At 42.8% G+C, this 57,671-nt stretch carries 48 protein-coding genes, 2 pseudogenes and 1 riboswitch (1 of these 51 running past the window's edge); of the genes and pseudogenes, 23 read left to right on the top strand and 27 right to left on the bottom strand.

Translation table 11 applies throughout. From position 1 onward, the window contains the following. The 3 genes in view from QME45_05305 to QME45_05295 are tightly spaced (at most 59 nt apart) and all read left to right on the top strand, a layout consistent with a single transcriptional unit that may run on beyond the window. On the top strand, positions 1-779 hold the 3' portion of the coding sequence (locus QME45_05305; GenBank protein ID MDI6618079.1) for a VIT1/CCC1 transporter family protein. It extends 304 nt beyond the left edge of the window; only the last 779 of its 1,083 coding nucleotides appear in the window; its start codon lies off the left edge, out of view; its stop codon occupies positions 777-779. Between the two features lie 59 nt (positions 780-838). Next, positions 839-994: a hypothetical protein gene (locus tag QME45_05300; GenBank protein ID MDI6618078.1), complete on the top strand. Its 156-nt coding sequence runs from the start codon at positions 839-841 to the stop codon at positions 992-994. After that, positions 975-2,621 (top strand): nucleoside kinase, encoded by a 1,647-nt coding sequence (locus QME45_05295; protein ID MDI6618077.1) that lies wholly within the window; start codon positions 975-977, stop codon positions 2,619-2,621. Before QME45_05300 ends, QME45_05295 begins: the two co-directional genes overlap by 20 nt. On the opposite strand, the gene QME45_05290 is transcribed toward QME45_05295, so the two are convergent. After that, entirely contained in the window at positions 2,590-3,474 is an 885-nt protein-coding gene (locus QME45_05290) for a DMT family transporter (GenBank protein MDI6618076.1), read from the bottom strand. The genes QME45_05295 and QME45_05290 overlap by 32 nt on opposite strands. A 175-nt stretch (positions 3,475-3,649) precedes the next feature. Between QME45_05290 and QME45_05285 the strand changes: the two genes are divergently transcribed. Next, complete coding sequence (locus QME45_05285) at positions 3,650-3,913, top strand: YkuS family protein (GenBank protein MDI6618075.1); 264 nt, start codon at positions 3,650-3,652, stop codon at positions 3,911-3,913. 39 nt (positions 3,914-3,952) lie between these two features. On the opposite strand, the pseudogene QME45_05280 reads toward QME45_05285, so the two are convergent. The 5 genes and pseudogenes from QME45_05280 to QME45_05260 form a co-directional block, all read right to left on the bottom strand. Continuing rightward, positions 3,953-4,123 (bottom strand): annotated as a pseudogene (locus tag QME45_05280) (sporulation transcriptional regulator SpoIIID). After that, on the bottom strand, positions 4,110-5,720 hold the full coding sequence (locus tag QME45_05275; GenBank protein MDI6618074.1) for a recombinase family protein: 1,611 nt from the start codon (positions 5,718-5,720) through the stop codon (positions 4,110-4,112). The pseudogene QME45_05280 and the gene QME45_05275 overlap by 14 nt, the downstream one beginning before the upstream one ends. Before the next feature lie 65 nt (positions 5,721-5,785). Next, complete coding sequence (locus QME45_05270; GenBank protein MDI6618073.1) at positions 5,786-5,965, bottom strand: hypothetical protein; 180 nt, start codon at positions 5,963-5,965, stop codon at positions 5,786-5,788. 344 nt (positions 5,966-6,309) lie between these two features. Next, positions 6,310-7,347, bottom strand: coding sequence for a hypothetical protein (locus QME45_05265; GenBank protein ID MDI6618072.1), 1,038 nt, complete (start codon positions 7,345-7,347; stop codon positions 6,310-6,312). A gap of 71 nt (positions 7,348-7,418) precedes the next feature. After that, positions 7,419-7,691, bottom strand: a complete 273-nt coding sequence (locus QME45_05260; protein ID MDI6618071.1) for a hypothetical protein — start codon at positions 7,689-7,691, stop codon at positions 7,419-7,421. Between the two features lie 1,083 nt (positions 7,692-8,774). On the opposite strand from QME45_05260, the gene QME45_05255 reads away from it, so the two are divergent. The 8 genes from QME45_05255 to mcrC are packed head-to-tail and all read left to right on the top strand — an operon-like array spanning position 8,775 to position 22,540. Further along, positions 8,775-8,987 carry a helix-turn-helix transcriptional regulator gene (locus tag QME45_05255; protein ID MDI6618070.1) on the top strand — a complete coding sequence of 71 codons (213 nt, stop codon included), beginning with the start codon at positions 8,775-8,777 and terminating at the stop codon, positions 8,985-8,987. 53 nt (positions 8,988-9,040) lie between these two features. Then, positions 9,041-12,274 carry a helicase-related protein gene (locus tag QME45_05250; GenBank protein ID MDI6618069.1) on the top strand — a complete coding sequence of 1,078 codons (3,234 nt, stop codon included), beginning with the start codon at positions 9,041-9,043 and terminating at the stop codon, positions 12,272-12,274. Continuing rightward, a complete protein-coding gene (locus QME45_05245) occupies positions 12,268-12,894 on the top strand; it encodes a DUF4391 domain-containing protein (GenBank protein ID MDI6618068.1) in 627 nt (208 codons plus the stop codon). Before QME45_05250 ends, QME45_05245 begins: the two co-directional genes overlap by 7 nt. Before the next feature lie 2 nt (positions 12,895-12,896). Continuing rightward, entirely contained in the window at positions 12,897-14,855 is a 1,959-nt protein-coding gene (locus tag QME45_05240) for a site-specific DNA-methyltransferase (GenBank protein MDI6618067.1), read from the top strand. A gap of 1 nt (position 14,856) precedes the next feature. Next, entirely contained in the window at positions 14,857-15,870 is a 1,014-nt protein-coding gene (locus QME45_05235) for a virulence RhuM family protein (GenBank protein ID MDI6618066.1), read from the top strand. After that, positions 15,867-18,977, top strand: coding sequence for a DEAD/DEAH box helicase family protein (locus QME45_05230; GenBank protein MDI6618065.1), 3,111 nt, complete (start codon positions 15,867-15,869; stop codon positions 18,975-18,977). Before QME45_05235 ends, QME45_05230 begins: the two co-directional genes overlap by 4 nt. 43 nt (positions 18,978-19,020) lie before the next feature. Next, complete coding sequence (locus QME45_05225) at positions 19,021-21,513, top strand: AAA family ATPase (protein ID MDI6618064.1); 2,493 nt, start codon at positions 19,021-19,023, stop codon at positions 21,511-21,513. Further along, a complete protein-coding gene (mcrC, locus tag QME45_05220; GenBank protein ID MDI6618063.1) occupies positions 21,506-22,540 on the top strand; it encodes a 5-methylcytosine-specific restriction endonuclease system specificity protein McrC in 1,035 nt (344 codons plus the stop codon). The genes QME45_05225 and mcrC overlap by 8 nt, the downstream gene beginning before the upstream one ends. A 111-nt stretch (positions 22,541-22,651) precedes the next feature. Here the strand turns inward: mcrC and QME45_05215 are convergent, their stop codons facing one another. The 14 genes and pseudogenes from QME45_05215 to QME45_05150 all read right to left on the bottom strand — a co-directional run bounded on the left by QME45_05215 (position 22,652) and on the right by QME45_05150 (position 35,802). Next, complete coding sequence (locus QME45_05215; protein MDI6618062.1) at positions 22,652-23,068, bottom strand: hypothetical protein; 417 nt, start codon at positions 23,066-23,068, stop codon at positions 22,652-22,654. Positions 23,069-23,534: 466 nt separating this feature from the next. Next, on the bottom strand, positions 23,535-24,428 hold the full coding sequence (locus QME45_05210) for an abortive infection family protein (GenBank protein MDI6618061.1): 894 nt from the start codon (positions 24,426-24,428) through the stop codon (positions 23,535-23,537). Positions 24,429-24,571: 143 nt separating this feature from the next. Further along, on the bottom strand, positions 24,572-25,921 hold the full coding sequence (locus tag QME45_05205; protein MDI6618060.1) for an ATP-binding protein: 1,350 nt from the start codon (positions 25,919-25,921) through the stop codon (positions 24,572-24,574). 338 nt (positions 25,922-26,259) lie between these two features. Then, a pseudogene (locus QME45_05200) lies at positions 26,260-26,373 on the bottom strand (sporulation transcriptional regulator SpoIIID). 79 nt (positions 26,374-26,452) lie between these two features. Beyond that, positions 26,453-28,024 carry a PTS mannose transporter subunit IID gene (gene manZ, locus QME45_05195; GenBank protein MDI6618059.1) on the bottom strand — a complete coding sequence of 524 codons (1,572 nt, stop codon included), beginning with the start codon at positions 28,022-28,024 and terminating at the stop codon, positions 26,453-26,455. 12 nt (positions 28,025-28,036) lie between these two features. Then, entirely contained in the window at positions 28,037-28,510 is a 474-nt protein-coding gene (locus QME45_05190) for a PTS sugar transporter subunit IIB (GenBank protein ID MDI6618058.1), read from the bottom strand. After that, positions 28,501-28,929, bottom strand: coding sequence for a PTS sugar transporter subunit IIA (locus QME45_05185; protein MDI6618057.1), 429 nt, complete (start codon positions 28,927-28,929; stop codon positions 28,501-28,503). Before QME45_05185 ends, QME45_05190 begins: the two co-directional genes overlap by 10 nt. A 77-nt stretch (positions 28,930-29,006) precedes the next feature. Beyond that, a complete protein-coding gene (locus tag QME45_05180) occupies positions 29,007-31,718 on the bottom strand; it encodes a sigma 54-interacting transcriptional regulator (GenBank protein ID MDI6618056.1) in 2,712 nt (903 codons plus the stop codon). A 314-nt stretch (positions 31,719-32,032) separates the two neighbouring features. Then, positions 32,033-32,851, bottom strand: a complete 819-nt coding sequence (locus QME45_05175; GenBank protein MDI6618055.1) for a M23 family metallopeptidase — start codon at positions 32,849-32,851, stop codon at positions 32,033-32,035. A gap of 49 nt (positions 32,852-32,900) precedes the next feature. Continuing rightward, positions 32,901-33,926, bottom strand: coding sequence for a stage II sporulation protein D (gene spoIID / locus QME45_05170; GenBank protein ID MDI6618054.1), 1,026 nt, complete (start codon positions 33,924-33,926; stop codon positions 32,901-32,903). Positions 33,927-33,989: 63 nt separating this feature from the next. Then, positions 33,990-34,586 carry an ECF transporter S component gene (locus QME45_05165; GenBank protein ID MDI6618053.1) on the bottom strand — a complete coding sequence of 199 codons (597 nt, stop codon included), beginning with the start codon at positions 34,584-34,586 and terminating at the stop codon, positions 33,990-33,992. A 62-nt stretch (positions 34,587-34,648) separates the two neighbouring features. After that, positions 34,649-34,762: riboswitch (FMN riboswitch) on the bottom strand. Positions 34,763-34,879: 117 nt separating this feature from the next. Then, positions 34,880-35,275, bottom strand: a complete 396-nt coding sequence (locus QME45_05160) for a hypothetical protein (GenBank protein MDI6618052.1) — start codon at positions 35,273-35,275, stop codon at positions 34,880-34,882. Continuing rightward, positions 35,232-35,429 (bottom strand): ATP-binding cassette domain-containing protein, encoded by a 198-nt coding sequence (locus QME45_05155; protein ID MDI6618051.1) that lies wholly within the window; start codon positions 35,427-35,429, stop codon positions 35,232-35,234. The genes QME45_05160 and QME45_05155 overlap by 44 nt, the downstream gene beginning before the upstream one ends. Then, positions 35,422-35,802: a hypothetical protein gene (locus QME45_05150; protein MDI6618050.1), complete on the bottom strand. Its 381-nt coding sequence runs from the start codon at positions 35,800-35,802 to the stop codon at positions 35,422-35,424. The genes QME45_05155 and QME45_05150 overlap by 8 nt, the downstream gene beginning before the upstream one ends. A 279-nt stretch (positions 35,803-36,081) precedes the next feature. On the opposite strand from QME45_05150, the gene QME45_05145 reads away from it, so the two are divergent. Together QME45_05145 and QME45_05140 are read left to right on the top strand one after the other, a co-directional pair. Then, positions 36,082-37,185 (top strand): tetratricopeptide repeat protein, encoded by a 1,104-nt coding sequence (locus QME45_05145; GenBank protein ID MDI6618049.1) that lies wholly within the window; start codon positions 36,082-36,084, stop codon positions 37,183-37,185. Positions 37,186-37,191: 6 nt separating this feature from the next. Continuing rightward, positions 37,192-38,340 (top strand): class I SAM-dependent RNA methyltransferase, encoded by a 1,149-nt coding sequence (locus tag QME45_05140; protein MDI6618048.1) that lies wholly within the window; start codon positions 37,192-37,194, stop codon positions 38,338-38,340. 21 nt (positions 38,341-38,361) lie between these two features. On the opposite strand, the gene QME45_05135 is transcribed toward QME45_05140, so the two are convergent. After that, positions 38,362-39,015 (bottom strand): nitroreductase family protein, encoded by a 654-nt coding sequence (locus tag QME45_05135; protein MDI6618047.1) that lies wholly within the window; start codon positions 39,013-39,015, stop codon positions 38,362-38,364. An 87-nt stretch (positions 39,016-39,102) separates the two neighbouring features. Here QME45_05135 and QME45_05130 point away from each other — a divergent pair, with 87 nt between their 5' ends. Next, a complete protein-coding gene (locus QME45_05130; protein MDI6618046.1) occupies positions 39,103-39,225 on the top strand; it encodes a hypothetical protein in 123 nt (40 codons plus the stop codon). A 67-nt stretch (positions 39,226-39,292) separates the two neighbouring features. Here the strand turns inward: QME45_05130 and QME45_05125 are convergent, their stop codons facing one another. From QME45_05125 to QME45_05110, 4 genes are all read right to left on the bottom strand, one after another. After that, positions 39,293-40,135: a DegV family protein gene (locus QME45_05125; protein ID MDI6618045.1), complete on the bottom strand. Its 843-nt coding sequence runs from the start codon at positions 40,133-40,135 to the stop codon at positions 39,293-39,295. Between the two features lie 2 nt (positions 40,136-40,137). After that, positions 40,138-41,694 (bottom strand): DAK2 domain-containing protein, encoded by a 1,557-nt coding sequence (locus QME45_05120; protein ID MDI6618044.1) that lies wholly within the window; start codon positions 41,692-41,694, stop codon positions 40,138-40,140. A gap of 15 nt (positions 41,695-41,709) precedes the next feature. Next, positions 41,710-42,054, bottom strand: coding sequence for an Asp23/Gls24 family envelope stress response protein (locus QME45_05115; protein MDI6618043.1), 345 nt, complete (start codon positions 42,052-42,054; stop codon positions 41,710-41,712). A gap of 100 nt (positions 42,055-42,154) precedes the next feature. Beyond that, positions 42,155-43,306 (bottom strand): amidohydrolase, encoded by a 1,152-nt coding sequence (locus tag QME45_05110; protein ID MDI6618042.1) that lies wholly within the window; start codon positions 43,304-43,306, stop codon positions 42,155-42,157. A gap of 600 nt (positions 43,307-43,906) precedes the next feature. Between QME45_05110 and QME45_05105 the strand changes: the two genes are divergently transcribed. Next, a complete protein-coding gene (locus tag QME45_05105) occupies positions 43,907-45,268 on the top strand; it encodes a cobyrinate a,c-diamide synthase (protein ID MDI6618041.1) in 1,362 nt (453 codons plus the stop codon). A gap of 206 nt (positions 45,269-45,474) precedes the next feature. Here QME45_05105 and hcp read toward each other — a convergent pair whose 3' ends face one another. After that, positions 45,475-47,118: a hydroxylamine reductase gene (hcp, locus tag QME45_05100; protein ID MDI6618040.1), complete on the bottom strand. Its 1,644-nt coding sequence runs from the start codon at positions 47,116-47,118 to the stop codon at positions 45,475-45,477. Between the two features lie 166 nt (positions 47,119-47,284). On the opposite strand from hcp, the gene QME45_05095 reads away from it, so the two are divergent. The 6 genes from QME45_05095 to ppaX all read left to right on the top strand — a co-directional run bounded on the left by QME45_05095 (position 47,285) and on the right by ppaX (position 56,368). Continuing rightward, a complete protein-coding gene (locus tag QME45_05095; GenBank protein MDI6618039.1) occupies positions 47,285-49,843 on the top strand; it encodes a sigma 54-interacting transcriptional regulator in 2,559 nt (852 codons plus the stop codon). Between the two features lie 184 nt (positions 49,844-50,027). Next, positions 50,028-50,486 (top strand): NADH-quinone oxidoreductase subunit NuoE, encoded by a 459-nt coding sequence (nuoE, locus tag QME45_05090; GenBank protein MDI6618038.1) that lies wholly within the window; start codon positions 50,028-50,030, stop codon positions 50,484-50,486. A 13-nt stretch (positions 50,487-50,499) separates the two neighbouring features. Then, complete coding sequence (gene nuoF / locus QME45_05085; GenBank protein ID MDI6618037.1) at positions 50,500-53,475, top strand: NADH-quinone oxidoreductase subunit NuoF; 2,976 nt, start codon at positions 50,500-50,502, stop codon at positions 53,473-53,475. Positions 53,476-53,484: 9 nt separating this feature from the next. Next, positions 53,485-55,215: an NADH-dependent [FeFe] hydrogenase, group A6 gene (locus QME45_05080; GenBank protein ID MDI6618036.1), complete on the top strand. Its 1,731-nt coding sequence runs from the start codon at positions 53,485-53,487 to the stop codon at positions 55,213-55,215. A 116-nt stretch (positions 55,216-55,331) separates the two neighbouring features. Further along, positions 55,332-55,694, top strand: coding sequence for a zinc ribbon domain-containing protein (locus tag QME45_05075; GenBank protein ID MDI6618035.1), 363 nt, complete (start codon positions 55,332-55,334; stop codon positions 55,692-55,694). 29 nt (positions 55,695-55,723) lie between these two features. After that, on the top strand, positions 55,724-56,368 hold the full coding sequence (gene ppaX / locus QME45_05070; GenBank protein MDI6618034.1) for a pyrophosphatase PpaX: 645 nt from the start codon (positions 55,724-55,726) through the stop codon (positions 56,366-56,368). Positions 56,369-56,377: 9 nt separating this feature from the next. On the opposite strand, the gene QME45_05065 is transcribed toward ppaX, so the two are convergent. Continuing rightward, the gene (locus tag QME45_05065) at positions 56,378-56,818 is read right to left on the bottom strand and encodes an Hsp20/alpha crystallin family protein (protein ID MDI6618033.1); all 441 of its coding nucleotides are present in this window, start codon (positions 56,816-56,818) and stop codon (positions 56,378-56,380) included. 131 nt (positions 56,819-56,949) lie between these two features. Here QME45_05065 and QME45_05060 point away from each other — a divergent pair, with 131 nt between their 5' ends. Beyond that, the gene (locus QME45_05060; protein MDI6618032.1) at positions 56,950-57,471 is read left to right on the top strand and encodes a class I SAM-dependent methyltransferase; all 522 of its coding nucleotides are present in this window, start codon (positions 56,950-56,952) and stop codon (positions 57,469-57,471) included. The last annotated feature ends 200 nt before the right edge of the window (positions 57,472-57,671 follow it).

Raw genomic sequence — 57,671 nt, 5'->3', positions numbered from 1 at the left:
ATCAATTTTTGAAGTCTGTAAACATGTCTGATGCTGAAAGGGAGGGTCTCAAAAAGATAATTGAGGATGAAATAGATCATGAGAGCTTTTTTGAAAGCCAACAAAAGGCTATGCCTGTAGGAAATATCAGGGATTTCATTATGGGTATGAATGATGGCATAGTTGAACTCTTAGGTGCTGTAACCGGTTTATCTGCTGTTTATCCAACAAACCCACTTTTTGTGGGTATAAACGGGCTTGTTGTCGGCCTGGCCGGTGCCCTTTCCATGGCCATAGGTACCTTTATCTCCGTTCGTTCACAGAGGCAGGTAAATGAGGGTATAAGGAAAAGGATGGAACTGCTCTTCAGTGTTTCTAAGGACAGGGCTAAGCGGGAACTCATAAATAAGCTGGTCGAATCCGGCATGTCTGAGGATGTGGGAAAAGAGGTTACCGACAAGATAGGTGAAAACGAGGATTCAATGATAGGGCTATTGGTCGAAGAGTCCGATGAGAATGAGCTAAGGTCTGCAGTATTTACCGGCCTGGCCTACATCATCGGCGTTGCATTCCCTGTGCTGCCTTATTTCTTGATGGGCTCATCCTTTGCCGCCTTAGCTTTATCTGCGCTTTTAGCCGGCCTGGCCTTGGCAATTGTGGCTACCGTAGTTTCCATAACCGCCGGCAACCCCAACATAAAAGGCAAGATTGCAGAGATGGTAATATCCGGCCTTGGTGCTGCAGTAGTTTCATACCTATTTGGTCTTCTTGTACAGAACGTATTTGGAGTCAGTGCGTAAAATTGATTTTATCCTCACAGGACATGAAGACGGAGGCATTAAATAAATGGCCTGAAGTGATGAGTGACGTAGACAAATTTACCGGCTATTATGAAAAGGTAAGGTATGGCAAGAAAAAATTAAGCTTTGATGAGTTAAATAATGCATCAAAACTGTTGGATTACATCAAGAGAATTATTTTTATGGAGGCAAAAAATGCATATAAAGATAGGTGAAAATGATTATGAATATACTGATAGCGTCAAAATCATAGACATTGTGAAGGAATATTTTGGCAGTAATTACCACCGGATATTAGCCGCTGCTGTTAACAACAGACTTGTAAATCTAAATCAGAAGATTAATTCAGACTGCAGTATTGATTTTATCGACCACACCAGTGAAACCGGTGAGAGGATATATGCCAGGAGTCTTTCCTTTGTACTTTCTAAGGCCGTCAAAGACCTCTATCCTAAAGCCATCCTCACCGTGGAGCACTCCCTTGGCAACGGGCTTTACTGTGAGATAAACAATATCAAGCTGACAGAGGCAATTGTAAAAATGCTTGAGGCCAGGATGACTGAAATCATAGACAAGGATATCCCATTTATTTCCAAAAAAGTCTCTATAGATGAGGCAAAGCAGCTGTTTTTAGAAGATAGGTCTCTGGAAAAAGCAAACATAATTGGATATACTGGCAAGAAATCTGTTGAAGTTTACTCCCTTGATGGACATATTGACTGTTTCTATGGCCCATTGGTGCCATCCACCGGCTACCTGAAGCTCTTTAAACTTAAGTATTATCTGCCCGGCCTTTTAATCCTCTATCCCCACAGGGATAACCCTGAAAAAATTCCCCCATTTAAGGACCTGCCAAAGCTGGCAGCGGTATTCAAAGAAACCGAAAATTGGGGTAAAATACTGGATATAGGTTATGCGGCATCCCTCAACAGGTATATTGAGGCAGACCAGGCCAAAGATCTTATCCTTATATCTGAGGCACTCCACGAGAAAAAGATAGCTGAAATAGCGGACATGATATCGGAAAATAGCGAAGGCACAAGGCTGATATGTATAGCAGGGCCCTCATCCTCCGGAAAGACATCATTTTCTAAAAGACTCAGCATACAGCTCCGTGTTAATGGTCTGCGGCCGCTCCCCATATCTCTTGATAACTTCTACCTTCCGAGGGAATTATGCCCCAGGGATGCAAATGGAGAGTATGACTTTGAGTCCATTGAGGCCCTTGACCTTGACCTTTTTAATGAGACCATGACATCACTCATACAGGGGAATGAGGTGAGGCTACCGGTCTTTACATTTAAGTCCGGCACAAGAAAATTTACTGACCCCATAAAAATCGACGAAAACCAACCAATAATCATAGAGGGAATCCACGGATTAAACGAAAAGCTGACGTCCTCCATACCCAAAAGCATGAAATTTAAGATATATATAAGTGCACTGACTCAGATAAACATTGATGAGACTAACAGGATACCCACTACATACAGCAGGCTAATACGCAGGATAGTAAGGGATTATCAGTTCAGGGGTACCTCTGCTTTAGAAACGCTCCGTATGTGGGGAGATGTGAGAAAGGGAGAAGAAAAGAATATATTCCCATATCAGGAGGAGGCTGACGTAATGTTTAACTCCGCCCTTCTCTATGAGTTCTCCATATTAAAGGGATATGCAGAGCCGCTCTTGAGGGCAGTACCTGACACAGAACCTGAGTACTCCATAGCCTACATACTCTTAGAGTTACTATCCTTTTTCCTTCCCTCTTACAATGAGTCCTATATACCACATAACTCCATTCTGAGGGAGTTCATAGGCGGGAGCTGCTTCGACGTGTATTAGGGAGGTCAACCAGGGTCATGGCCAGGCCAGCAAACATAATGAATATACCAATTATTGAATTAAGACCGGGCATCTCGTTTAAGATCAGCACCCCCAGTATAACCCCGAATGTCACCTCCTGGGTGGAGATAAGGTTGGCATATGTGGGGTGTACATATCTTACCCCTGCGTTATACAGGGTGTGCCCCAGGGCTGTGGGCATAAGCCCCAGAAGTATTATTGATGTTATCTGGATAGGTTTTACCGGAGCCACAAACCCTGCCAGAGAGAAAGGCAACAAAAATATGGCTGCAAGCAGGTATACCCAGAATACATACTTCAAGAGTGGATAATTATTTCTCTCTCTCCTGCCGGCAACTGAATAAAGAGCATAGCATATAGCAGAGATCACAGCCATGAAATCGCCCAGCAGCATCCTGCTGTTTATGGTGGGCTCAAATCCAGCCAGCACTACCACACCTATCAGCGTAACCACTATGCCAGCATACTTGTATGCCGGCAGTTTTTCTTTAAGTATGTGAGCAGTCAAAATGGTTACAAATATTGGGGACAGATAAACCAAGCTCAATGAATGGGCTATGGTAGTATAAAACAGTGACTGATTGTAAAAATAAAAATGAAAAGCTGTTATAAGACCATAGATAAGGAACTTTGGATATTCTTCTTTCTTTAGCAACATATGAATACCGGTAAACTTTGCCGCAATGTATATGAAAAACGAGCCGGCAAAAAGCCTTAAGGACGCAATCTCCACAGCCGGTACTCCAACAGCCAGACGGGTAAAAATGGCACTAGTACCGAAAAAGAAAGTGCCTATGATCGTAAGCAGCAGACCTCTTTTAGAATCCTCCATAATCTCTCACCCACCATTTTTTACTATGCGACCATTATATCATAGAATTATGACAAATCCTATAAAATAAGCCCTCTATACATGTCAATAACATCCCGGCTTTTGGCTAAATATTGCTCATAGCATAACTTAAAATGGAGATAATATCTACTATGAAAATCATGGAGGTGAAAACATGGCAAAGCGAGTGGCTGTAGAGAGCTCACTGACCGATGTAAAAAATTATCTCTCTCAAAAAGGATATGAGGTCATAGACATATCTGACAACTCACCGGAATCTATATCCAATGTTCAGTATGACGCTATAGTCGCCACGGGGCTTGACAGCAACACCATGGGCATGGAAGACATAAGGACTCAGGCTCCTGTGATACAGGCAAGAGGTTTGACGGCAGAGGATGTATATAAAAGACTGGAGGATTTAAAGCGCCGGGTATAGGCCCGGCTTATGTTTTAATGAATAAAAAAATAGTCTACCTCATGGTAGACTGACCTCCTCTTCCCTTTCTGCCTTATATTTCATGTGGGTTGCCCTTCCTCCCCGTATGTGTCTTTCTGCTTTATTTTTTTCCAATACCTTTTTTACATCTTCATATATCAATGGATTTATCGACTCCAGTCTCTCAGTTACGTCCTTATGTATTGTATTTAGTATTGGTGTCGGTTTTAGCTTCAGGCGGCATTAAGAATGTACCGGAAAGAAGGATGGGGAAGCTCAACCCTTCCAAGTCCTCATTGATGTTGAAGTACACATAGATTTCTTCTTCGGACATAACCCGGATTTCCTTGATGATTTTCTTCAAGTCGGTATTGTCTATGCTTTCTGTAAATTTAAAATGATCAAAGGCCTCCATAAACTTTTTCAGGCTGTTCCTGATCTGCCTGTTAAGCTCCCTGGTTTTGTCCGTGCTGTTTAGCTTGAAGGAAAGCCTTTCTATTTCAGCGTTGATGGGCAGCATGTCTTGCTTTGCTTCCTCCATGGTAATCAGCCCGTCCACCGCCAGCCTCTTAATACGCTCGCGCTTAGCCTGCAGTTCCTCAAGCTGTTCCCTGGCCTCGTCAAGGTCATAGCCTTCGCTTTCCCTGATATATTCTTTAACCAGGGCATTGCATTTGCGCTCCACAGCTTCAAAGAAGGCGGCCTTATCCTTTATAAGATAATTGAAGAGCCTGTCCAAACCGTCTTTGAGCCAATCTTCATTTACCCTGACGTACTCAGACTCACAGCGGTTTTTCCCATAGGCGCTTCTTTTGGAGCAGGTCCACCAGACATATAAGGGCCCGTTTTGCGAGTGCCTCCTTTGGTAGCGCCGGTAGGAAAAACCGCATGACCCACACTTAATCAAATTGGAAAACAGGTGCTTGTCGCTTCTCCGGGTAAACGTACCCTCATAAGCCTCGGCGTTCAGCTTCATTTGCTCCTGCGCCTTGTAGAACTGCTCGTCTGAAATAATGCGGAATTCCGGCCTTTCTACAATGTACCATTCGCTTTCAGGGTTATTGGCCCTTTTATTTGTAAATATGTCAATGCTGCTCTGCTTCCCGTTGATTACGCGGCCGATATAAATTTCGTTTTTCAGGATTTTGCCGACAGTATTCTGCGACCAATTATAGTTGGGCTTTCCGTCCTTCAGCTTTTTGGTTTTTACCCTGTTCTGATACAAGTATGACGCAATTCTTGCCATGCCCCATTTTTCTTCTGTGTAGAGATCAAATATTTTCCTGACCCATTCGCTTTCTTCAGGATTAGGTACAAGGGTATATCTGTCGATCCTGTCATAGCCAAAAACAAAATTGGGCACCCGTCCTTTTTCTTTGCCTAACTGCTTGCCAAACTTAACCTTCTCGGAGATGCGCTGGGACTCATTCTCCGCAAGCATGGCCATCAGGTTCAAGGTAAAATTATCAATGTCCTTGCCCTCGCCCATATTGACAAGGTGCAGGCAAACCCCGTAGGAATTCAGCTCCCTGGTAACGGTAATAAAGTCAAGAGTGTTTCGGAAAAGCCTGCTGATGTCCTTGACATACAGCTTCTGGAATTCGCCCCGTTTGGCCGCTTTGCGCAAACGCTGCAGATCTTTCCTGTTTTGCATTTTTGTAGCCGACTTGCCCTTGTCGCAGTAGATGGCTACCAGCTCATCCCCTCTACTGGGTATGTACCTCTCAAAAAACTCCCGCTGGTTTTCCAGGGAGCTTTGCTGTTCTTCTTTATCTGTACTGACTCTGATATAGGCAGCAGCCTTCATCTCCATCATCCTTTCTGTTACGTTTGTCCGCACTCAGGTGGTGAATTATAACGGAGTGCGTCTCATCAAGTCAATGAGTCATCCAAATTCTCATCGGCCTGTTCGGTAACAACGGTCTGACTGATGGCTTCGACTGCTGAATTTATAATGCTCCTTGCAACCCCAAAGGACAGGGCCTCTAATATCATTTCCAGGATGGCAGGATCAAGGCTTTTGCCAGCAGTATTCAATTGCGCTTGTCCCATCTCCCCACCCCCAACCTTGTCTCTCTGTTTAATGTATATTAATGGCAAAGTGGTTTTATTCCCTGATAAACTTAACAGGCTTCGAGCTTTTTCGTTCCCTTTCATTGCTTTTTCTCCATCTTCTCTGCCCGCAAAGAGGTTTATTCAAGCTTGTAAGTCTATGCTATCAGGGATTGTCTGTTTTCATTTCGAGTGGGTTTATAGGGACGTCTTGAATCCGATTCCGCCATGTCAGGCATGAAAAAACAGACGATGAATTGTTTTTCACCGCCTGTCTGCTGAATGATTTTCTTTGAGAATTTAAAAAAAATTTCTCTATCTTTATAAAAGCTGCTCTCGAATGCCTATGGCTTGCTCTTGGCCGGTTTTTTAACTGTCATGGTCACTGGCCGGAGGTAGCCCAAATCCCGTTTTTCAATATCCTTAATCACCGATTCGACGCTGTTGGGCATGTCAATCTTAATATTGAGATACTTAAGACCCTTTCTGCATATATAGCTGTTATCGGCCGTCAACACATTGTAAGTCATTATTAGCGGTTTCCATGAATCCGGAACGTAATATCTCGATGTGTCCACATACAGGTTTTCATGATTTATGCAAATTATTTTGACAATCCCGTTTAAACTGTATGCTTCCTCTATAATCTTGCCAATGCCTTTTACAGGTTCCTTCAATTCAGAAGAAATTGCCTTTTTCAATTTGGCAAAATCTATGCCCAGCGGATTTTCGAGTATCATTTTATATTTTACGCCGTAAGGGAGCCTGCCTCTTTTTTCAATTTGCACTTCCTGCTCATTTTCTTTGCTCTTCCTAATCCTCTCATTCGTATGTTCCCTAAAATCATTGCGCAGGTTTACTGTAGCTATGGTTTTTAAATCTCCGTCAATAAAATTCTTATCGACTGTTACACCCAAACTAAGAGGCTCGATACCATTTAAGATGTTTATATTTATCCCGCTCAGCTCCGCAAAGTGAACAAGCGTATATATAACAGTATACTTTTCTTCACTGTCCAGCTTTTTTAGCTCTTTATCATCCTTTGCTTTTCCTGTCTTTTGCAGCCGCAGCCGCTGTTCATGGGAAAAGCCTATCTGCTCATGTTTATCGGCCCAGGCAGACCAAATCTCCAGCATCCTTTCACTGGTTAAGCATTCGGCTAAAATGGTATTGCTCCAGTTTTGCCAGGCATCAATCTTCTGCTCCTTAGTCATATGTTGAAAGGGCAGGTTCAATTTCTCATCCAGTACCAGTGAAAACAACCGTTCAACATAAGGGTATTCCTTGGTTAATTGAGCAAAAAGACCTGTCTCGCCAAGCACGGCGCGAAGAATCATATAATTTTCAATGATGGTATTCCGATCATCCGCAGCTATACTCATACTTAATGCTCCTACCAAAATATTCTATATTATATGAGTATAGCACTATGCAGTGTTAATTCTCAACAAGTTCAAACAAAGTCTGGCAAATCCGGCGGCAGGCCCTCGTTATACAGTCTAAAGGCCTCGGCCACTGATGATCCGGCAGAACGAATATAAATCTTGGTCGTATCGGACACCATCCTTCCGGTCATGACAAAGCAGATATACTTCTTCAGAAAGTCAACCCGCCGTTTTTCAAGCCCCCTTCTGCCTGTATAGCCTATGGGCCTTTCGTATAAGTTATCGTTGGCATCCATGAGATCCATATAAACCTGCCGCGTCATTGCCAAAAGCATCCCCATAATTAAAACCCCCGTATTCAAGCATATTTTTAAATATTTGAGCAAAAAAGCCTACTTGACCATTCAACAGTCTTCCCCTTTGACACTCCCTAAATTATTACAAAATTTTTCTTAAATTCTTTTCTCATTTGCTCATCAATATTTTTATTTTCGCCGGGAACCACCGTTTGGCAAACTTTTTTGCCCTTTCGCTCATCTTAAATCAGTAAAATTACTGGTATTTTCTTTACCAGGTATTTATTAAGGAAGAAACTCTTAAAAATGAGGCTAACCATACAGAATTTTTGATGCCTGCCGCATAAAATCAGAAAAGGCATTTTAACCTGGCAATACCGTCTGAACCCTCAGGCCTTAAAATATGATGAAAAGTCAACTGAGCACATAAGGATATATTCAATTCCGGCAGCACAGCAATTTTTTAACTAGCAAGAAGACAGCCCTCCAAAATATAACACAACTCCCAAACTCCTATCATCAGCCAGTCCTATTCCTACATAACCAGCCCTCTGGGAGCCTCTGGTTTCCCCGTGGTTAAGTGAAATTCCCAATGCCAAAAAAGACTATATCTTATCAACTAGCCCCTTGGGTGCCCTCTAAAAACACCAAATAAACCAAATACACTCACAGCACCATAAGGCGATACCTCTATAAACAAGCCTCGGCCAGGCTTTAGAAATTAACTTCATTATCAAAAACTATTGACAATCCTGAAGAAGCCCAAATATCCATAATAAAAGCCGGTAAGCCTTTTTACGCCTACCAGCTACCAAGATTAACTTTGAAATCACATTTTCTCGGGAGATGTATAATTGAAACTCACATTTCCTTCAAAACATATAATTCAACATAAAATTAACTTCAGCAGTCTATTCCGACGTATTTGCCGAATTCACTTTTACCTTATATCAAAATTTCTGAGCGCAGGCAAAATTTAATGATTCCATATATTGTCTCAAATAATCTGCTTTAGATGTTTGCATTTCGGAGAATTTCTCTGCTTTTTCAGATTTTTTATTGAGAACAGCTTACTTCTGTGTTAAGATTATTAATGGAATCTAATAGAAACGCGCGAGGCATTGCGGCATGGCCGTCAGTTGCAAAAAGCTTTGGAAGCTGTTGATTGATAAAGATATGAAGAAAAAGGATTTGCGTGCAGCAGCCGGAATCAGCCAAACGTCCATAGCTAAATTGGGTAAAAATGAAAATGTAACAACGGATGTGCTTGTGAAGATTTGCAAAGCTTTAAAATGTGATATTTCAGATATTATGGAAATTACAAATGACGAAGATTATTAACTGTACGGTTATATAGACAATACTTTTGAATGATCTCAGGCGGGGGTGTTTTTGTGGAAGTATTCAATAATATAACGAAAATTGTCAAGGACGACTTAACACAGGTTATCATGCCGGGAAGCCGGATTTCTATTGCGGCTGCCTGTTTTTCAATATATGCATATAAGGAATTGAAAGCTCAGCTGCAAAAAATTGATTCCATGCGGTTTATCTTTACATCCCCCACATTCGTCGCCGAAAAATCGCCAAAAGAGAAGCGGGAATTTTACATTCCACGATTATATAGGGAACGCAGCCTTTATGGGACAGAATTTGAAATAAAGCTAAGGAACGAACTTACTCAAAAAGCTATTGCCCGGGAATGTGCAGATTGGATTCGCCAAAAGGTAACCTTCAAATCAAATTCCACCAATTCCGGGATGAGCGGATTTCTTAACATCCAGACAAATGACCAGCAGCTGACTTACCTGCCGATCAATGGGTTTACAACCGTTGATATTGGCTGCGAGCGCGGCAACAACATCTATAATATGGTGAATAAATTTGAGGCTCCCTTCAGCAGTGAATATATCCGCCTGTTCGACAGCATCTGGAACGATGAAAGCTGCCTTCAGGATGTAACCGAAGAAGTAATCGAATCCATATCGGCTGTTTACCAGGAAAACCCCGCCGAGCTTATCTATTTTATGACCTTATATAATATTTTCAGCGAATTCCTTGAGGATATTTCCGAAGATGTGCTGCCCAATGAAGCAACTGGTTTCAAAAACAGCGTTATCTGGAACAAACTGTACAGCTTTCAGAAAGACGCCGCCCTGGCAATCATTAATAAACTGGAGCAATACAACGGCTGCATCCTGGCGGACAGTGTGGGCTTAGGCAAAACATTCACGGCCCTTGCCGTAATCAAGTACTATGAGAACAGGAACAAAAATGTCCTTGTTCTTTGCCCTAAAAAGCTAAAGGACAACTGGTTGACCTACCGTGGCAATTTAATCAACAACCCGCTGGCTAAAGACCGCCTGCGTTACGATGTTCTTTTCCATACCGATTTGTCCCGAGACAGAGGGGATTCTGTTATTGGCTTGCCCCTCGACCGCATCAACTGGGGTAACTATGACCTAGTCGTTATCGATGAATCCCATAATTTCCGCAACGGCGGCGCCGTAACAGGCGAGTACGGGGAAAAAGAAAACCGCTATCTCAGACTACTCAATAAAGTCATCCGCCCCGGCGTAAAGACAAAGGTTTTAATGCTCTCCGCCACCCCGGTGAATAACCGTTTTTATGACCTGCGCAACCAACTGGCCTTAGCATACGAGGGAAAGTCAGAGTTAATCAATGAAAAGCTGAACACCAAAACAGATATCGATACTATTTTCCGGCAGGCTCAAAAGGTATATAACGCCTGGAGCAAGCTCCCGCCTGAATCCCGTACGACGGCTTCTCTGCTCAAGCAGCTGGATTTTGACTTCTTTGAAGTTTTGGACAGCGTGACCATTGCTCGTTCACGCAAACACATTCAGCGCTACTATGACATATCCGAAATCGGCAGTTTCCCGGAGCGCAACAAACCGCTTTCCTTGCGCCCCAAACTGACCACGCTGAACAATGCCATCAACTATGAGCAGATTTATGAACAGCTCATGCAGCTTAATTTGTCCATCTATACGCCGACCAACTATATCCTCCCCAGCAGGCTTGGCAAATATATCGATTTGGATTCAGAACACAGTAGGCAGCTTTCGCAGAAAGGGCGTGAGGAAGGCATCCGCCGCTTAATGAGCATCAACCTGCTTAAGAGAATGGAAAGCTCGGTGCATTCTTTTAAGCTCACTGTAAAACGCATTTACGAACAAATACATAACACCCTAGAGCTCATCGAAAGCTTTAGGTCCGGTGTGGAAGTTATCGTGCCGGATATTCATGATTTTGGTGAACTTGATCTTGATGATCAAAATATCGATATGATCAACGTGGGCAGGAAATTTAAAATCGATTTGCGCGATATGGATTATCTCTCCTGGCAGCGGGATTTGTCTGCCGATCTGGAAGTTTTGGAACTTTTGATTTTGATGATTGAAGATATTACTCCGGAGTATGACTATAAACTGAATGAGCTTTTGCGGGTTATCGAGAAGAAAGTCACAAACCCCATTAATCCGGATAATAAAAAAATCATTATCTTTACGGCCTTTGCCGATACGGCGGAGTACCTGTATGAAAATGTCAGCCCTTTTGTAAAGAACAAATTCGGACTGGACTGCGCCCTGATTACAGGATCAATTGAGGGAAGAACCACCATACCCAAATTCCCTGCCGATATGAATACAATTTTGACCTGTTTTTCTCCAATTTCCAAGGAGAAGGACCTGGTAATGCCGAACAATCACAACAATATTGATATCCTGATTGCCACCGACTGCATCTCCGAAGGACAGAACCTGCAGGACTGCGACTGGTGCATCAACTACGACATCCACTGGAACCCGGTGCGCATTATCCAGCGTTTCGGCCGTATTGACCGCATTGGCAGCAAAAACAAGGTGATTCAGCTTGTCAACTTTTGGCCGGATTTGGCGCTGGACGACTACATAAACCTGAAAGAACGGGTGGAAGCGCGGATGCGGATTTCCGTCATGACCGCCACAGGCGACGATGACTACATCAACCAGGACGAAAACGGCGACCTGGCCTATCGCCGGGCACAGCTGGAAAAACTGCAGAATGAAGTGGTTGACCTTGAGGACATGACCACAGGCATTTCCATTATGGACCTGGGGCTGAATGATTTCAGGATGGACTTGCTGGCTTATGTCAAGGAACATCCGGATTTAGATCGGACTCCCTATGGCATTCACGCAGTGATACGGGGAGAAAAGCCCGGAGTAATTTTTATCCTGAAGAACGTAAATAAAGCCATAAACATCGAAAACCAAAACCGCCTTCACCCTTTTTACATGGTATACATTGGGGATGACGGGGAGGTCATCTGCAACCATTTGGAGCCAAAAGCCACCCTGGATATCATGCGCCATCTCTCCCGGGGCAAAACAAAACCCGATATGGAGGCCTGCCATATTTTCAACCGGGAAACCAACGACGGCAGGAAGATGGATCGCGTATCCCAGCTGCTCCGGCAGGCAGTGGCATCAATCATCACCGTTAAAGAAGAAAGGGATATAGACAGCTTTTTTGGGAATGGTGAAACCACCTTCCTGACCGGAAACATCTCCGGTCTTGACGACTTTGAACTGATCTGCTTCATGGTGGTGATAGGATGCTGAATTTTCCCGGTAAAGCATTGGTCGGGCGGAACATGCCCAAGGAGGCATTTTATAAGCACCTGAGCTTAAGCAGCGAACTTAGAGAAAAATTCGTATCCGACATAAAACGCATAGTCTTAGAGTACAAGCTGTCGCCGGATACTTTAAACCTCGAAAAGAAAGGAGAGACTACTGAAATTCTTGTACTCTCCATTGAATTGAAAAAGCAGGAGCTGGACTACCGGCTGGTGGAAAACATAGCCCGGCAAAACGCCCATAAGCTGCTCTTCCTGCTAAAATTTCAGGAGCAGGGACAGCTCGCGCTTTATTACGGCAAGCTTTATAAAACAGACTGGACACCGCTTACAGACCTTAAGCTGGAAGCCAGGGGACTAAATCTGGACAGCATATGGGAAGGGTTCATTGAGCAGATTGCCCTGCAGGAAAATATTATTCCCTCCTGCGATAGCCTTACTGTTGATGAAAAATTAAAGAAGCAGGATACCATCCTGAAACTGCAAAAAGAGATTGACAAACTGGAACGCTTATCCCGCAGCGAAAAGCAGCCTAAAAAACGTTTTGAACTGTTTACCCGCCTCCAGGGTTTGAAGAAAAAATTAGCCGAGGAAAAAGGTGAATGAGCATGGACAGACTGAAAATGCACTCTGTAAACAAAGTGGATGAAAATATCAAAAAGATTGCCGAACTCTTTCCCAATACCTTGACTGAGGTCATCAAAGGCTATCGTGAAGATGGCACGCCCATCATCGAGCACGCCATTGATTTCGATGTGCTGCGGCAGGAGCTGTCAAATATAATAGTGGAGGGCCCGGAGGAGCGCTACCAGTTCACCTGGCCGGATAAGAAGAAGTCCATTTTGCTGGCCAACGCCCCCATCGCCAAAACCCTGCGCCCCTGCCGGGAGGAGAGCGTGGATTTTGACACGACGGAAAACCTGTACATAGAGGGCGACAACCTCGACGTGCTGAAGCTTTTGCAAGAAACCTACCTGGGGAAAGTGAAGATGATTTACATCGACCCGCCGTACAATACCGGTAAGGATTTTATTTATGAGGACGACTTTGCACAAAGTACTGAAGAATATCTGGCTAACAGTGGACAATATGACGAGGACGGTAACCGCCTTGTCCCAAACTTAGAAAGCAACGGGCGTTTTCATACGGACTGGCTGAATATGATGTATCCGAGGCTGAAGCTGGCAAAGGATTTGTTGAGTGATGACGGGGTTATTTTTATAAGTATTGATGATAATGAGTTGGAAAACTTAAGGAAAATATGTTTAGAGGTATTTGGTATTTCAAATTTTATTGCGCAAATCATTCATAAAAACAATTCAATGAAAAACCAATCAAAACTTATTGGGGTAACTACTGAGTACATGCTAATTTACGCTAAAAATAGAGAAATGTTAAGAAATACCGTTTGGCGAGTTCCTAAAAAGGCTGCAGCGGATATAAACAATAAGTTTAAGCAATTAAAAGCAAAGGGACTTTCTTTACAAGAAATTGAACAAGAAATTAAGGAAATGTATACACGACCTAAATATGCACATTTAAGCAGGTGGAATAAAGTCGATGAAAACGGTGTGTTTAAAGATGCTGATTTATCTAGAGAAGGAGGACACAAAGATTTTACTATAATTAACCCTAATACTGGTAAACCGTGTGTAATACCGAAAAGGGGATGGGGTAAATCACAACAGGAACTTCTTAGATTGCAGGCAGAGGGATTGATTTGGTATGGAGATGACACAACTCCTCCTGGGTTGAAAGATTATCTTAACAGCGATGATGTTTCGGTACCAGATAATTTTTGGTATTTTGATAACTCAGTTGATACAAGATGGATAAAGAGCACATTTGGCAGATTAGTATTCGAGAATCCGAAACCTTTAGAATTTATTAAACAAGCTATTTTACTCCATACAAAAGAATCTGATATCATCCTCGACTTCTTCTCCGGCTCTGCCACCACCGCCCATGCGGTCATGCAGCTTAACGCTGAAGACGGCGGCAACCGCAAATTCATCATGGTGCAGTTCCCCGAGAAAACACCCGAAAACTCCGAAGCTCACAAGGCTGGCTACCATAACATTTGCGAAATTGGCAAGGAACGCATCCGCCGGGCAGGCAAAAAGATCCTGGAGAAGCATCCCGAGGCAGCAGGCAAACTGGATATCGGCTTCCGCGTCCTGAAGGTGGCTTCCAGCAACATGCAGGATGTTTACTACAGGCCGGACGAATACACGCAGGATTTGCTTTCAGCTCTTACGGACAACATAAAGCCCGACCGTACTCCGGAGGACCTGCTCTTCCAGGTTATGCTGGATTTGGGCGTGCTTTTGTCCAGCAAAATCGAAGAAACTGTTATCGGCGGCAAAAAGGTGTTTAATGTGGCAGAAGGCTACCTGATGGCCTGCTTTGATAATGACGTCACCGACGAGGTGGTCAAGGAAATTGCCAAAAGACAGCCCTATTATGCTGTTTTCCGCGACAGCGGCATGGCCAGCGACAGCGTCGCCACCAATTTTGAGCAGATTTTTGAAACCTACAGCCCGTCAACGGTAAGGAAGGTGTTATAAGATGAGAGAACAAGAACTTGGTAAAATTCTAATTTATCAGAATGAGAAAGGCGATACGAAAATTGACGTCTATTTTGAAAATGGCGATATCTGGCTTTCACAAAAAAATCTTGCAAGGCTCTATCAAACGTCACCGCAAAACATTACCATGCACATTAAAAATATTTATTCAGATGGTGAATTGATGGAAGAATCAACTTGTAAGGAATTCTTACAAGTTCAAAATGAAGGCGGCAGACAAATAGAAAGGCTTGTAAAGCATTATAATTTACAAATGATCCTTGCTATTGGTTATCGTGTCCGTTCGCATGTCGGCATCCATTTCCGCAACTGGGCGTCGGGCATCTTGACGGAATACAGCAAGAAAGGCTTTGCGATGAACGACGAGCGGCTGAAAAACCCGCAGCCTTTTGGAACCGACTATTTTGACGAGCTGCTTGAGCGCATAAGGGACATCCGCGCGTCTGAAAAGCGTTTCTATGAAAAGGTCAAAGAGATTTACGCAACCTCAGTGGATTATGATCCCAAAAGCGAGGCAGCCATACGCTTTTTTGCCAACGTGCAAAATAAGATGCACTACAGCGTTCACGGCCATACGGCTGCGGAATTAATTGCCTCACGCGCGGACGCAAGCAAGCCGAATATGGGTTTGACCTCATTCAAAGGGGCTGTAGTTCGCAAAAGTGACGTCTCTATTGCCAAAAACTATCTTACCAAGGATGAAATTTCAGAACTCAATCGTATTGTAACCATGTATCTTGACTATGCGGAAGATCAGGCGAAACGTCATATCCCAATGCACATGGCGGATTGGGAAGAAAAACTGGACTCATTTTTGCGATTTACCGGCCGGGAAGTATTGGACAACTATGGAACAGTATCTGCAGAGATTGCAAAACAACTGGCGGAGAATGAATATGAAAAATTTGATGCTCACCGCAAAATGCTTGCATCAACCGATGTCAAACAGCTTGAAAATCATGTAAAATCAATTGCGCAGGAGAAAAAATCATGAAATTCCAATTTAAAATACAGCAATACCAAACCGACGCCGTTAACAGCGTCGTAAATATATTTGCAGGGCAGCCCTTTTCAGACCGTGTCAGCTATGTACGCGACTTGGACATTAGAAAAAAGCCGCAGCACGCCCAAATATCCATGTTCAACGAGCCTGAATCTCCGGAAGATGGAGCCGCCATCGGCTTCGAAAACGCCCGGCTTGTTCTGACCCCCGGGCAGCTTCTGCAAAACATCCGCAACATGCAGGCCCGCAACAACATTAAGCAGTCAGACAGTCTGGTCAACCACCTGGGGGCCTGCAGTCTGGATGTGGAAATGGAAACCGGCACAGGCAAAACCTATGTCTACATAAAGACCATTTTTGAACTGAATAAGCGTTACGGCTGGAGCAAGTTTATTGTGGTGGTTCCTTCCATTGCCATCCGTGAAGGGGTATATAAGACTTTTCAAATTACCCAGGACCACTTTATGGAACATTACGGCAAGAAAGCCCGCTTTTTCATTTACAACAGCCAAAATTTGGCCGAACTGGACAACTTCAGCGCCAGCAGCGGGATAAATGTCATGATTATCAATATCCAGGCTTTTAATACTTCCTTGAAAGAGGATGCCAGGAGCAAGGAAGCACGCCGCATTTATGAAAAACTGGATGAATTTGGCAGTCGCAGGCCTATTGACGTCATAAAGGCCAACCGCCCCATCCTCATCCTGGATGAGCCACAGAAAATGGGCGGAGACAAGACCCAGAAAGCACTGGCTAATTTTAATCCCCTGTTCTGCCTGAACTACTCGGCCACCCATGTCCAGCACCATAACCTGGTCTATGTCCTGGATGCGGTGGATGCTTACAATAAACGGCTGGTAAAGAAAATCGAGGTCAAAGGATTTGAAGTCAAGAATCTCAGAGGGACCGACAGGTATTTGTTCCTTGAGAATATCATCATCTCGCCCAAGAAGCCGCCGATGGCCAAAATCGAGCTGGAGATTGAACACAAAAAATCTGTCAATATCAAGCGCGAAGCGCGCATCCTCGGTGTGGGCGACGACCTTTATGTTGAATCCAACGAAATGGAACAGTATAAGGGGTACGTTATCAGCGATATTGACCCCATACGCGGTACTGTAACCTTTACCAACGGTGTGGTATTGTCCCGGGGAGAGGTTATCGGTGATGTTTCAGAAAAGGACATGCGCCGGATCCAAATCCGGGAGACCATTATTTCGCATTTTGAAAAGGAAAAACACCTGTTTGAACTGGGCATCAAGACCCTTTCCCTGTTCTTCATAGACGAAGTGGCCAAGTACCGTAAGTATAACGAAGCAGGGGAAGAAGTCAACTCCGAATACGGGGAAATGTTCGAGCAGGAGTATATAAACGTGCTGAACGATTACATTACTCTGGAAGATACGCCTTACATCCGTTACCTGAAAAGCATTGATCCAGCCAAAACCCACGCGGGGTATTTCAGCATTGACAAGCACGGCCGCAAGGTAGACAGTCCTACCAAACGGGGAAGTGATGAAAGCGACGACATATCCGCCTATGACTTGATTCTTAAAGATAAAGAACGCCTCCTAAGCTTTGAGGAACCGGTGCGTTTTATCTTTTCCCACTCAGCCCTGCGGGAAGGCTGGGACAACCCCAATGTCTTTCAGATCTGCACTTTGAAGCATGGAGGTACCAGCCCCACCCAAAAGCGCCAGGAAGTGGGCCGCGGCCTGCGCCTGTGTGTAAACCAAAGGGGAGAACGGATGGACGTGGAAAAGTGCGGCGATTCCGTTCATTCCATCAACATGCTCACGGTTATCGCCAGCGAAGGCTATAAAAACTTTGTCGCCGATTTGCAGACCGGTATTAAAGAGGCCTTGTACGAACGGCCTACAAAAGCAACGGTGGAATATTTTACAGGCAAGACCGTTATGGTCGGAGAGAAACCGATTGTGCTTAATATGCAAGAGGCCAGGGACATCTACCGTTATCTCATTAAAAACGATTATATTGATAACAACGATGGTATAACGGAAGCATATCGGACCGATCTCGAAAACAACCGCCTGGCTCCGCTGCCTGAATCTCTTGCGCCTTTTGGCGAGGGCGTGCATGCGTTGATCCAGAGCGTGTTTGATGAAAGCGTACTGAGTAGGATGATAGAAAACGGCAACAAGACCAAAATTCCGGAAAACGCCCTTAACGAGAATTTCTACAAAAAGGAATTTCAAACCCTCTGGAATTATATTAACCATCAGTATGCCTACACAGTCGAGTTTGACAGCCGGGAACTGATAGAAAAAGCCATCAAACATATCAATGAAAACATGTACGTTTCCCAGCTTCAATACACGGTTACAAGCGGCAGGCAGACAGACGAGCTGGACGGGAACGCCATTGCCCTCGGCAACAGCTTCGTCCGGGAAAATGCCAGGACGGAAACCCTGAAGCACGCTGCAACAAGCCAGATAAAATACGACTTGATAGGCAAAATTGCCGAAGGCACCACCCTTACCCGCCGCACAGTGGCAGCCATACTGGCAGGTATTGAAAAGCCGGTATTTGCCTGCTTTAAGCAGAATCCTGAAGAGTTCATTGCCAAAGCAATCCGCTTAATAAAAGAACAAAAGGCCACTATGATTGTCGAGCATATTTCTTATGACCAGATTGAAAAGCAGTATGACAGCAGCATTTTCACCGCTGAAAAGGGAGCTAGTGATTTTACAAAAGCATTCCGGGCCAAGAAAAACATTCAGGATTATGTATTTACAGACGGAACCGCTGAAAAGAGCGTCGAACGCCGCTTTGCGGAAGATATGGACAAAGCTGACGAAGTCTGTGTCTATGCCAAGCTTCCGAAAGGCTTTGCCATTCCAACTCCGGTGGGCAACTACTCGCCGGACTGGGCTATTGCCTTTTATGAAGGTACGGTAAAACACATTTATTTCATAGCCGAGACAAAAGGAACAATGGAAAGCCTGAACCTGAGGCCTATCGAGCAGGCCAAAATAAAATGCGCCAGGAAGCTTTTCAACCAGCTGTCCACAAGCAAGGTCAAGTACCACGATGTGGACAGCTACCAAAGCCTGCTGAACATTATGGGCAAGCTGTGAATACGGCTTGCCTTAAATCTGATATAACCGAGGTGCGAAGATAATGGAGACAAATATTCAACCGAAAAATTCATTTGCCTGGACTTCATTTTATATGGAGTTTGCCGATAAGTTATTGCCATACAAAAACAACCGTCCGAAGCTTCTTAAGCTGATCAAAGGCGTCTTTGACAATTTAGGCTTGCGCTATCCTTTTACGGAAAACGGCCAACCTATTGACGATATTTGCCCGTTTACCGTATTTGGCTGCTTCAATAAAGGAATAACAAATGAAAACCGCATTAAGCTGATGGATGGCATTGGCAGCTTACTTGGCGTTAAAGCTGCAGTACCGACAGAATTTGACGGCATTCCGGTATTAAACAACATGAAGGCCTGGTTTTTTGGATATAAAGTCGAACGCAAGGAAGATGACATTTCCAACCTTTGGGACGTTTTTGAAGCCGGAATAAACTATGCGGATAATCCATCAGAAGTCTCCAAGGCAGCATTTATATCCTGTTATGACAAGGTAAGAAAGCAGCTCGGCATCAAGTGGAATTTGACTATTGGACTGTACTGGATACGTCCGTTTTCCTATCTAAACCTTGATGAACGGAACAGAAGCTATTTGTTGCAAGACGGCAATCCTTATTTTACATATATTGTAAAGATATCTAATTTAAAGCAGCTTCCAAGCGCTAAAACATATTTGGAACTGATTGCTGCCTGCAAAGATATCTTTGAAAAAAGCGACAGCCCACATCACAGTTTTCCTGAGCTATCACATCGAGCATGGATGGCATCAACTTCCGAGGATCAGAATAATAAAATATCTACTGCCAGCTTTCTCAAATGGTTTGCCCCCCTTATTAATGCTTTAAGAGAACTTGGCGGTTCTGCAACCCCGGAACAAGCTCGTAACCAGATTATATTCGACTTAAATCTGCCAGATGAAATTATTAATGAAACGCACGGCAAAACGGCAGTTAAAAAATTTGATAACGAGGTCGCCTTTGCAAGGAACTACCTGGTTTATGAGGGATACATAGATAACTCTGCCAGAGGTATTTGGTCTCTTACCGAAAAAGGCCTTACTGCGCCTATGACCGATGAAATCGCCAGTGAAATATTCTTAAAGTGGGTGGACATTCTAAAAGAACGCCGCGAGAATGTTGAAGATGCTTTAATAAATGAGCGTAATACGAACGAGAAGAGATACTGGATTTATGCTCCCGGCAACAATTCTTCCAAATGGGAGGAATTTTACTCCCAGGGAATCATGGGCATCGGTTGGGACGAAATGGGCGACCTGAAACAATATCCCAGCAAGGATGCCATGAAAACCAAAATGAAGGAACTATACGGTGCGGAATATTCATATATGAACTCGGCTCTTGCCACATGGCAGTTTGCCAATGAAATTCAAGCCGGCGACATTGTTTATGCCAAAAAAGGCATGCGTAAAGTTATTGGCCGCGGTATAGTTGAATCTGACTATATTTTTGATGCCGGGCGCGATGAGTATAAACATATTCGTAAAATCAAATGGACCCATAACGGGGAGTGGGAACATCCCGGACAAGCCGTCATGAAAACCCTTACCGACATTACTCCCTACACCGATTACGTACATAAATTGGAAGCTCTCTTTATTGATGACGACTCCGCAGATGTTATCGAAGAAAAAGAAATCGTGTATGAGCCTTACACCGAAGATGACTTCCTCAGTGAAGTTTTCATGGATGCCGAACGTTACAATACATTGGTGAACCTACTGAAAACTAAGAAAAACATCATTTTGCAAGGCGCGCCCGGTGTCGGCAAGACTTTTGCCGCCAAAAGACTGGCTTTTTCCATGATGGGGCAAAAAGACACAAGCCGGGTTATGATGGTTCAATTCCATCAGAGTTACAGCTATGAAGATTTTATTATGGGCTTCCGCCCGTCAAAAGACGGATTTGAACTTACACCCGGGCCTTTTTACCAGTTTTGCAAAGCTGCCCAGGATGACGATGAACGGGATTATTTCTTTATCATTGACGAGATCAATCGCGGAAATGTAAGCAAAATTTTTGGCGAGCTGCTGATGCTGATAGAAAAAGAAAAGCGCGGCGAAAAACTGCGCCTGCTCTATTCCAACGAGTTATTTTCCGTTCCCAAAAATGTTTATATTATCGGCATGATGAATACCGCAGACCGCAGCCTTGCCATAATCGATTATGCTCTTAGAAGAAGGTTTGCTTTCTTTGAACTTGAGCCTGCTTTTGACTCCGAAGGGTTTAAATCAATCATGCTTGAAGCAAACAATCCCAAGTTTAATGCCCTTGTTGAGCGAATTAAGGCTTTGAATGAATTCATCAGCAAGGATGAATCCCTTGGCAGCGGTTTCAGAATCGGCCACAGTTACTTGTGTACAAATGAGGAAATAACCGATGAATGGCTGGAAGCTGTTATTAAATACGAGCTGCTGCCCCTTTTGAGCGAATATTGGTTTGATGAGCCATCCAAAATCGAGCAGTGGACAAAAAAACTGTGTGGTGCCTTAGATGATTAGAATTCAGAACATTTACTACATGCTTGCTTACGCATTTCAGGTTTTAAATGAAGACGGCTATAAAAAGGTGGCAACCGAGGAATTCGAATATGCCTCCGATTTATTTGCGGCGATTCTCGCCAAAGGCATTGCCAGCCAAATCAAAAGGGGCTTGAGCAGGGAGTATGTCGGCAAAACAGAAGCCATTAGTTTACCTGCCGGGAAAATCAATGTCTCCGCCTCTGTAAGGCAAAACTCCATGCTCAAAAAGCAATTGGTCTGTGATTATGATGAGTTTACAGAAAACGCTTATATGAATAAAATCCTCAAAACTACCGCAATGCTTTTGATTCGCTCTCCCGAAGTGTCTGTGCAGCATAAGAAGGCATTAAAGAAAGCAATGCTTTATTTTAGCGGCGTTGATGTGATTGACCCCCGCAGGATTCAGTGGTCGGGTATCAGATACCACCGGAATAACGCAACTTACAAGATGCTGCTGAATATCTGCTATCTGGTTATCGAAGGCATGCTCATGACCGAGCAGGACGGTTCCCGGAAACTGGCATGCTATGTGGACGACCAACGCATGCACAGGCTTTACGAAAAATTTGTGCTGGAGTATTACCGCAGACATTACCCGCAATTCAACGCCTCGGCTGCCCATATTGACTGGGATGTCGATGGAGGGGAAATCGAGTATTTGCCGGTTATGAAATCAGACATCACTCTCCGGTACAAGGGTAAAACCCTCATTATAGACACCAAATATTATGCGCACACGATGCAGACAAACAGCTTTTACAACAGCCGGACGCTCCATTCTCACAACATGTACCAGATTTTTACCTATGTAAAGAACATGGATGCCGCCAATTCCGGCAATGTAAGCGGCCTTTTGCTTTATGCAAAAACCGATGAAGAAATCGTGCCGGACAGCGATTATATTATTGGTGGCAACCGCATAAGTGTCAAAACCCTGGACTTAAACACTGACTTTTCCAATATAGCCCAGCAATTGAACTCTATAGCGGAAAGGCTGTTATTATAGAACTCATGTAACAATTTTTACTTCAATATTACCAAACCTTGGTAATTCCCTTTGGAACCCCTTTTTATCTTTTACCAATACCTTAACCCTACTTATCCTTCAAAATCTCTTCTAAACCCATTTTGGCTTGTCTGGTAACCCTTTCCCAACCAACATATAAAACTCAAATTTCAACCAAAACCTATCAACCTCATTATAAAAACCCAGCAAAAAAGGGGTCAATATTACTTGACAATCTACAGTAATCATCATACACTTTCTATGCTGAAAATTATTGCAAATGAGTTCCCTGATAATATTGCGTCTTTTCTTGTTGCACTGCTTATAATTTTTGACATGGTATTTTCCTACAATGATTTGCTTATCTGGTACCTGCCGCCCCAATTCATCATAGGTAAAACCAGCCCTTTTATCACCCAAGTAACGCTTTTTTCCTTTTGCCTGTCGCCTTTTGCATTTACATTTGTATCGATATACAAGTACTTTGATCATTTCATATGCTCCAATTATCAGTTTTTCAGTTGCCATCAACATTCATCTCCGTCCCCATGTATTCCTAAAAAGCACGCATCTTTTGGCGCTTTTTAGTTAATATGGAGACTAACATGCAAGGATTGAATTTATTTCGAGTGCTTTTACGGGCATGTATAAGCGTATAAACATGACGCCTGCATCGCAAATAAAAAGAGCACTACAGGTTTTTACCCATGTAGTGCCTAAAAAACAATCTATTTTTTATTGGCTTTGTCAAATAATTGAGTTGATTTATTCGTGTAATAAAAAAGTCGCTATATATTCTGAAAAATCAAAAGGCATATTTCTTCTCTTTAACCAAGCATTTTTTGTCGTGTAACGTTCCACTTTCATTATGTTGGCGAATTGGACCAACGGATCCTTTCCCTTTAAGACGTTTACCGCCTGGTTAAACGATGTGGGTAAGCATTCCCGTAAGCACGCTCCTTGCTTGAAAGCTGATAGTATATGGATAATTGTCTTACTTTACACTTAAACTATTTTTATAAACTGAAAGAATAAAATCTGCCATCATAACAGATGCATTGACAAAAAGCCTTGCATGATAATCAGAAATTCCAATCCGTTTACTACCAACGCCATGAGAGTCACTTTCTTTGTTACGCATCTCAGCAATTGATGAGATAATCTTCTCCAACCCGGAAAGAAGCATATTTATTCGTCTATCCATATCTTTGTCGGCATGCATGTTATAGAGGTGCTTTACTTGACCATATAGCTTACCTATGTCGCCACTTTCAACTGGCTCTACACCTTTTTGCTCAATTACATAATAAAATGTTTCTTCAAGGATAGTTCGTGCTTTTGTTATTGCACTATCATAATTGTGCTCATCAATATCCTTTATTGCTCTTTCAGAGAGGCCTTTAATATAGTCACGGTCAATTATTTTTATTGTTGGTGTTTCGATTTTAACTATAGTACCAATTTTTTTAATAATATACTGTCGACCTATAACAATCAATTCGTTACCACCAAAATATAAAATGCCGTTGATTTGTTCCATTATTTTTTGAACAATATAAGAATACGTATCTTCAATATCTTCTGGGGAAAGTCCTTTTAACAAATCAACAAATTTATCTTTTGAAAATAGATAAGAGAGCAACTGAGACATTTTATTTTTTTCAATGCAAAATTTAATTAAATTGTCCATATACTGCCATCTGCTTAAGGCACCACCAGACCATGAATAAGTTTCTGGTAATCCAAATAAAGATGATATTGCACATATATCCAGGCAGCTCAAATATGGCATCCTTATTTTAATTTTGTTATATTCTCCAAATTCCTTATCGCCATCTAGTATTGCGATAATTTCCTTATTTCTTAATAGTTCGAAATTATTCGTCATTTGAATGTCACCTCCGAATTCTGATTATTAGCCAAATAAGAATCTATAATAATCAGCTTACTGCTATAAACTTTAGTACTTTAACAAAGCATAAGCTTAATCGAAATGTATCATATTCATTACTTTTCTACTTTTTTAAATAGTTAATTCTCCTTCTGCTTGAATGCCATCCCGATGAGTTTATCTGCATAATCGGCCATGAACATCGGGATATTCAATAGATCATCGTCCAGCCGCAGATTGTTCAGTGAAAAACGGACACGAAGTTTGACCTTATCGCCATATTTTTCTTTAAACTTCTTCAGGCTTCTGCTCTCTACGTTACTCTCCGATTTAACCTCTACGGGCAAAATATCGTTTTCTCTCTGGATTAAAAAGTCAACTTCATACCGGGGATTGTCCATTGTCCAATATCGCGGCATTGCTTCAAACTGGTTTCTCAGAGCCTGCAGCACATAGTTCTCGCTGAGTGCCCCTTTAAACTCCACGAACAACCGGTTGCCTTCGCTGAAAGCGGAAGGCGCCAAAAGCGACAGGCGGCGCAAAAGCCCCACGTCCACCAGATAAAGCTTGAAGGCAGACAAATCATCATAGGCAGAAATGGGCAGCCCCGGCGCGCTGCTGCGGTATATCTTATAAGTCAGGTTGGCATCGCAAAGCCACTGCAGCGCGTCCTCATATTCTCTGGCCCGTGCCCCTTCCTTAACGACTTTATAAATAAATTTCTTGTTCTCCCTGGCCAGTTGCGAAGGTATTGACTTCCAGATGAGCGATATCTTAGGAAAGTCTTTGGGATCAGGATGCTTGGCAAAATCCCGTTCGTATGCCCCCAGAATATTGGATAGCACCTGCTGTACCAGTTCAACATCCCGTTCTTCTGTCCAGGATCTGACAGATTCCGGCATTCCACCAGTCACAAAATACATCTTAAGCTTTTCATAAAGGGGATTGAAGAATGCATCCGGAATAGCCTCAATCCTGTCCAAGCTGTCCATATAAGAAGCAAGATTGCCGTCACCGTTAGCCATTAAAAATTCAGTAAAGGTCATAGGACTTATCTCCAAAAAATCTACTTTGCCAACAGGAAATGAAGCAGGCTTGGACAGCGCAATGCCCAAAAGAGAACCTGCACAGGCTACATGATAGTGCGGAGTGTTTTCGCAGAAATATTTGAGTGTATTCAGAGCATTAGGACATTCCTGTATCTCATCGAAGACTATGAGTGTGGCCTCCGGCTTATCCGGCTTGATGGTTTGACCGCTTGCCATCATCAGGTTTTGCAAAATGCGTTCAACATCCTTTGTGTTTTCAAAAAACTGCTTATATTCCGGATGCTCGTCAAAGTTGAAATACGCAATATTTTCATAATAACGTCTGGCAAATTCTTTAAGCAACCATGTCTTGCCCACCTGCCGGACACCCTTTAAAATGAGTGGTTTCCGGTGCCTGGAATTTTTCCACCGCAACAAATCCTGCATGATCAGCCTTTCCACAATACCCACCTCCAAAATATCACATTTTTATACATATTTTGCGTCAATTTATCACACTTCTATAAATTATTATAACCACATACTTAGTTTTAAGTCAATAGTATCACATAATTTTTGGGCATTTTGTTTGTCCAATCACATTATTATGTATTTAATCGGGAGCTTCATTATAAAACGGCATCATTAGAGGGTATATTGTTTAACATATTAAAACCTGCCTCGCATAAAACAAAGGCAGGTTCTATTATCAGCAGACTCTATTAGCAATACGTATCATTTCATCTGTCAGGCGGCGTATTCAAACACCCAGTGCAACCGACACCAATTCTTAACGCGGTATGTACCGTGCTCTTGCTCACCCCGAATACCTTTGCAGCCTCACGAACAGTAGCATTAGTCTGCAATATGTATTTCGCTATCTCAAGAACCCGTTCTTCTATGTAATCCTTCATTGATTGGCCCCCTTCTATCCAGCATCGCTATATTTATATGCCTTTAAGCAGCCGGGTAGAACAGGGAGACTTAATGCATTTAAGCCAGTATTCCCAGATAGCTTCCTATTATCCCTATGGCAAACAGTATGACAAGTATCCAGATTGAAGAAATTCTCTTGCCGAGGAGATAAAGACACAAAAAAGTAAGACCGAGAGGCAATAGCCCCGGAAGTAGGCCATCCAGCACTTCCTGAAGCTTTATCGCCTGATTGCCGTAGCTTAATGTGATAGGAGTAGATACTCTTGTCCAACGAGCCACAAGAGCGCCCATTACAGTCATGCCCAGTACCGTAGCACCCTGATTAAGACTTTTTAACGTTCCTCCGCTGACATCCCTTATAATGTTTAGCCCTGCCCTGTATCCGTAAACAAGACCGTACCAGTGGGTCAAAAGACGTACCAGGTTGAAACTTATAAAAAAAGCAATAGGGCCAAGCAGGCTTCCTGTGGCTGCTAAGGATGCTCCAAAAGCTGCCGTTATAGGCCTTAATGTGCCCCAGAATATAGAATCACCTACACCAGCAAGCGGGCCCATCATACCAACCTTGATTGCATTTATTGTTGATGGGTCGATATCATTCCCTGAAGCCTTCTCTTCCTCGAGAGCTGCAGCAACTCCAAATATTGGTACGGCAAAGAAGGGCTGGGTATTAAAAAACTCCAGATGTCTTTTAAGCGCAGCCTTTATATCCTCCTCTGTCTTATAGAGCCTCCTTATGACAGGTACGATAGTATAGCAAAATCCAAGTGCCTGCATCCTCTCATAGTTCCATGATGCCTGGACTATATTTGAGCGGAGAAAAACGGATATAAGGTCACGCCTGGTTAATATCCTTTCCCTTGGTACCTCTCTGCTGTTAAGTGCACCCTCATCAAGCATCTCATTTCTTGTAGATAGGCTTACATGAAGTATGGCCAAGCATATCGCCAGAATACCTATGCCCACCAGGGTAAAATTCGTAAATATAGCTATGAGAAAGCCTATAAAAAAGTAAGGCCATAGGTTTTTCACCTTTATCATATTAAGTACCATGGCATAGCCTATAACTACAATAAAGCCGCTGGCTACCATAAGTCCGTTCACTATAAAATCTGGTATAATATTTAAGATATATTCCACCGCATAGGTGTCTATGTATAACGCAACTAAAAAAGCTGGTATGGCCACACGCAAAAATTGAAGTGAGAGAGATGAGATATGTGCAAAATCAATCCCTGATATATTGGCTTGATCAGCATATCTATCGGCAAGATGCTGAAAATAAACAGAAAGTGACCTAGCCAAAAAAGTGAGCATTTGTCCCGCAACTGCCACGGGCACAGCAATGGCTATACCGGTGGCTATGGGCTGACCTGTACCAATAACCAGCACTGTGGATATAACACTGGCCAGGGCTGTATCCGGCGACTGTGCTGCTCCAATGTTCATCCAGCCCAGCGCCATAAACTCAAGTGTGCTGCCTATTATTATACCTGTCCTTATATCACCCATGGCCAGGCCAACCAGGGTACATGCAATAAGAGGCCTGTGAATCTGAAGTTCATCAATCACACTGGCCATCCCCGTAACCCCACCTATAATTCCAATCAATAATGCCCTTAAGAGCATGGCATTACCCCCTTAAATCCTTTGAAGGATATATATTTTGGAGTCCTCCGGCAAAACCCTTACCTCCAGCTCAATACCCATATCCCCCAGCTTCTTTAAAGCTGCAATATCTTCATGATCAACGGCTACAGACTTAGTTATCATCTTTTTGCCCGATTTATAGCTTATACCGCCAACATTTACGCTTTTTATTGAAATACCACTTTCCACAAACCTCATGACATCAGCGGGAGTTGTAAAAAGCATAAGAACGTTGTATCTATCATATCCTCCATTCTTTATCTTATCTGCAGCATCGTCCACAGACAGAACATCCACCCTCATCCCCTGGGGCGCCACAGCCTGTAAAAGCGTTTTCCTGATCATGTCCTTTGCCACCCTATCATCGGCTACCAGTATAAGGTTGGCTCCGACATATCTGGACCAGCTTAACACCACCTGCCCATGTATCAATCGGTCATCTATCCTGATAAGACTTAAAGACACCTCTCACGCCCCCTGTAAAAGAGCCCCCTTGTATCCACAACCCCATCCTTTCCAGCTTTTACACAGATTTCCACCAGTTCCTGGGCAGTATGCTCACCCCTTGAGGTTAACACCTCCAAAAGCATCGGTAGGTTTACCCCCGTGACATGATAAACGCCTCTGGATTTTAGTACTACCATGCTGGCTGCATTGAAAGGGCTTCCTCCAAAGACATCAGTAAAGATTATGGCCTCATCCTCTAAACCATCAAGCGCCTTATAAAGCCTTGATGTAAGGTCTTCGACCCCGTCAGATGGCATAAATGATATGGTTATAAGCTCATCCTGCCTGCCGCATATCATTTCTGCTGCATTTGCCAGCTCCTGTGCAAGTTTTCCATGTGTTGCTATGATTATTCTGGTCACTTTAAATACCTCCATAAATAAGACTCACAATAAAAGAAGCAAGATTTGTACCAATACTTATGGCAAGGCTCATCGGTTGATTTTAAGACAGATTAAAGCACTGCAAAATTACACAGTCCCAGAAGATAAAGCACCTCATCTTCGGGTATCTTTATACCAAAATCAGCTTCTATTATTTGCATGGATTCTTTAAAAATGCTGTATTCATAAGGAAATCTCAATTTTACATCTTCTTTGTCATCATAATAAGTATACAGGTTACCCAGTATGAGTCTCTCTATCATACAGCAGGCATGAACAGAAAATTTTACGATAATGCTATTGCTCATCTTAAAAGATAGTTTGTGCTCTATAAAATCAATGGAATTTAAGACACTATTTAAGGCCTTACCAGGGTTTACAAAGGTAAGATATTCATCCAGGACACCCCTTATATAATCTATAAGCCTGTGCCTTGGGATCTCATCCACGTTCTCCTCCGTAACGATTGTACTCCCTTCATTCAGAATGGACTCCAGGGTTTCAAAACCGTTTCCAGCTACGATTTCCTCCAGTGGTATGAAGGGTACATCTATTCCAAGATCCATAGACCCCACCACTGCAATTATACTCCCACTATCCTTTAAACGACCTGTATCACTGTCAAGTCCACTTACAGCAACAACTTCTATACCAGTATATCCTTTTTCATGCAGAAAGTCATCTATCATCTTTTTAAGATTGGATGCTGTCCCTTCACCTGTTATGCATGAGGTAACTATATATCTGCCGTTCTTCATGGATTTTATACTGTTTTCGCCCTTTCTCACATAAGGTATATGCTCACAAATGGCATTTTTCAGCTCTTTTAATGTAACCTCAGGCATCATAGCCTTTCTGGCTGCTTCAATGACTATGGGCGTACTGACCATATCAATGATCTCTACATCTATCCCTGTTCTCTTTTTTATTATATCAGCAAATGTGGTGAGTGAGCCCATATCTACAAGGAGCAGACACCCCCTCCCCGCATCCAATGAAAGCACCATGTTCACCGCCTTTTCCAGGGCCAGTTCAGGACTCATATCAAGAGGCATGTCAATAGCCCTGACAAAATCTACACCCAAAAGCGTATTGGCAACCCTCGCCATGCTGGATGCAGTAGTATCACCGTGGGCAATCACAGCAACACCTATCCATCGTTCTGACTTCATGTTACCTAGAACACCCAGGATAGCAGCCAGAAATCCCGCTTCGTCGTCTGGAATTTTAAACTGTGGAAACTTGTTATTCAGGAGTTCTACCATTTTTTCTGCAGTCTTATATTCATCTGCATATTTCTTTTTTATGGTAGTAAGGTGGCTGTTGATTACTGTCTTGCCGTCTTTCAACCTTTCAAATAGTGAATTTATATGGAGGAAAATGGCATAATACAGCCTCTCACTGACATTCTCAACCGAATTTGAAACTATGTCAACAATATCGTCGATAATTGTATAAAGGGACGGGTCTATAAGTTTTTTTAATGCTTCATTACCAAGGCCCTTTTTAAATTCAATCGAAAGCTGACCATAATATGACTCTATCTCTGTATCCAGTATTTTTTCTATGTCATCATCCTGGTAATTCTGTGATTTAAGCTTTTCAATCCTATCCTCAAGCTTTTCGTAGAAATCAGTTTTTAAGAAATCTATTCCGTGAACCTTTATCTCTTCTTTTTTATCAGCTTCCTGGAGGACCTTTTGTATATCCCTTCTGCTGTCTATATTAAGCAGGCTGTTTTTAACATGAATCGGTAGTTCGTCAGCTGTGATAATAAGCCTGTCTTTTATCCCGGTTCTGTATTTCAAGAATGCTTTTGCGGCAGACATCTGTATATCGTTCTTCAGCTGGCCGATATTGCCACTGCACTGATATACAAGAAAAGCCTTCATTGCGTCGTCTACCATATCTATAGGTTTGCCTATCCTCTCAGATTCTATCTTTACAATATCTTTTATCAGTTCCAGCCTTTCCTCAATCGGCCTTTCTGCAAGTGATGGCAAACTTATCACCACCGGTATCCTTCTCAAAAATGTAGCCAATAGTAAAGAGGTAGGGTCTTCGGTAGTAGCGGCCACGATCATAATGCTGGCCCTTCTCGAAGCAGTTTCGCCCAGCTTCCTGTATTCGCCCTTATCCATAAGATAAAAAAGCATCTCCTGCCCCTCGGGTGGAAGCCTGTGAACCTCATCCAAGAAAAGCATACCGCCGTTGGCCTTTTCCACCAGGCCTGGCCTGTCGCTGTCCGCCCCTGTATATGCCCCTTTTGAACTGCCAAAAAGGTGGGCCATCAATAACTCCTTGTTGTTGGCAAAATCCGCACAGTTAAAAGCCACAAATGGGGCATTTTTATTTATAACCCCAGCCTCTTTAGAGTAGTTATACATGAGTTCTGCAAAAAGCGATTTCCCTGCCCCTGTGGGACCTACTATAAGCGTGGGCAGGCCATGAGGCGGATAGATACAGGCAGCCTTTGCCTGCTCGATGGCTGAAGCGAGGCTGCCGGATGTACCTATCAGATTATCAAAGGATGGCAAACTCTTATCCAGTATCCTTACCTTTAACGGCTGGTCATCACTTATAACATTTTCTGCTATGGAGTAGAGTACCGGCCTACCCCTCTTTTTTTTGACCTTTCCTTCTTCGATCAGGCAGTTGAGTTCTGTGCTGCAGTTATTGCGGCTTATGCCAGCCTTTTCAGCTATTTCCTCTGTGGTGTACCAGCGGTTATCTGTCCTTTGAAGCCTCTGCAGCGCTTCGTATACCCTATCCCTTCTGCTCATATGCTCCCCTCCCCAGCTATATCTATATTATATCAGAATGTTTATTCTGATGTAAGAACTAATGTACCATGACATGCAACATCAAATGCAGCCTTAAAGCGAGTCCATGATACTCTTAATGAGAGGCAAATGCAGCCGGGGCATCTGGCATGGACGCCGCATGTAGGCGTACCCGGCGGAATGCAGCCAGAATCGTAGAGTATCAAGACGAATGCCCAGGTGCATAGATGTTGCTGGCATGCTGATATGGACAATATCGGTTTTCAGTGTAAAAAAATAAAGGCCTGGCATCATGGCCAGGCCAATTAATTCACCTAATATTTTACATAGTCAGCGGGATTAACATTCTTACCATCTTTCAACACCTCAAAATGCAGGTGGTCACCATCAGCTATCTCAAACAGCGCAGTATTTCCAATCCTCCCTATAACATCCCCTGCCTTTACATTCTGTCCTTCCTCCACCTCTACGCTGCTATCCAGGTTACTGTAGCGGGCAGTTATCCCATTGCCCAGGTCCATTTCTACCGTTACACCTAATTTCCCATCCGTGTAGACCCTTTTTACAGTACCATCCGCCACTGCCACTACATCGTTGCCAAACTCACTCTTTATGTCCATCCCATTGTGTGTTGTCCACTGCTTTAAAGTCTCTGAGTATACCATACTGTCAACAGCAAATCCGTTGCCAGCTATACCATCAACCGGTTTTATCCATGCACTGTTTTTTGCCTGAACACTTGATGACTTCTGTGATGATACAGGTTTTATGTTTGGAGATGTACCAGACTTTTTGGGAGCTGCTGCTTTATTCTGCACGGTTTCTTCAGGTGTCTCCTGACTGGTAGCAGCATTCCCTTTTGTTACATCCTCCTTTACCTCTTCACTAACCTCTTTCGGTTCTTCTGTTTTTTGTGAGTCGGTAACTATTATCTTTGAGTTGTCGCTTTTCAGGGCATTATCCAGATTCTGCACATCGCTTAGCGGTTCTTGCGACAGTTTATTCCTGTTATATGTAGTGACATAGACAGCAGTCACCGCTACCGCCACAATACATACAAATAATAGCACAAAAAAGCTCTGGGTCTTCATCACGTCATATATCTTTTTCCACCACTCCGAAATTCGTTTCATTTTTCCACCTCCAACAGGTAGTATAACCATTTGTTGGAGGTTTATACATCTAATTTTCTAATACCCACCACATGTTGGTTACTTCTATGCCCTGATAATAATGCTTTAATATATCAACATATGTATAGCCATGTTTGGCCAGGCCGTTTGCTCCGTATTGGCTCATACCCACACCATGTCCGTAACCAGTGACAATAATCTTTATGGTATCACCATTAAATTCAAAAACAAAATTATTGGAATTCAAGCCCATATACGTCTGGAAGTCCCGACCCGATATTACTTTATTGCCCACCTTTATATTTCTTACTCTACCGCCTACTGTATAGTCAATTATTTTAACTTCCGAAGAAAGCTTATTCTCGTTTATCTTAAGCCCCTGCACATTTCTTTTAAGTATGTTTACAAAATCCCTCCTGGAATACTCCACAGTGGTTTTAAATTTTGAGGCCTCCTCTTCATAAGGGCTGTCTACACTCCTTAAGTATGGTATACTATTCCTCCAAACATCCTCGGAATTTTCCGTCTTGCCTCCTGATATTGCATGAAATACGGGATCTATCAGCAGATCCTCATACATGGCCACCTCACCCTTTGTATCCTCCACAGCCCTGGATATCTTATCCCAGTAATAGTCTGTATCCTTACCCCAGGCAGGTACCATATCACCCTTTTCTGCATAGGCCTGGCAGTGGGTGAAGTCAGTGCATATATCAGCCCCCTTATGCAGCTCACATCCCGATCCGCCAAACTCTTTCAGCCTGGACAGGGCATATGTCCTGGCAGCCACGGCCTGAGCCTTTAATGCTTCCATCTCAAAGGCCGCCGGCATCTCGGCCGCCACCACACCCTTAACGTATTCCTCAAAGGGCATAGAAACAATCTTATTATTTTTGGTCATATAGACATTTATCATGAGGATCCTATCGTCTTGAGCCTCATTATTTTCTTCATCTACACTCTCAGGATCTATGGGGTGCAGCTTCGGTTCTTCCACTATTTTCTCAGCCTCACGGCTGCCGCACCCATAGACAAATACAAGGGCTATTATGAGCAAAAAAATAAAGACCCTCATACTCCTCCTCCTCTGCATATACTATGTATATGAATGAAGGAAAGAAAGTATGAGGGTCAATTTTTAGTTATGAAGTATAGGCGATAACCTCTTGTATACCAGCAAAGTAATCAAGGATACTACCAGTCCCTTTAAAATATTAAATGGAGCTATCCCAAACAGCACCAGGGTCTTTACATTCACAATTAAAGAGTTCACTTCACTGCCCATCTTAACTATAGCATCCATTGGTATACCCATCATTGTCTGATATAAGGGTAAAAGCACAAAGTAGTTAAAAAGGCACCCCAATACAGTCATAAACAGCGTCCCCAGCATCATCGACATTACGGCCACATGCCTTGTCTTATGTTTTTGGTACATAACGCCGGCTGTAGCTACCAGTGCACTTCCAACTAAGAAGTTTGCCAGTTCTCCCACACCTGCGGTGGTCGTGCCCTTAATAGCTATATGAAGCACATTCTTTATAAGTTCTATAAGTACGCCTACCATTGGCCCTAAAGCAAAGCTCCCCAATAGTGCAGGCACCTCGCTCAAATCCATCTTTAAAAATGCTGGAAACAAAGGCAGTGGAAATTCAATAAACATAAGTACAGTAGCTATAGCAGCTAACATACCAGTCTTTACAAGTACTGTTGTTCTTTTATGAACCATTTCCATTTAGACCCCTCCTATCAAAAAATCCCGAAGGCAATAACCTTCAGGATTTTAAACCCAACAAAAAAACACTTCTCCCATCCAGACTGTACTGTCGGCCCCGGAATCTCACCGGATCTGCCTTTCGGCTCGCGGGCTTTACCGCCGGTCGGGAATTGCACCCTGCCCTGAAGTTACTGCCTTCTTATTAAGTTCTGACTATATATTAGCACATATATGTTAAAAAATCAACAGCTTTTTGAGTCAAAGATGTTCGCTGAAGAGTGCAACTAAAATTACCAGATTTCTGTATCTCACTATAATACCTCCATTCTATTTTCATATAGCCACCCTGCCGAAAGAAACATAAGGACTGCTATTAATATATAGAATATGCCTGGAGTCAATGATATTGAAACGCTACCCGGGTTAAAAACCGAATTCAAAGTAGAAAACCCATAGATCTTCATCCAGATTGGCGGGAGGATATCCACCGTCCATTCAGACAATTTTTGTGCTATATAGCCTGGCAGTATATATGCTATAAATGCTGCAAGAAACCTGATAAACGGTATATCTATAGACCTGTATACAGTGTAGGAAAATATACCGGTAATTATTCCAAACGCGAGAAATCCTGTGCCAAGAAGGTAAAAGCTTATCGAGTCCTTAAGGATTGCATTCCACAGTTGTCCTGCGTATACAGCCTGCACCTGAGCTACCCTCACGAAGGGTAGACTTGCCGCTTCCATTATGTCCCAAAAGTCCAACTATCCTTCCTTTTTCAATATTTAAATCCACGCCCCTCAATGCCCATTTGCTGCTGTATCTCTTCTTGAGATTGACCGCCTTTAAGAAATCACTCATTGGTCCCCATCTCCTCTCTGCAATATATTTCAATCATTGAAGCTATTTCCTTATAGGCAAACCCCAGGCCGTTCATCTCTTTTATAAAGTTTTCAATGAGCTCCCGGGCCATGCTGTCTCTTATATTCCTTACACGGCTTTCATCCTCTGTAGCAAAACTTCCCATCCCCCTCTTCGTATTTATCACTCCCTCTCTTTCCAGTTCCTGATATACCCTCTGCATTGTATTATGGAAATTGTGTATCTTTTCACGGTTATATTTGATATTGTCATTGGATATACTTATATAAATGTATAAGGATTCGCATGTATTCCTTTCTCTCGTGTATATTGCAAAATATACACGGCTCTTTAAAAGCCTATCCAAAAACAAAAAAATTTAATAGGCTCCAACAAAAATATGGCATGGCAGGCTTAGCAAAGAACGTAAGAATAGAATTTTAAAAATACATAGCCTTAATCAAGACGAAAATTTATTCAGTCATTATTAAATATAATAAAACCATTCATTTCTTTTGTCAACTGTTTATTCAAAATAACCTTAAAATTTATTATATGTTGAATATATTCAACCAAAAATTTTATCGATTGGATATATTCAACTTTATTTGCCCTGCAAATTACTGTATAATCTATTCAGAGGTGTGTTTATATGGATACTGAGAAGATGGCAAAAAGGATAAAGTCTATAATAGTAGAAAAGGGGCTCACACGAGATAAGCTGGGCGAAGGTTTCTCAAAGGGGTATATAAGCAAGCTGGAATCCGGTGAGATAAATCCAACTGTAGATAAATTGGAATTAGTATCAAGGCGGCTTGATGTATCACTGGATTATCTTGACGGTAATGATAACTGCAAAACAAAAAATTGTGTATCAAAGTGCGACCACCTTTTCATAAAGACCTTTGTGTCATTATTTTCGCAGGAGTATTCACTTGCTGATAAATATATGGCAAAGCTCTTTGAAAGACTTGAGACTATGGATGAGGAAGAAAGTGGTTTTGTCCGCCTTATGGCCGGGATTCTGTCCTTCCGTCTAAAGAAATATGGGGATGCAATAGAATACCTGTCAAAAATAACATCAAAGACTGAGCCGTTAAACTCACTAAGTATACTTTATCTGGCAAGATCATATTCCCACTCAGGTAATTTAGACATGTCTTTATCACTTTTTAATAGATTGTTAAATAATGACTATATTGTTGGCAGTTATTATTATATGATATACTTAAACTCTCTATATCATTTTGCCTATACCCTGCTGCTTGCCGAAAGATACGTTGATGCAAAGAGAATCGCTCTTAAATACCTGGAAATATGCAATGAGATGGGCCACAGAGACAGAACCTTAGAGGTATATGACATGCTTGGAATTGTTGAGCTATCTCAGGAGAACTACCTTGATGCGGCAAATTATTTCCGTAAGGAACTTGCCGGTTATAAAATAATGAATGATTTTAGCGGCCTGGCCATTGCCTGTAACCATCTTGCAGAGGTATACAGTCAGATGAAGGATATATCCAAGGCCTTGAAGTACTATCATAAAAGTATTTCATACTACAAGAAAATTGGAAACAATAAATACATAGCATATAACTTGAACAGTATAGCCGGGATATTATTTGAACAAGGCAACCTGGAAGATGCTTTGAGCTACGCAAACTCTGCATTAGAAATCTTGAATCAGAAAGACCCTTATGCAGAAAAGTCCATAGCCGAGCTCATAGATAATATCAAATCTACATTGGAAGGATAAGATGAAATGGCAAAAATAGACCTTATAGCGACAACACTTTTAGGAGTTGAATCAATTGTAGCAAAAGAGATAAGGAAATTGGGTTATAAAGATGTAACCGTAGAGGATGGCAGGGTGATCTTCGTCGGGGATGAGATGGCCGTCTGCCGGGCCAACCTTTGGCTGAGGAGCGCCGAGAGAGTCCTTGTAAAGCTGGGAGAGTTTAAGGCAGAGACCTTTGATGAACTGTTTGAGGGGACAAAGGCTCTGCCGTGGGCTGACTGGCTTCCTGTCAATGCTGCCTTTCCGGTAAATGGCTATTCCTTAAGGTCAAAACTATTCAGCATACCGGACTGCCAGGCCATTGTCAAAAAGGCCATAGTGGAAAGCATGAAGAAGAGGTACAGGAAGGAGTGGTTTGAGGAGGACGGACCGCAGTACAAGATACACTTCGGGATAATCAAGGACATGGCCACGCTTATGATAGACACCAGCGGGTCAAGCCTTCACAAGAGGGGATACAGGGAGATCTCCAACGAGGCACCCCTACGTGAGACCTTAGCCGCTGCCATGATTGAAATAAGCAGGTGGAGGCCTGATATGCCGTTCTTAGACCCATTCTGCGGTTCGGGGACTATCCCCATAGAGGCGGCTCTGATAGGCACCAATACCGCACCGGGTATTAACAGGGAGTTTATCTCGGAGAAGTGGGAGAGGATACCAGAAAGGCTGTGGAAGAGTGCAAGAGAGGAAGCAGTGTCTCTCATAAGTACGGATGCGAAGCTCAATATTATGGGGTCTGACATAGATGGCCAGGCCGTGAAACTCTCGCGGAGCAATGCCAGAAAGGCTGGCACGGAAAAATACATCTCTTTTAAACGCATAGATATGAGGGACATATTCCTCAGGGATAAGAACGGATATATCATCTGCAATCCACCCTATGGCGAGAGGATGGGAGAAGAGGATGAGGTAGAAAACCTATATAAGGATATGGGCATGGTTTTCAAAGGCTTTGACGGCTGGTCCTACTTTATACTCAGCGCCCACGATGAATTTGAAAAACTGTTCGGCCAAAAGGCAGACAAAAAGAGAAAATTGTATAACGGGATGATTAAATGCTACCTCTATCAGTATTATAATAACAAAGAGAGGACACAACCGGGCGATATATAAAGCCTGACCGTGTCCTTTTTCTTACTTTATAAATTCAACCACCTCATCCAATGGCCTCATCTGCTTGGGCCTTGGTGTCTCTGCTGGGTATCCTACGGGAATCAAGGCTACAAAATCAAGGTCATCAGGGATATTTAGTATCTTTTCTATCTCCTCTTGAGCCTGGACAGGTCCTGTCATCCATACTGCTCCAAGCCCCATTTGATGAAAGGCAAGGAGCATATAGGCAATTGCCGCTGCTACCGATTGCACCCTCGATGAGGCCATATCTCGCGCCTTTACCATCTTTTTAGCCTGTTCGTCAAACTCCATTCTGGACCTCATGAGGCTATCCGCTGTGGATGAATATGCTCCTGCACAGGCTGCTATGAGGCAGGGTGCTGTGCGGAAAAATGCCGATGTCTTATTCCACCTCTCTATGGTGTCACCCATTTTCTTTGCCTCTGGCCAGGCCGCAATGGTATCAGCACTACTCTGGACAGCATCTGCAATCTTATCAATCACCTCTTTATTTTTCACCACATAGAATTTCCACGATTGATGGTTGCCACCGCTTGGGGCATATGTAGCTATATCCAGTGCCTTTCTTATAAGTTCATCGGGTATATCACTGTCTTCCCATACCCTTATAGACCTTCTGGTCTTTATAAGTTCCTCAAGTTCTGTTAAATCCATGTATGGTCTCCCTTTCCATTTTTTATATATTATATTATATCACAAAAATAGGAGATTACCCTTTGAATAATCTACGTGACTGATACGTTGGATGAGCTACAACTTAAACTAAAAGAGGTAATAGAATTATGCCTTGAGGAAATGAACCTTGAAGAGAGAAAGAATATTCCTGAATTTATTGGAATCCAGCAGATAGAGGTTGAAATATGAGTAAGCTGCAACTAATTGATTCAAAAACAATGGAGAAGTTATTGATAAAAAAGAGTAAGGATAATCCTCACTCTTTTTCAAAATATATTCCCACAGCCTCAGGCCCTGCATGGGTACCTATTACAGCGCCGGCTTGAGACCTTATTATTTCTCCTACCTTAAAATTATCCATTATAATTCTTTCCAGTTCATCTGCATCCTCAGGAGAGTTGGTGTGGTTTATCCCTATAGTCTTACTCTTAAGGTTTACATTAAAACTCTTAATGTAGTCAACAATCCATTGGAAGGCTTTTTTCTTGCCTCTGGCCCTCTCCATTATCTTCAGCTCTCCATCCTCTACCCCCAGTATAGGCTTTACATTTAGAAGGTTCCCTATTATTCTTTGAGATGAGGAGAGCCTACCGCCTTTGTGAAGATAGTCTAAATTATTAAAGGCAAGAGCATATTTCATGTTGGGTATCATTCTGTTTACCTCTTTTAAAATTTCTTCTTTTGCAGTACCTTCCTCCACCATGCGGGCAGCTTTGAGGACTATGAGGCCATGTCCCAGCGTCACCCCTTTTGTATCTATTACTGTTATATCTTCCCCTGGAAAGTTTTTTTTGGCGACAACCGCCGAGTTATATGTGCCGCTGAGTTTTGATGAGAAAAACAGGCCAATAATGGTATCATATTCTTTTATGAGCCTGGCAAAAAGTTCTTTGAAATATTCAGGTGTTACCATGCCTGTAGTAGGTATAGATCTGGCATTTGCCAGCATTTCATAAAACTCAGACGGCTTGATGTCAACCCCATCCCTGTATGATGCATCCTCAAAATTAGTTATAAGCGGTGCAACTACTATTCCGTACTGATTTATGAGTTCTTCCGGTAGATCTGAACAGCTATCTGTTACAATACATATACTCATAATTAGTTCTCCTTACATACAAGATAATCATACAGCGGTTGACCACCGTATTCAAATGCTATCTCAACCCCAGGAAATCTCTTATTTGTTTCCTGTACTATGTCATTATCCTCTTCCTTTTGACTTCTATATATTGTCACCAGAGACTCTCCTCCGTCAATCATTTTGTCCAGTAGGAGAAAGAGTGCTTCCTTATCTGAATCGGCCTGGCCTACCACATCATCGCCTATCACAGCAAGGTAATCCCCTTTTTGCAGGTTAAAACCATTCATATTGACATCCTTAGATGCCACTGCAACGCCGCCGACAGTCACTCCTTGCAGAGCTTTTAGCATCTCTGATTCGTTGAATGATGAATCAATAGTCGGGTCGAAGGCAGATAATGCCACAGCAGCTTCGGGTATTGTCCTGGTTGGTATGACATAGATTGGTATATCTGCAAGTTCCTTTACCTTTTGTGCTGTCATAATGACATTTTTGTTGCCCGGGAAAATATAAACCTCACGGGCATAGAGCCCCTCTGATGCTGATTTCAATTCTTCTACACTGGGATTGGACGTTATACCACCCTTTACAACCGATACATTGTCAATACTACTATATGTTTCAATAAATCCATTTCCTTCAGCTACAATTACAAATCCATAAGGTTTCCTTTCCTGGAAAAGTGTCTCCCTGTGCTGTCTCCTCATATTGTCAATTTTAATGTCGTATAGTTCGCCTAATCCCTTGGATATGTCTATCACTTTTCCTGGTTCATTGGTGTGAATGTGTACCTTTATAATATCACCGCTGCCTGCTACAATCATTGAGTCTCCAAGGCGTGATAGCCTGCCTTTTAGGTATGCTACCTTATCCTCGCTGGAGTTTATGATAAGCTCTGTACAATAGGTATATTTCAGGTCTTCATTATAGTATTCAGGTCTTGCTGGAGTTCCTCCAACCTCAACACCCTCAATATTGGCAGAGTCCAGCATACCCTTTATCATTGCAGCCAGGCCTTCTCCTCCCGCGTCAACAACTCCTGCATCCCTCAATATCTTTAGCATTGTCGGGGTCTTAGCAGAAGCCTCTTTAGCTGCCTTCAAAATCTCATTGAGGAAACTATCCAGATCTGTCTCTGTGGATAAATTCTTAGATCTGTATGCAATCTCTCTTGCTACCGTAAGCATTGTGCCCTCTACAGGCTTATTTACTGCTCTATATGCTTTTTTTACTGCACTGTCTATAGCATAAGCAAGGTCTTTTATCCCCAGTTCAACCTTTCCCTTGCAGCCATCTGCAAAACCTCTGAATAGCTGAGATAATATTACTCCAGAGTTTCCCCTGGCTCCCATGAGCGAGCCAAAAGCTGCTGCTTCAGCAAGAGCAGAAACAGACTGGTCGTCGCCGCATTTCCTTACCTCCGCTATAGCCCTTTCCAAAGTGGCAAGCATGTTTGAGCCTGTATCACCGTCAGGTACAGGAAAAACATTCAGTGAATTTATATAATCTTTATTTAAGGAGAGCCCCTTTAGCGCTCCTTCCATACGTCTTTTGAATTCCTTCGCGTCTATCAAGTAAGTAAATCCCCCTTATGCCATGATACCATCTATATTTATAATAACTTTATCTACCATTTCGCCTGTCATTTTTTCAACTGCGTATTTGACCCTTTCGATTATGTTGTTGCCTACTGCCTGCATATTGACGCCATAATCTACCATTATATGAATGCTGATTACCAACCCCTCTTCTTTCCTGACAACCTTGACCCCTCGGGCAGGGTTATCTTTCCGTACCAGGCCCGTAATGGTATCCATAGTATTCTTGCTTGCCATGTTCTTTACTCCATATATGCCTGATGCAGCAGCACCGGCTATCTGCTCTATAACATCATCAGAGATGTCGATTTTACCCAGTGGCGTAATTTGTGGCATTTGAAAACACCTCCCAATAGTTCTTTTCTATATTTTACAATATTCTTATCATAATACTCAAGTTAAAATTTTAGCCCATAAAATTTATGGGCTAAATATATCAATCTCTCTTATATATTAATCTTCCGTTTATTATGGTAGCATAACATCTGTTTCGTATGTCCAGGGGATTTCCTTCAAATATTGCTATGTCTGCGTCCTTGCCTGCCTCTATGCTTCCTACCCTGTCATCGATGCCGACTATCTTTGCAGGATTTATGGTAATGGCCTTAAGTGCTTCCATTTCGTCCATGCCTTCTCTTACTGCAAGGGATGCACAGAGGGTTATATACTGCAACGGGATTACCGGGTGGTCTGTCATTATGGCCACAGGGATACCGGCTTTCGATAGTATGCCAGGGGTCTTAAATGTAAGATTTCTAAGTTCTACCTTCGACCTTTCAGAGAGAGATGGACCAACTATGCATGGATAGCCCTCTTCTTTTAGATACTCCACAATTAGATGTCCTTCGGTGCAGTGGTCAAGTGTGAGCCTTACGTTGAATTCTTTCGCTATCCTTATGGCAGTGAAGATATCATCAGCCCGGTGAGCATGGGCTTTCAATGGTATCTCCCCTTTTAAGACCTTTGCTATCGCTTCCATCTTCAGGTCCAGTTCCGGCCTGTCGTCATCATCTGGTTTTGCCCTTCCCTCTATATATTCTTTTGCTTTTGTCAATTCTTCCCTGAGTATACCGGCTATGGCCATACGGGTCCTTGGAGACTTCTTCTGTTCCCCATATACCCATTTGGGATTTTCACCAAAGGCTATTTTCAGTGCAACAGGGTTCTTCACAATCATGTCATCTACTCTTTTGCCGTACGTCTTTAAGGCAGTGAAAAGTCCACCTATGACATTGGCGCTCCCGGGCCCCGTTACCGCTGTAGTTACTCCGCCCTGATAGGCCTCCTCAAAATTTCTGTCCATAGGGTTTATGCCATCTATAGCCCTGAGGTGCGGTGTTACCGGGTCTGTCTCCTCGTTGCCGTCGTCTCCTTCAAAACCAACAGCGTCTTCCCACATGCCAAGGTGGCAATGGGCATCTATAATACCAGGCATTACAAATTTCCCGGTGACATCCATTACCTTGACACCAGAATGGTTTAAATTACGGCCCACCTCAAGGATTTTGCCCTCATTTATGAGGACATCCCCACCCTCTATTACCTGGCCTGCCATGGTATATACATTTCCGTTTTTTAATAAAAGCACTATGTCTTCCCCCTTTTATTCAGTGTACTTTTTTATTATATAATTATCAAATGATTTTAGTGTACAAAGCAGTATTCCACGAATGATAGCAACATCTATGCACCTGATCGTTCGTCTTGATACTCTAATAATTCGTGGTTGCGTTCCGCCGGGTACGCCTCCATTCGGCGTCCTTGCCTCAACTCGGCTCATCCGGCGTCCATGCCGGATGCCCCGGCTGCACTTGCCACGAATTCAAGAGTATCATAGACTCTCTTTAAGGGTGCATTTGATGTTACATATCATTCTCAACATGGTTCTTACACCTAAATCAGAATTAATTTCATAATGAAATTTTGCAATATCTGCATCTGCTTGTGTAACCTGTGCCCAATATTTATTGACGACTTTTTGTTGACCTATATAAATTTTATTATTTTTCTTCATCTATTTGTAATATAATGTTCTATGATAGTAATGCTTGTGATAATGAAATATGGCATTTAGTTTTTAGAACGCTGTTGTTAGATATAGAAAAGCTTAAAGGGGAAATTCTATACAGTCAATTTAGCTTTAGGCTTATAAAAATTTAAATAGTAAAGATGAATGAGGGATATGAGGATGCATAAAGGGATAATGATAGCTGGAACGCATTCGGGTGCGGGCAAGACAACGGCCTGTATTGGGATAATGGGTGCGCTTTCAAGAAGATACGTTGTGCAGCCGTTCAAGGTTGGTCCGGATTATATAGATACATCATATCATAGGTGTGCCACAGGTAAATATTCATGCAATCTTGATATTTATATGCAGAGCAGAGAAAATATTCTTTCTGTATTTATTAAAAATGCGTTTGGTGCTGATATCTCAATTGTAGAGGGTGTTATGGGTTTGTATGATGGGATGGACAGCACGAGCAATGGCAGTAGTGCTGACATAGCAAAACGCCTTGATATACCTGTAATATTGGTTGTGGATGCTGGCGCAATGTCTGCCAGTGTATCTGCTATGGTTATGGGATACATGCACTATGATAAAAATGTAAACATAGTTGGGGTAATACTAAATAGAGTGGGAAGTGAAAGACATTTTAGACTTTTAAAGGAGTGTATCGAGAGAGACCTAAAACTAAACGTATTTGGCTATCTGCCATATAATGAGGACTTTAGACTGCCTGAGCGGCATCTTGGCCTTATACCGGCTTTTGAGATGGAGGGTCTGAATAAAAAGCTTGAAGATCTGTATGATTGTGTGGAAGAAAATATTGATATAGACAGAATATTGGAGTCTGCTGTCAATATTGACTGTTGCAGTGATGGAGGAGATACTGGTGTTTCGGTTATCAACAAAAGAGTAAAGATTGCTTATGCCTATGATGAAGCATTTAATTTTTACTATAAAAATACTATGGATGTATTTATGGAATCGGGTGCTGAACTGGTGCCGTTCAGTCCAATTCATGACAGTTCACTGCCTGCCGGGATATCGGGAGTATACATAGGCGGGGGTTTTCCAGAGGTCTTTGCTGAGAGGCTCAGCAATAATATAGGAATGATGGAGTCCATAAGAAATGCGGTAGAAAGCGGAATGGCAGTGTATGCGGAGTGTGGTGGGTTTATGTACCTTACGCGGTCAATAACCTGCAAAGATGGAAGTAAATACCCCATGGCAGGCATATATAATGTAGATACCATTATGACAGATAGGCTAAACCATTTTGGTTATGTAAAAGTAGACGTAATAGAGGACAATGTACTTTTTAATAAAGGTGAAACGATTAGGGGACATGAATTTCATTATTCGAAGGTTTCAGGTGGGTATCCATGTATGTCATATTTAGTACATAAACTGGGTGGAAATGAGGCCTGGCCATGCGGATATAGATATAAAAACTGTCTTGGCACCTATGTTCACATAGACCTATCTGCTTATCCAACTGCAGTGAAGAAATTTATTAATTATATTAAAGATAGCAATGTATGATGTGGTTATATTTATGGCAAACAAGCCTATAATATTATTTATTTTCTACCTGGATTTTATGCTATTAAAGTTGTGTGAAATGGACTGAAGAATTATTTTAAAGGAAACAACACTGATATTTGATTATATATAATAAAGTTAAATAAGGGCTATCTTTAAGAGTAATTAAAACCCCCGGAGTTTTTCCGGAGGTTTTAATTATATTGTTATGCACCCATGAACATCTTGATGTCATCTTCCACAGTGGTGATACCACCAATGCCGAAGTTTTCTACCAGCACCTTGGCTACATTGGGTGATAGGAATGCAGGTAGTGTCGGGCCCAGGTGGATATCCTTTACTCCAAGGTAGAGAAGAGCCAGCAGAACTATTACAGCCTTTTGTTCGTACCAGGCTATGTTATATGATACGGGCAGCTCGTTGATATCGTCCAATCCAAATACCTCTTTTAGCTTAAGGGCTATCAGTGCTAAGGAATACGAATCGTTGCACTGTCCCGCATCCAGAACCCTCGGTATCCCGTTTATATCTCCTAAGTCTAATTTGTTGTATCTGTACTTTGCGCATCCTGCAGTGAGGATCACGGCGTCTCTTGGAAGGGCTTTGGCAAATTCTGTGTAATATCTCCTGTCCTTGAACCTGCCGTCGCAGCCTGCCATTACAAAGAACCTCTTTATTGCCCCTGATTTTACTGCTTCTACAACCTTATCAGCAAGGCTGAACACCTGTTCGTGAGCAAATCCACCCACTATTTCGCCATTTTCAATTTCTATAGGAGGTTTACACCTTTTAGCATGTTCTATTATCTCTGAGAAGTCCTTCTTGCCATCAGGTCCTTCAGGGATATGCTTTACCCCCTCAAATCCTACAACACCGGTTGTGTATACCCTGTCCTTGTAGGAATCCCTTGGGGGTACTAAGCAGTTTGTGGTCATGAGGATTGGGCCGTTGAAGCTCTCAAATTCTCTATCCTGCATCCACCATGCGTTTCCGTAGTTTCCAGCGAAGTTGGGATATTTCTTAAATGCCGGATAGTAGTGTGCCGGGAGCATTTCACCATGGGTATATACGTCAACACCTGTACCTTGAGTCTGCTCTAAGAGCTGCTCTAAGTCTTTAAGGTCGTGACCGCTTATGAGTATACCTGGGTTATTCCTGACGCCGATGTCTACCTTTGTTATCTCCGGGTTTCCGTATGTGGATGTGTTGGCCTTGTCAAGGAGGGCCATTACATTTACCCCATACTTACCTGTCTCCATAGTCAAGGCTACATAGTCATCTACAGTCATGGTGTCATCCAGTGTGGCAATAAGGGCCTTTTCCATAAACTCAAAAATTTCAGGGTCAATATATCCAAGGTTGGCTGCGTGGTAAGCATAGGCTGCCATACCCTTTACGCCATACAATATGAGTGACCTTAGTGACCTTATGTCTTCATTTTCTGTGGAAAGTATACCAACATTTTGGGCCTTTTTACCAAATTTCTCCTCGGAGTCAGCATACCATGTGGCTGCATCATGCATGTTATCCAGATTGACTCCTGCCTCTTTGAGCTGTGCCTTTATCTTCTCACGGAGTGAGAGTGCTTCTCTTACTTTTTCTACAAAATAATTCTTATCAAAGTTTACGTTGGTTATTGTGGAAAATAGACCATCCATTATAAAGGTGTCGGTATTTGCATCGTTAATTCCAGCTTTTCTTGCCTGGGCATTCATCATTGCTATTCCCTTTAATGTGTATATCAATAAATCCTGCATATTGCCGGTATCATCGGTCTTGCCGCATGTACCGCGATGTACGCATCCTATGCCCTTTGAGGCCTCCTGACACTGATAACAAAACATACTCATTGATTGTGTACCTCCTTCAATTTTTTCATCTGTGAACATATTAATCCATTGAGGGTGATATTTCTGTGACACATATCACAAAGTGAAGTGATTTTGTAGATATATATTGATGTAAAATTAACAAAAGTATATAATATTAATAAAGAAGGAATTGGGAGATGATTTTATGCAGGTTGTCTCCACTATCAGGGAGAGGTGCAGGGCCTGTTATGCTTGTATAAGAAACTGCCCTGTTAAGGCCATCAAGGTGTATGATGGGAAGGCAGAGATCATAGCTGAGAGGTGCATAAGCTGCGGCAACTGCGTAAAGGTGTGCAGCCAGGATGCCAAGGAGATACTGGACGGGACGAAGAATGCCTTAAAATTGATTAAAAGGGGCAATGCCTATGCTATTCTGGCCCCCAGTTTTCCTGCAGCCTTTGATGACCCATGTAAACTACCTGGCATTATGAGGAAATTGGGTTTTAAAGGAGTTTATGAAGTCAGCATGGGTGCAGATATTATGACTGAAGAATATTTAAAATATATGTCAAAAAATAAGCCGGTAATCAGTTCTGCATGTCCTGCAGTGGTAAATCTCATTGAGGTTCATTTTCCACATCTTTTGTCATATCTTGCTCCGATAAAGTCACCCATGGAGTGTACTGCCGAATATATAAAGAGCAAAAATCCTGATGCCTTGGTTATATTTATAGGGCCTTGCGTTGCTAAAAAAGACGAGAGGTTGAGGTCGGATTTAGTTGATGAGGTCCTTACCTTCAGTGAGCTCAAGGCTATTTTAAAAAGAAATAAATCATTATTAGAAGTCAATGGAGATTTTGATGAGGGATTTTCAGTAACAGGGGTATCTAGAGAGATGCCTTTATCAGGAGGCCTGGCCACCCTGATAAATGAAAAATTTCCTGTAGATTACATGATAGTGGAGGGCAAGGAGGACTGCATAGAGTTCTTAGAATCTTTCCATGAGATGAAAAACCCACCAGCGCTCATAGATATACTCTTCTGCAAGGGCTGCATATCAGGCCCGGACTTAAAGGGTAAAAATCGTTTTCTATCGAGGCAAAAGGTACTTTCATATATGGAGAAAACAAGAGACAAGACCTACGAAGATATAGAAGCATTTAACTTAGACCTTACAAAAAGATTTCAGAAAAGGTATAAAAAACTGGCTCAGCCATCAGAGGATGATCTCAGCCGAATTCTATCATATACAGGTAAAAATAGAAGAGAAGATGAATTAAACTGCGGTGCCTGCGGATATCCGTCATGCAGGGATAAGGCAATAGCAGTATACCAGGGTATAGCGGAGATAGGTATGTGCCTTCCATATCTGCTTAGTAAAGAAATAAAGAGCAGTGAGGCTATTATGGCTTACAATACAGAGCTAAAAGCCATCATAGAAAATTGCACAGACGGACTTTTGATATGCGATACGGATGGTAAGATATTTCATATAAACAGGGCTTTTATGGAGATGCTTGGGATAGAAGTAAAAGAAGGGGATAACATAAGGGATATTGTAAACAAATGTCAGCTAAATCCACCGGTTAGCAGCCTGGTTATAAGGGAGAAAAGGAGCATTACAGTACTTCAGGAATGCAGTAACAGCAAAAGGTTTTTAACCACAGGGAGTCCCATCTTTGACGATAAAGGAGATTTGATAATGGTCCTGATTAATGCCCGGGACCTTGACCGTCTGAACAGGGCTGCAGAAGAGGTGGAGATAGAAAAAATAAAAGACTATCTATACACAAGGGCTACATATCCCGACATAGAGAGCGGAGAGATAGTAGCAGTAAGCAATTCAATGAGGAATGTCATAGACGTAGCCAAAAGAATGGCTAAGGTAGACTCTACCGTACTCATACTGGGTGAATCCGGCGTTGGGAAGGACCTTATGGCAGAGTTTATACACAAAAACAGCGCCAGGCATAAAGGCCCCTTTATCAAGGTGAACTGCGGAGCTATTCCAGAGAACCTATTGGAGTCAGAACTTTTTGGCTATGAGACTGGGGCATTTACCGGAGCGAGTTCTAAAGGCAAGCCCGGCCTTATTGAGATGGCCGATAATGGCACCCTCTTATTAGATGAGATAGGAGAATTACCATTAAACCTTCAGGTAAAACTGCTGGAGGTCATACAGGAGAAAAAAATCATAAGGCTTGGTGGGGTAAATAAAAAGGATGTCAATATACGGCTTATTACTGCCACCAATAAAGACCTGCAGAAGATGGTTTCCGAGGGCAGTTTCCGTGAAGACCTCTACTACAGGATTAATGTTGTGCCCATAATTATACCTCCCCTAAGGGAAAGAATAGAGGATATACCACCTTTGGTTGAGCTCTTCTTAGACAGGTTTAATCGAAAGTATAAGATGGGGAAGGTAATAACCCATGAGGCCATAGAAGTGATGATGGGATACAGTTGGCCGGGTAATATAAGGGAACTAGAGAACCTCATAGAAAGGCTTATTGTCACCACAGAAGAAAAGTATGTATCAGCTATGGGGGTATTGAAGCTGATTAAACCTCAGGAGACATCAGGAATAATGTTAAATGGGATAATGCCTTTAAAGGACGCTACAGAGCAGCTAGAAAAAGAGCTCTTTATAAAATGCGTTGAAAAGTACAGCTCCACATATGAGATTGCTGAAATTCTTGGTGTAAATCAATCCACGGTGGTAAGAAAGCTTCACAGGTACGGTATTAATGTAACAAAGCATTGATAGTAATGCGACAATGCATTGTTAATGTTAAATTAATATCATTATTAACAAACTTTTACAATAGTTTTTAATGCATAAAAGCATTAGTAAATATCAAAGTTGTGAAATAATGGCCTTTTTCTCATGAAAAAGGTCGTTATTTTTTTGGCATGAAATATGCTATGTAATAGATGGAGGTGATATTGTGGAATTTAAAGAGATTGATGAGATTATAGCAAGACATTCCAGAGAGAAGGGGGCGCTTATCGAGGTATTGAGGGATGTACAGGGCCACTTCGGCTATCTGCCCCATGAGGCATTAGAAGAGATAAGTTCAAGGCTGGGTAATACATTGGCTGAAATATACAGTGTGGCTACATTCTATTCATTCTTTACCTTAAAGCCCAAAGGCAGGCACACCGTTAATATCTGCAAAGGGACGGCATGCTATGTGAAGGGCTCTGATTCGACCATAGAGAGGCTGTGTAAAGAGCTGAAGGTAAAGCCTGGGGATACGACCGATGACGGGCAGTTTACCCTTAAGGTGGTAAGATGCCTTGGGGGATGTGGTCTGGGTCCCGTAATGATGGTAGATGATGATACCTATACAAGGGTAAAACCAGACAGGGTGACAGAAATCCTTGGTAAGTACAGAAATCAGTAAAGGGGGCGATGGCATGAAAAGGAGTGTATATGTATGCGGCGGTGGTGGCTGTCTTTCGTCTGGATGCATGAAGGTAAAGGATGAGCTTTTAAAGAGGGTAAGAGAAAGTGGCATAGATAATGAGGTGGAGGTAAAGGTCACAGGGTGTATGGGTCCCTGCAGTGCCGGACCTATTATGAGAATACTTCCGGAAAACGTATACTACAGCAATCTAAAGCCTGAGGATGTAGGAAGGATAGTGGAAAAACACCTTATTGAAGGGAAGCCAGTAGAGGAACTGGAATATAAAAATAAGGAGTTTTTAAGCAGGCAGGTTAAGATTGCATTGAGAAACGTGGGGAGGATAGACCCGCTTTCTATTGGTGACTATATTGAAAATGATGGATATCAGGCGCTGAGGAAGGTCTTAAAGACAATGACGCCCCATGATGTAATAGAAGAGATGAAGAAATCTGGCTTGAGGGGCAGGGGTGGTGCCGGTTTCCCTACAGGACTTAAATGGAGTTTTGCAGCTAAGGCTCTGGCGACACCCAAGTATGTGGTCTGCAATGCAGACGAGGGAGACCCAGGTGCCTTCATGGATAGGAGCATACTGGAGGGAGACCCTCATTCCGTGTTGGAGGGTATGGCCATAGCGGGGTATGCCATTGGTTCCAATCAGGGCTATGTATATGTCAGGGCAGAATATCCTCTGGCAGTAGAGAGGCTTACCAAGGCCATAAGGGATGCCAGGAACAGGGACTATCTGGGTAAGAATCTCTTTGGGACGGGCTTTGACTTTGATGTAGATATAAGGGTTGGAGCGGGGGCATTCGTTTGCGGTGAAGAGACGGCCCTTATAGCCCCGGTGGAGGGGAAGAGGGGAGAACCAAGGCCGAAGCCACCATTCCCTGCTGACAGGGGCCTCTGGGGTAAACCTACAATTATAAATAATGTAGAGACTCTGGCACAGGTACCTATAATAATTATCAAAGGAGCAGAATGGTTTGCTGGGATAGGTGATGAGAAGAGCAAAGGGACAAAGGTATTTGCTCTCGCAGGAAAGGTTAACAATACAGGGCTTGTAGAGGTGCCCATGGGTACACCTCTTGGTGATATTATTTTTAACATCGGAGGTGGCATACCTGAAGGCAGAAGGTTCAAAGCGGCGCAGACTGGAGGACCATCGGGCGGATGTATACCTGTAGATAAACTGAATACGCCAGTGGACTATGAATCTCTTACTGAGCTTGGTACCATAATGGGTTCGGGTGGTCTTATCGTCTTAGATGAGGATACCTGTATGGTTGATTTTGCAAGGTTTTTCCTTGAGTTTATAAAGGAGGAGTCATGCGGCAAGTGTGCTCCATGCAGGATAGGTACTACCAGGATGCTGGAGATACTGGACAGGATAACGAAGGGTCAGGGGCAGGATGGTGATATAGAGCGGCTGGAAAAGCTGGGCAATATTATAAAGAAGACAGCACTGTGTGGCCTTGGTCAGACTGCACCAAACCCGGTATTATCTACCATAAGGTATTTCAGGGATGAGTATGAGGAGCATATAAAGGATAAAAGATGCAGGGCCTCAGTATGTGCCTCGATGTTTATAGCACCCTGTCAGAATGCATGTCCTGCCGGTGTTGATGTACCGAGGTATATAGATGCCATCAGAAACAGGGACTATGTAAAGGCCGTGTCTATAATAAAGGAAAATAATCCGCTGCCTTCCATATGCGGGAGAGTGTGTGACCATCCCTGCGAGTTCAAATGCAGGAGGGCCCAGATTGATGCACCGATGAGCATAAAGGCGTTAAAGAGGTTTGCAGGTGATTATGAGCTTAAGGAGAGGGACATCAAAGAAGAGAAAAAGTCGTCCAATGGGTACAGGGTGGCAATAATTGGATCAGGCCCTGCTGGACTTTCTTGCGCCTATTATCTTGCAAAAGAAGGCTACGATGTTACTATTTTTGAAGCTCTTCCCGTGGCAGGCGGCATGCTGATAGCGGGGATACCTGAGTACAGGCTGCCGAGGGATATACTGAATCAGGAGATAAAGGCAATAACAGACCTTGGGGTAAAGATAAGGACTAATACAAGGCTGGGAGAGGATATGTCCGTGGCAGACCTGGAAAGGATGGGATTTGATGCTGTATTTATCGGTATTGGTGCCCATAAGGATGTGAAGATGAATATACCTGGTGAGGAACTGGTAGGCGTATATTCAGGAGTGCAGTTCTTAAGAGAGTTTAATGTGTTTGGCAAAAGGATAGAAGGCAATTCAGCCTGTGTTATAGGCGGGGGAAATGTAGCCGTGGATACAGCCAGGAGTTTAAGAAGGATGGGGTTTGAGAAGGTATATGTCCTCTACAGGCGTGGGGAGAGCGATATGCCTGCCAACAAGGATGAGATAGATGAGGCAAGACTTGAGGGCGTGGAGTTTATGTTCTATGTAAATCCCGTCAGGTTCAAGGGGAGGAGCAGGGTAGAAGAGGTGGAGTGCGTTAAGATGAGAGCTGGGGAGTTCGATGAGAGAGGCAGGAGGAAAACCTATCCCGTAGAGGGAAGCAACTTTTTCATAAAGGCCGACGCTGTGGTAGAGGCCACTGGCCAGGTTCCGGACTTAGAGGCCCTCAGGAGGGAGTTCAACTGCCCTGATAAGGGCGATGCCTTGTATGTGGATAAAGAGCTTATGACCAATATTCCTGGCATATTTGCAGGTGGAGACGTAGTCTTAGGGCCTTCCACAGTTATCAAGGCCATAGCCCAGGGTAAGAAAGCAGCATACTCTATAGACAGATATCTGGGTGGCACAGCCTATATGGACACTAAAGAGGTAAAAGACAGGGTACTCTCCGCACCTATAATAGAGACTCCTATGGAGAGACTTGTACAGAAGGAGATTCCATTAAATGAGCGGCTGTATGGCTTTAAAGAAGTCCAGCTTGACATAGAGGAAGAGGCAGCTGTGAAGGAAGCATCTCGATGCCTGAGATGCGATGTTAAATAGAAGGGAGGGATAGGAATGGTGAATCTAAGTATTGATGGAAGAAAGGTAACAGTGGAGGAAGAGACGACTATACTGGAGGCAGCAGAAAAGGCTGGTGTCCGTATCCCGACCCTTTGCTATCTTAAGGAATTGGGGGGACCCAGCGCCTGCAGGATATGCTTGGTGGATGTAAAGGGAGCAAAGGGATGGTTGCCATCCTGCAGTACACTGGTGCAGGAGGGTATGGAGGTGCTGACCCATACGCCAGAACTCATCGAGGCCAGGAAGGTTATCCTCGAGCTCATACTGAGCAACCATCCCATGGAGTGCCTTACATGTGGGAAGAATGGCAATTGTGAGCTTCAGGACCTGGCTAAGGAGTTTAATATAAGGGAGATTGAATATACTGGTATAATGCAAGATGTAGAGATTGATGATACATCTCCTTCAATAATAAGGGATCCAAGGAAGTGCATACTATGCAGGAGGTGCGTCACGGTATGCAGTGAGGTGCAAAAGGTTGGTGTGCTTTCACCCAGCAAAAGAGGCTTTGATACAGTCATAGCCCCACCATTTGATTTAAAGATAGCTGATTCGCCATGTACCAACTGTGGCCAATGTTCGCTGGTATGCCCTACCGGTGCCATTATGGAAAGGGATGAGACTGATAATGTATGGGAGGCTATAAGAGACCCTAAAAAATTTACCATAGTGCAGACAGCACCGGCTATAAGGGTATCCCTTGGTGAACCCTTTGGGTTGCCTCCGGGAAGCATTGTGGTGGGTCAGATGGTGGCAGCATTAAGGAGGCTTGGTTTTGACAGGGTATTTGACACAGACTTTGCTGCAGACCTCACCATTATGGAAGAAGGGACAGAGTTACTGGAAAGGATAGAACATGGAGGCAAGCTTCCACTGATTACATCATGCAGCCCCGGCTGGATAAAATTTTGTGAACATTTTTATCCTGACTTTCTGGATGACCTTTCTACTTGTAAATCACCGCAGCAGATGTTTGGTGCAGTGGCTAAGACATACTATGCTGAGAAGCTGGGCATAGACCCGAAGGATATGTTTGTGGTTTCTATCATGCCATGTACAGCTAAGAAGTTTGAGGCCGGAAGACCGGAGATGAATTCCTCCGGAGTAAAAGACATCGATGTGGCCCTGACGACCAGAGAGGTAGCACGGATGATAAAGGAGATGGGTATAGATATTGCTAACCTTCCTGCGGAGGACTATGATGACCCACTGGGCATATCCACGGGTGCAGGAGCAATATTCGGTGCTACCGGCGGTGTGATGGAGGCTGCATTGAGGACCGCCTATGAGGTTTATACTGGGATAGAGCTGGAAGAACTGGACTTTCACAGTGTAAGGGGTATGCAGGGGATTAAAGAGACGGAGGTGGTTATGAAGGGATTACCTGTGAGGGTGGCAGTGGCTCATGGCCTGGCCAATGCCCGTGAGCTTTTAGACGAAGTACGTTCAGGCAAGAAGGAATACCACTTCATAGAGATAATGTGCTGCCCGGGAGGATGCATAGGTGGTGGCGGCCAGCCGATACCGACTGACCGGGAGATAAGGAAACAGAGGATAAAGGCGATATACGAAGTTGATAAGGATATGCCTCTCAGGAAATCCCACGAAAATCCTGCAGTAAAGACCCTGTATGCAGAATTTCTCGGGAAGCCCCTCAGTGAAAAATCACATCAACTGCTTCATACCCATTATATCTCAAGAGGCATATATAAAGTATAGACTATACCCCGGTGAAATGCCGGGTTCTTTTTTTATAAATATTTCTGGTACTACACAGAAGATAAAAAAATGATATATAATTATGTAGAGAAATTAATAGTTATATGGAGGTAGCTATGTTCTTCGTAGGTATATTTGGAATACAGGATAAGGAGAAACTGATAAGAGAATTTGATAGTGTGATATGCCCTGAGTGTGGCAGGTTAAGCAGAGCTGAACTGATTGAGTATTATACCTATTTTCACTTCTTCTTTATACCGCTCTTTTCATGGAACAGAAGATACTTTGTGAGATTCAGGTGCTGCAACAGTCTCTATGCCGTGGATGAAGACTATGCAAAAGAAATTAGAGCCAGCGTGGTTCTGGATACCACCAGACTTCACAGGATAGGCAGACAGGAAAATGTATGTCCAAATTGTGGCAGCTATGTAAATCCTGCCTTCAATTATTGTCCAAACTGCGGCCGGAGGCTTTATTAATTTTTTTAGCTTAGACGGGAGATGAATAAATGATAAGATGTGTACTTTTTGATTATGATGGTACTATTGCCGATACTGCTGAGATAGTAGAGAAAAGTTATGGAGAAACCGTAAAGAAATTTACCGGACATAATGTTACAAGAGACGAGTTTATAGATGTCTTTGGCAAACCGCTTTCGGAGATGATGTCTTTTTATAATAAGGATAAAGTTGAGGAAATGACACATTATTATAGGGAATATTTCTCGAGATATCAGGATACGCTTATAAGGCCGTTTCCAGGCGTGGTTGAAACTATAAAAAAGTTAAAGCAGCTTGAGGTTAAAACAGCCATAGTTTCTTCAAGGACAAAAAGTGGTGTGGAGTATGGTGTAGACCGTTTTGGACTTAATGATTATATAGATTTAGTAATTGGATTGGACGACACTAAAAACAATAAACCCCATCCAGAACCAATTATTAAAGCTATGGGTTTGCTGGATGTAAAAGCCGAACATACCCTTATGGTGGGTGATAGTCCCCATGATATAATTGCGGCTAAAGAGGCGGGTGTTAAAGCCTGTGTGGTCAATTGGTCACTCTTTGATAAGGAAAAGCTGCAAAGTCTAAATCCTGACTACATAATATCAGAGATAAATGAACTCATCAAGATAATAAAAAATAAGGACAGGTAGCTCCTGCCCTTATTCTATGTTTATCCTTTTTCCTTTTGGTGGCGTAGGCTTTTCCTTCGGCAATGTGATACTTAATACGCCGTTGTTGTATTTTGCAGTAATCTCATCCAGCTTTACATTGTCGGGTATAGGTACTGTCCGGGTAAATGAACCCATACGGCGTTCCTTTCTTATATATTCGCCGTTGTTTTCATCCACAATATCCTCCTGCTTTCCTGACACTACCAGATAATCGTCCTGTATCTCAATGTTGATATTCTCTTTATTGTAGCCGGGTACATCTACCTCAACCACGTATTCGTTTTCAGTCTCTTTGACATCGAGTCTGGCACCTTTGATTGTACCTCTCATATAGTCAAAGAAGTCATCAAAGTATGGAAAACTAAAGAAGTCGTCAAAGAAAGCAGGCAAATTGTTCCTCCTATCAGGGAACATGTCTCTTCTCCTCATAATAAAAACCTCCTTTCTCATTATTATTTACTTCTTTTTTCGTTTTTATTATAAAATAAAAGTCAGGGAAAGTCAATAAATTTTATTGATTTTTTTCTTTTTATGTTATAATCAGCATAGAGGTGGTATTTATGAATATAGAGATAGATATTCCCTATTTGATTGATAAACTCCCAAAGACAGATGGTCTTATGCTTGATGTGGGCACAGGTAAAGGCGTAATGGCAGAAAACCTTGCAAAAAGAGGATACCATGTTGTTACAGTAGAATATAACGAAGAGAGGCTTCAAGAGACCAGGCAGGATTTTGAGGACATGGGCATAGAGAAAGTGCTATTTATCAATGCTGATGCTCAGAACCTTCCGTTCTTAAATGAGACATTTGATCTGGTAACATGCTACAACGCTGTCCACCACTTTGACGATTATGCCAGGGCTTTAAATGAAATGGAACGGGTATTGAAAAAAGGCGGTATTCTTGTAGTGACTGAATTGAATGAGGAAGGCAAAAAGATAGTGGCAGAAAGGCACAGGCAGCATGGCAGAGATCATAATGATGATATGGATATATATAAGATAAGGGATATACTTACTGGAGAGAAAAAGAATGTATATCATTTTACATATTTTGATGCGGTGATATGTGAAAAATAATTTTTATTCTGCATGATATTTACAGAGCATGGCATGCAACATCAAATGCATCATTATTTGCATAGCACATAACATCCCGGCACCTGATCGCTCGTCTTGATACTCTACGATTTGTGCCTGCATTTTGCCGGGTACGCTTCTATTCGACGCCCTGCCTCAGCGTCGGCTCAGCAGGCATGGACGCCTGCTGAGCCGGCTTC

Source organism: Clostridiales bacterium, assembly GCA_030016385.1.
Lineage (GTDB): Bacteria > Bacillota > Clostridia > Clostridiales > Oxobacteraceae > JASEJN01.
Note: the sequence above shows the minus strand (reverse complement) of the source record. Positions and strands in the feature narration are given on the sequence as shown.

Excerpts from the sequence above, each read along its gene's own strand:
- QME45_05300 (MDI6618078.1), top strand. The coding sequence starts at position 839 with ATGAGTGACGTAGACAAATTTACCGGCTATTATGAAAAGGTAAGGTAT.
- QME45_05295 (MDI6618077.1), top strand. The coding sequence starts at position 975 with ATGCATATAAAGATAGGTGAAAATGATTATGAATATACTGATAGCGTC.
- QME45_05290 (MDI6618076.1), bottom strand. The coding sequence starts at position 3,474 with ATGGAGGATTCTAAAAGAGGTCTGCTGCTTACGATCATAGGCACTTTC.
- QME45_05285 (MDI6618075.1), top strand. The coding sequence starts at position 3,650 with ATGGCAAAGCGAGTGGCTGTAGAGAGCTCACTGACCGATGTAAAAAAT.
- QME45_05275 (MDI6618074.1), bottom strand. The coding sequence starts at position 5,720 with ATGAAGGCTGCTGCCTATATCAGAGTCAGTACAGATAAAGAAGAACAG.
- QME45_05270 (MDI6618073.1), bottom strand. The coding sequence starts at position 5,965 with ATGGGACAAGCGCAATTGAATACTGCTGGCAAAAGCCTTGATCCTGCC.
- QME45_05265 (MDI6618072.1), bottom strand. The coding sequence starts at position 7,347 with ATGAGTATAGCTGCGGATGATCGGAATACCATCATTGAAAATTATATG.
- QME45_05260 (MDI6618071.1), bottom strand. The coding sequence starts at position 7,691 with ATGGGGATGCTTTTGGCAATGACGCGGCAGGTTTATATGGATCTCATG.
- QME45_05255 (MDI6618070.1), top strand. The coding sequence starts at position 8,775 with ATGGCCGTCAGTTGCAAAAAGCTTTGGAAGCTGTTGATTGATAAAGAT.
- QME45_05245 (MDI6618068.1), top strand. The coding sequence starts at position 12,268 with ATGCTGAATTTTCCCGGTAAAGCATTGGTCGGGCGGAACATGCCCAAG.
- QME45_05240 (MDI6618067.1), top strand. The coding sequence starts at position 12,897 with ATGGACAGACTGAAAATGCACTCTGTAAACAAAGTGGATGAAAATATC.
- QME45_05235 (MDI6618066.1), top strand. The coding sequence starts at position 14,857 with ATGAGAGAACAAGAACTTGGTAAAATTCTAATTTATCAGAATGAGAAA.
- QME45_05230 (MDI6618065.1), top strand. The coding sequence starts at position 15,867 with ATGAAATTCCAATTTAAAATACAGCAATACCAAACCGACGCCGTTAAC.
- QME45_05225 (MDI6618064.1), top strand. The coding sequence starts at position 19,021 with ATGGAGACAAATATTCAACCGAAAAATTCATTTGCCTGGACTTCATTT.
- mcrC (MDI6618063.1), top strand. The coding sequence starts at position 21,506 with ATGATTAGAATTCAGAACATTTACTACATGCTTGCTTACGCATTTCAG.
- QME45_05215 (MDI6618062.1), bottom strand. The coding sequence starts at position 23,068 with ATGGCAACTGAAAAACTGATAATTGGAGCATATGAAATGATCAAAGTA.
- QME45_05210 (MDI6618061.1), bottom strand. The coding sequence starts at position 24,428 with ATGACGAATAATTTCGAACTATTAAGAAATAAGGAAATTATCGCAATA.
- manZ (MDI6618059.1), bottom strand. The coding sequence starts at position 28,024 with ATGCTCTTAAGGGCATTATTGATTGGAATTATAGGTGGGGTTACGGGG.
- QME45_05185 (MDI6618057.1), bottom strand. The coding sequence starts at position 28,929 with ATGGAGGTATTTAAAGTGACCAGAATAATCATAGCAACACATGGAAAA.
- QME45_05180 (MDI6618056.1), bottom strand. The coding sequence starts at position 31,718 with ATGAGCAGAAGGGATAGGGTATACGAAGCGCTGCAGAGGCTTCAAAGG.
- QME45_05175 (MDI6618055.1), bottom strand. The coding sequence starts at position 32,851 with ATGAAACGAATTTCGGAGTGGTGGAAAAAGATATATGACGTGATGAAG.
- spoIID (MDI6618054.1), bottom strand. The coding sequence starts at position 33,926 with ATGAGGGTCTTTATTTTTTTGCTCATAATAGCCCTTGTATTTGTCTAT.
- QME45_05165 (MDI6618053.1), bottom strand. The coding sequence starts at position 34,586 with ATGGAAATGGTTCATAAAAGAACAACAGTACTTGTAAAGACTGGTATG.
- QME45_05155 (MDI6618051.1), bottom strand. The coding sequence starts at position 35,429 with ATGAGTGATTTCTTAAAGGCGGTCAATCTCAAGAAGAGATACAGCAGC.
- QME45_05145 (MDI6618049.1), top strand. The coding sequence starts at position 36,082 with ATGGATACTGAGAAGATGGCAAAAAGGATAAAGTCTATAATAGTAGAA.
- QME45_05140 (MDI6618048.1), top strand. The coding sequence starts at position 37,192 with ATGGCAAAAATAGACCTTATAGCGACAACACTTTTAGGAGTTGAATCA.
- QME45_05135 (MDI6618047.1), bottom strand. The coding sequence starts at position 39,015 with ATGGATTTAACAGAACTTGAGGAACTTATAAAGACCAGAAGGTCTATA.
- QME45_05125 (MDI6618045.1), bottom strand. The coding sequence starts at position 40,135 with ATGAGTATATGTATTGTAACAGATAGCTGTTCAGATCTACCGGAAGAA.
- QME45_05115 (MDI6618043.1), bottom strand. The coding sequence starts at position 42,054 with ATGCCACAAATTACGCCACTGGGTAAAATCGACATCTCTGATGATGTT.
- QME45_05105 (MDI6618041.1), top strand. The coding sequence starts at position 43,907 with ATGCATAAAGGGATAATGATAGCTGGAACGCATTCGGGTGCGGGCAAG.
- hcp (MDI6618040.1), bottom strand. The coding sequence starts at position 47,118 with ATGAGTATGTTTTGTTATCAGTGTCAGGAGGCCTCAAAGGGCATAGGA.
- QME45_05095 (MDI6618039.1), top strand. The coding sequence starts at position 47,285 with ATGCAGGTTGTCTCCACTATCAGGGAGAGGTGCAGGGCCTGTTATGCT.
- nuoF (MDI6618037.1), top strand. The coding sequence starts at position 50,500 with ATGAAAAGGAGTGTATATGTATGCGGCGGTGGTGGCTGTCTTTCGTCT.
- QME45_05075 (MDI6618035.1), top strand. The coding sequence starts at position 55,332 with ATGTTCTTCGTAGGTATATTTGGAATACAGGATAAGGAGAAACTGATA.
- ppaX (MDI6618034.1), top strand. The coding sequence starts at position 55,724 with ATGATAAGATGTGTACTTTTTGATTATGATGGTACTATTGCCGATACT.
- QME45_05065 (MDI6618033.1), bottom strand. The coding sequence starts at position 56,818 with ATGAGGAGAAGAGACATGTTCCCTGATAGGAGGAACAATTTGCCTGCT.
- QME45_05060 (MDI6618032.1), top strand. The coding sequence starts at position 56,950 with ATGAATATAGAGATAGATATTCCCTATTTGATTGATAAACTCCCAAAG.